Here is a 54,195-nt window from a genome sequence, read left to right on the forward strand (position 1 = left end):
CAAGGAACTGGAGGAGGCGGCGGCCATCGACGGCGCGAGCCGGGCCCAGACGTTCCGGCGGGTGCTGTTCCCGCTCGTCGCGCCCGGCCTGGTCGCGACCAGCATCTTCTCGTTCATCACGGCGTGGAATGAGCTGATCTTCGCGTTGACGTTCATCAACGACCAGGGGCGCTACACCCTGCCGGTGGCGATGACCTTCTTCTTCGGCCGTGACGACACCAACTGGGGGCCGGTGATGGCCGCCTCCACGCTGTTCACCCTGCCGGTCATCATCTTCTTCCTGCTGGTGCAGCGGAAGATGGTCTCCGGCCTGGTGGCCGGAGCGGTCAAGGGCTGAGCGCAGGGCCGGTCGAGGGCCGCGCCGCCGCCGGTCGTCGTCCGGACCCCGCCTCGGCTCGACCGCCCGGTGAATCGGCTCGACCGCCCGGTGAATCGGCTCGACCCCCCTGCGAGGCAGACCCTAGGCTGGCCGTCATGGCAGGCAGGGTGGCAGCGGTGAACCTCGGCATCGTGACCGAGGCGGAGTGGGCCGGCGACGCGAGCGGTCGCAGCGGCATCGACAAGCGGCCTGTCGACGGGCCGGTGTCGCTGCTGACCGGCGGCCTGGCCGGTGACTTCATCGGCGAGCGGGCCCACCACGGCGGGCCGGACAAGGCCGTCTACGCGTACGCCGAGGAGGACGCCGCGTGGTGGTCGGCCGAGATGGGCCGGTCGATCCGTCCGGGCGGCTTCGGGGAGAACCTGACCACCTACGCCGTCGACGTGACCGGCGCGGTCATCGGTGAACAGTGGGCGGTGGGCACGGCGGTGCTCCAGGTGACCATGCCGCGCACCCCGTGCACCACGTTCGCCGGCTTCTGGGGCGTACCGGATCTGATCAAGCGGTTCACGGTCCGGGCCACCCCGGGGGCGTACCTGCGGGTGCTGCGCGAGGGCGAGGTGGGCGCCGGCGATCCGGTCGAGGTGGTGGAACGGCCCGCGCACGGGGTGACCATCGGCGAGGTGTTCCGGGCGACCAGCCTGGAGCCGGAGCTGCTGCCCCGCCTGCTCGACGCGGACGACCTGCCGGAGCCGATCCGGGACAACGTCCGCCGCCGCCTCGCCGCCCGTTAGCCGACGTCGAGGGCGCGAGCGCCCATCCGTCGTTCTGAACGCGGTCTTCCATTCTCATTATCGATAGTGATACCGTTCGGTCGTGGAGATGTCGAGAGAGCGCTGGGCGGACCTGGCGCTGCATCCGGTGCGGATCCGGATCCTGCGTGCGGTCGCGGGCACGCGCCTGACCACCCAAGGGCTGCTTGAGCTGCTGCCCGATGTCCCGCAGGCCACGATGTACCGGCACCTGGCGATCCTGGTCAGGGCAGGGCTGGTCGAGGTGGTTGACGAACGCAGGGTTCGCGGCACCGTCGAGCGGGTGTACGCGTTGCCCGCGCACGGCGCGACGCTCGACCCGGCGGCCCTCGCCACGGCTACGCGGGAGGACCACGCGCGTTACTTCACGGCGTTCATGTCGAGCCTGCTGTCGGAGTTCTCCCGCTATCTCGCCCGGGAGCGGATCGACTTCGCCGCCGACGGTGTGGGCTACCAGCAACTCGTGCTGCACCTGACCGACGCCGAACTGGGCGAGTTCGCCGCCGGTCTCAACGCACTGGTTGGCCCGTTGCTCGGCAACCAGCCCGGCGGTGAACGGATCCCGCGACTGTTGGCGACCGTTCTGCTGCCCACCGATCTGCCGACGACCGACAGGCGTACGCCTGCGCCGACGGACGACTCCGACACGACGAAAGGGGATGACTGATGGCATCGGTCATGGTGACCAACGATGTGATCGACATTCGGTTCACCGGATGGGAGCGGGTCTGGGTCGGGCGGGAGCAGTTCGCACTGCCCCTCACCGCGGTGCGGCACGTCGCCCTGGTGGACAACCCGCTCCGTCTGGCCCGTGGTGCCCGCCGCGGATACGTGGTGTCCGGCTTCGCCAAGATCGGAGTATGGGGCCTGTACGGCGGTCCTCGGCAGCTCGTGGCAGCCCGCCGGGCGGAACCGGGACTGCACCTCGTTCTGGACCGGGCGTCGGCAGGCGGCGAGTTCGACCAGGTGGTGCTCTCCAGCCCGGCCGCGCCAGGCCTCGTGGAGACGATCACGCGTGCCATGGCGGCCCGCGCGTGACCGGCGACCACCTCGCGATCGAGGTGTCGTGCCTGACAAAGCGCTACGGTGACGTGACCGCCGTGCAGGATCTGAGCTTCACCGTGCAGCCCGGTGTGGTCACCGGATTCCTCGGCCCGAACGGCGCCGGCAAGACCACCACGATGCGCATGATGACCGGGCTGGTGTCGCCGACCAGTGGCACCGCCACGATCGGCGGGCTGCCGTACGGCCAACTGGCCCGGCCCTCGCGCACTGTCGGCGCCGTGTTCGACGCCAACGCGTTCCACCCTGGACACACCGCCCGCGACCACCTGCGCGTCTACGCCGCGATGGGCGGATATCCGGACAGCCGGGTCACCACCCTGCTCGACCTTCTCGGCCTCGCCGAGGCCGCGCACCGTCGCACCCGAGGATTCTCCACGGGCAGCCCGGTCTGGACACCGAGGCCGGCCTCCGCGCGATCCTCGGCATTCTCGGCTACACCGCGTTCGTGCCGGCCGCCGCCGGGGCCCTGGCGGTCACCTCCGAGTACCGACACCGCACCGCCGCGGTCACCTTTCTCTTCGCTCCGCGCCGTGGGCGGGTGCTCGCCGCCAAACTCGCCACGTACGCGGTCGTCGGCCTCGCGTACGGGCTCGTTCTCGCGGGCACCGCCGCGGTGGCGCTGTTCGCTGTCGCCGCCGCCCGCGACGTCCCACTCGGTCTGCCAGCCTCCACGGTGCTGGCGCTGCTCGGCCGTATCGCCGTCGCGATGGTGGTCTACCTGCTCCTCGGGGCCGGGATGGGCGCCCTCATCCACCACCAGATCGCGGCGCTGTGCGTCGTGATCGGCTATCTGTACGTGGGGGAGCCGGTGCTGATGATGATCCCGGGCGTCAACACGCTCTACCCGATCCTGCCCGGCGGAGCCACCGCCGCGCTGACCGATTTCACCTACGTCGCCGACGCCATCTCCACGGAAGTCGGCAGCGGCACCGTCAACCTGCTCCCACCGGCGGCCGGCGCTCTCCTGCTCACCGCGTACGCGGTGGCCGCCTCGGCGATCGCCCTGTTGCTGCCCCTGCGTCGAGACGTCACGTGACCGGCTGAAGGCGACGGGGCTGACCGTGTTGCCGGGGCGACGGGCCAGCGTTGGGGTGGCCCGCGGTCGCCAAGAACCGGATGACGGGGCTGAGGGCCTGCCGTTGCCCGTATCGTCCCCCTTGAGGGCATGCGGTGGAGGCCGGGTGAAGCGCGATGTCGATGGCTACGGACGGCGGCGCCATGGCAGCGGCGCCCGATCCGGCGCTGGAGCGTCCGGCGTTCCTGGAGCTCTTCTTCGACCTCGTCTACGTCTTCGCGCTGGTCACCTTGGCGACGATCCTGGCCAACGACCTGACCTGGACCGGCGTCGCCAAGGTGTTGGTGCTGCTGCTCGCGTTCGCGATGGTCTGGGCGCTGAGCGTGTGGACCGCGGACACCATCGACCTGACCAGTCCATCCGGGCAGGGGCATCTCACCTCGGTGGCGGCGGCCAGCCTGCTGTTGGCGGCGGCCGCAGCCGAGGCGTACGGCGATCGCGCGCTGCTCTTCGCGATCACCTTCGTGTTCATCCCCCTCAGCACGACCGCCTACTACGCAGTTGTCGTCTCGAGGGGCCGGCCCCTGCGGCGGTCGAGCATCCGGATCCAGACCTGGAAGTGCGTCACCGGCGTCGGCTGGATCGCCGGAGCGCTCGTCGGCGGCTCGGGCCAGCTGTCGATCTGGGCGCTCGCGATCGTCGTCGAATACGTCGGGGCGGTGTGCGGCTGGCCGCTGCCCCGGATCGGTCGCTCACGACCGGGGGACTGGCGGCTGGTCCACGCGCGGGTGGCCGAGCGCTACCGGCAGTTCGTCATCATCGCGCTCGGGGTGTCGATCTTCGTGACCGGGACGACCTTCAGCCGGAGCGATTACACGCTGGCGAGGGCCTGGGCGCTGCTCGTGGTGTTCAGCACTGTGGTGCTGATGTGGCGGATCTACATCTACCGCGCCGGTGAGCTGCTGACCGAGGCGATCGTCAGGTCGACCGACCCGGCGTTGCTCACCCAGTCCGCCGCGATCACCCATCTGATCATGGTGGCCGGCATCGCCGGGGCGGCGGTAACCAGCGACCTCGTGGTGAATCGACCGTTGGGCGAGACCCCGCCGTCGTGGGCCGCGGTCATCCTCGGCAGCCCCGCGTTGTACCTGATCGGCCGGGGCCTGCTCGACTTCACCGTGTTCGGACGCATCTCGCGGTCCCGGCTGGCCGGCGTGCTGCTGCTGGGGTGCCTGGCGCCGGCCACGCCCGTGCTTCCGCCGATCCTGGTCGCGCTGCTCGCCATGATCGTGCTGGCCCTGATCGCCGTGGCGAACCTGGCCAGCACCCGACGACACACGCGTGCGCCGGCGCCGCCGATGCTGGGGTGAGACTCCGCGCGGTGGGTGGGGCGATCCCTCACCGGGCCGGCGCGGTGACCTCGGCCCGTCTGCGACGGGCGGCCAGCCCCTCCCCGGCCAGGGTGAGCAGCAGGACCAGGTTCGCCACCACCAGGACGGCCAACGGCGGCAGCCGGAACGTGCCGGGCGCGACAAGCGCGCACAGCAGCACGACCGCCAGCAGCACGATCGCCAGCACCCGGGACCAGAGGATCCGCGCCGTCACCACGGCGTCGAACAGCACGCTGCCGAGCAGGAACAACGCCGGTCCGCCGAGAATGGCGGCCATCACGTCCGCCGGGGCGTGACCGGACGGCCGGGCGATGACCATCGAGGTGCCGGTCGAGACCAGCACCACGCCGGCCACCATCACCAGGTGGGTGTACGAGGTGGAGGTGCCGGAGCGGACCCGCTCCACCGTCGTGACGCTCGGTGGGGCCAGGATTCGCCGGACGCGCTGGAAGTAGAGCTGGAACACCAGCACCGCGCTGACGAACGCGACCGCGCTGGCGGTCACCTGACCGGCGGTGAACCCGCTGCCGGCCAGCCCCGTGCCGATGCTCAGGATCAACTCGCCGAGCGCGACGATGAAGATCGCCCGGTGCCGCTCGGAGAGGTGCACCCCGGTGAAGATCTGGCTGGCGAGTTCGGTACGCCCCAGCCCCGGCGTCGGCCAGCCGAACCGGGCCGAGCCGAGGTCGACCGCCACCGCGAGCGACCACAGCGCCAGCCGGGCCGTCCCGTCCACGAACACCCCGGCCACCCACGGGGTCACGGTGACGCCGAACCAGAAGAAGACCCGGATGCTCCGGGCCTGGATCGGGCGGTTGATCCGGGTGCCGGGGATCAGGACGGCGTCACGGACCAGGTGGATGCCGAAGTACGCGGCGACGAAGAGCCACCCGTACCGGCCGAAGGCGTGTGGTGTCGCGATGGCCATCAGCAGGGCGCCGAGCATGACCAGCAGGACGGTCGCCTGGATGATCGGCAGCCGGGGGTTGAACAGGTCGGTGAGCCAGGCCGTGAGCACCCAGACCCACCAGGCGGCCAGCAGCAGGACGGCGGTCTGCGCCGCGTTCCGGATGCTGAGGTCATCACCCAGGCTGGCGGAGAGTCGGGAGAGCAGGAAGATGTAGACCAGGTCGAAGAAGAGTTCCAGGAAGGTCGGATATTCCGGCTCGCCCCGACGGCGAAGGATCCGGGGGAGGGGAGCGGACGTCATCGCGGCTGCCTCCTGTGCCACCCCGCGCCCGCCCGAGCGCCGCGCCCCGGCTCTGCCTACCCCTCACGCTACCGACAGCGCGGCACCTGGTGGCCCGGAAGCGGATACGGCGACGGCCCCCCGCCGACAGTGGCGGGGGGCCGTTCTCAGCAGCGGGTGATCAGCGCAGCCAGGGGATGTTGCGGTCGAGCAGACCGCGCTCCTTGAGCTCCTTGCGCAGCGGGATCTCGTCGTCGACGTACCCGTCCCAGTTGATGCCCCAGTAGTTGGCGGTGTGGGTGCCCTCACCGATCAGCTGGCGCTGCACGGGCGTGCGGTTGCGGTACCACTCGCCGTTCACGTCGGGGTGCAGCTCGTCCAGCGGACGGATCCACCGGTAGGTGTAGCCGACGAAGAGCATCTTGCGGGTGATGGTCGACAGGTTCGTCGAGCGCGAGTGCCACTGCCGGCGGTCGAAGATGAACGCGTCGCCCGGGTTGGCGGTGATCTCCACCGTGCCCTCCGGGTCGGGGTTCTGCACCGTGAGGTCCGCCGGCCGGGACAGCGAGTTCTTCAGGTGGCTGCCCGGGATGACCTTGGTGGCGCCGCGGCCGGTCTCCGACAGGTCGGACAGCACGTACGCGACCTTCAGCGAGAACATCGGGCGGGGCAGGTTCGGGTCCATCGTCTCCGGGTCGGAGTTCTGCCGGTACCCGTCCTGGTGCCAACCCCAGTACGGCTTCTCCGGCTCGGCGGCCGGCGGGGTGACGTCCAGGTGGTTGTGGTGGGTGTAGATGTTCCAGCCGGCCAGCCCCCACATGTACGGGAAGGCGATCGGGTGGGTCAGCAGCTCACCGAAGAGCTCGTCGCGCTCCAGGAAGCCCAGCAGGTGCAGGGTGCCGTCCTTCTTGGTGGTGCCCTTGGCCTGCTCCTCCGCGTAGACGCGGTCGACAGCCGCCTCCAGCGCCGCCCGGTGGTCCTCCGTCAGGACGTTGCGCAGCAGGAGGAAGCCCTGCTCGTGGAACTCCTTGCGGTCAGTGTCGCTGATCGGTTCGTAGCCGGTCCGGTCGCCGTAATCGAACACCGCGTCGTACCCCTCCCCATGAGGTGAAACCATTTCTGGCACAGGCCGCCGATCGTAACGCGAGTGCCGGGGCGGTGGGAGGGCGAGCGGCGACGGTACGGCCCGGGGTCGGACCGCGTGCAGCGGGACCGGTGCGGCGAGTCACATTTACGTGATCATCGGGTGATTCTGCGGCTGTTTGTCCGATTGTGCGGTCACTGCCGGTTAAGAGATCCGGGCTCGGTCAGCCCTCGGCGAAGACCTCGGCCACCACCTGGCCGGCGGGGCCCTGTTCGCCGGTCACCTGGCCCCAGGTGCCGTTGCGGGCGGTCCACTCCAGGTCGCCGAAACGGACCCGCTTCACCCCGTGGTCCTGGGCGTGCGAGACCAGCCAGTGCGCGTACCGCCAGCCGTCGCGCTGGCCCTGCGCGGTCACCGCCAGCCCTGTCTGGCTGGCCTTTTCGGCGCTCGACACACCCCAGTCCAGCGCCAGGTTGCGGGTCAGCTGCGCGGCCGCCGCCGCGCCGTGCATCACCGGGGTACGCCCCACCGTGCAGGCCACCGCCTCGGTCGCGTCGCCGAGCAGGGCCTTGGTGAGCACCTCGGAATCGTCGGCCCACTTCTGGTACGCCTCGGGGAACGCCGAGCGCTGCACCCGCTGGGCGGCATCGGTGACCCGCATCTTCTCCCAGCCGCGCACCTTCTTGAGCGCCTTGTAGAACCTGTTCGCCGCGTACCGGGGGTCACGGATCTGCTCCGGCGTGCCCCACCCCTTGCTCGGGCGCTGCTGGAACAGCCCGAGCGAGTCGCGGTCACCGTGGTCGAGGTTGCGCAGCCCCGACTCCTGGTACGCGGTGGCCAGCGCGACCACCACGGCGCGCTCGGGCATGCCGCGCTGGACGCCGATCGCCGCGATGGTGGCCGCGTTCGCCATCTGCTCCACGTCCAGGACCACCCTGCCGTCGGCCTGGACCGTGCAGGTGCGTCCCGCCAGTGGCAGCCGCAGTTCGTCCCCAACCCGCTTCAGGACGAGCCAGATCGCGATCACGGCGACGAGGATGAGCACCACTCCGCCCGCCACGGCAGCCCGAGTTCGCACCCACACCTCCTGATCGACAGTTCGACAAGCGTACGTCCCCGCCGGCGTCATCCGGGCCGTTCGACCGGTTCGGGCTTCGCTCAGCCGTCGCGCGCCGATCGGGACGTTCCCCCTGGCGCGCGGAACTCACCTGCGGAGGGAGATCGTGTCTGCCGCGTCACCCGTCGTCAACAGCCGGAAGAGAATGCCTGGCCAGGACCTTTCCCGGTTGACACGTCAATCGGACGTGCCAGCGCCGAGGAGGAATTCGATGGGAACGCTGGACGGCAAGGTGGTACTCGTGACCGGCACGGGCGGTGGTCTGGGGCGCGTCGCGGCGCTGACCTTCGCCCGCGAGGGCGCGAAGGTCGTCGGGGCCGACATCCAGGTGGACGGCAACAACGAGACGGTCGACCTCGTCCGGGCCGCCGGTGGGGAGATGACGAGCGTCGCGCCCGTCGACCTGACCGACCCGGAACAGGTCCGTCAGCTCGTCGAGGACGCCGTGGCCGCGTACGGGGGGCTCGACGTCGTCTACAACAACGCGGCCGCGCTGCGCTTCGGCCCCCTGCCGGACTTCTCGGTCGACGACTGGCGGTACACGATCGCCGGTGAACTCGACATTCCGTACCTGGTGTCGAAGTTCGCCTGGCCGTACCTCGTCCGGCGCGGTGGCGGCGTCATCATCAACGCGGCCTCGATGGCCGGGATGATCGCAGGTCACGTCCCGCCGATGGTCGGCCACACGGCGGCGAACGCCGGCATCATCGGCATGACCCGCCAGCTCGCGCTCGAAGGGGCGCCGCACGGCATCCGGGCGGTGGCGGTCAGCCCCGGACCCATCCTCACCCCGGCCAGTGAACGCGACCTGGGGGACGACCAGGAGGCCCGGGACGCGATCACGGCGAAGACGCTGCTCAAGCGCTTCGCCCGCCCCGAGGAGGTCGCCGAGCTGGTGGTCTTCCTCGCCTCGGACCGGGCGTCGTACATCACCGGCGCCAACTACGCGGTCGACGGTGGCGCGACGGCGTGGTGACCCTTCGGGGCGCCGCCGCAGCCGGCCGACGTCCGCGGTCCTACCCGGCCTGGTCACCGCGTTCGGCGTCCAGAGCGGCCACCCATCGCGGCGACCTCTTCTCCCGGAACGCCGTGACCCCCTCGCGGCCCTCGTCGGAGAGGAAGTAGCCGGTCGAGAGCGCGGCGAGACGGGCCAGGTCACCGCGCAGCTCGGCGGTGCCCGGCCGGCGCAGCAGATCCTTCGCGCCGGCCAGCGCGCCGGGCGCGCCGCGGACCAGGGAGTCGCAGTAGCCCCGCACCACGTCGTCCAGCTCCTGGGCCGGCACCGAGGCCGTCACCAGGCCGACCTCGACGGCACGCCGCCCGTCGAAGGTGTTCCCGGTCAGGTACAGCTCGGCGGCGGCGCGCGGGTGCAGCCGGGGCAGCACGGTCGCCGAGATCACCGCCGGGATCACCCCGATGCGGACCTCGGTGAACGCGAACGTCGCCTCGTCGGCGCAGACCGCGAGATCGGCGGCGGCGATGAGGCCGAGTCCGCCGGCCCGCGCGGGCCCGGCGACCCGGGCCAGGATCGGCTTCGGGCACTCCCAGAGCGCCGCCAGCACGTCGCCCAGCATGCCGGCGGGCACGGTTCCGCTGGCGTACGCCGCGGCGGTCTCCTTCAGGTCCGCGCCGGAGCAGAAGACCGGCCCGGTGTGGTCGAGCACGATCACCCGGACTGCGTCGTCGGCCACCGCGTCCGTCAGCCCCGCCAGCAACTGGGTCATCAGGGCGGTGGAGAGCGCGTTGCGGTTGTGCGGGCTGTCCAGGGTGAGGGTGGTCACCCCACGGGCCGTGGCGACCCGCACGAGCACGTCGGGAGAGGTCATGCCGGGCACACTAGTGGCCATGCCCGGCGTCCTTCCAGATGGTGAGACCGTCCCCGGCGACGGATCGTTGCCCGCCACCGCCACCACGGCGGTCGGCGCGCGCGGCTTCGGCGTGTACGTCCACGTCCCGTTCTGCGCCAGTCGCTGCGGCTACTGCGACTTCAACACGTACACGGCCGCCGAGCTGGGTGGGGGCGCGAGCCGCGAGGCGTACGCCGACACCGTGCTGGCCGAGCTGGCGCTCGCCGCCCGGGTGCTCGGCGACAACCCGCCACCCCGCGTCGACACCGTCTTCGTCGGTGGCGGCACGCCCACCCTGCTCCCCGCCGACGACCTGGCCCGCATCCTCGAGGGCATCGACCGCACCTGGGGGCTCGCCGCCGACGCCGAGGTGACCACCGAGGCGAATCCGGAGTCGGTCACACCGGAGTCGTTGAAGCTGCTGCGCACGGCCGGCTACACCCGCATCTCGCTGGGCATGCAGTCCGCCTCCCCGGGGGTGCTGGCGATCCTGGACCGTAAACACAGCGCCGGCCGGGCCACCGCCGCCGCCCGCGAGGCGCGCGAGGCCGGGTTCGACCACGTCAACCTGGACCTGATCTACGGCACGCCGGGGGAACGGGCCGAGGACTTCGCCGGCACGCTGGAGCAGGTCGTCGACGCCGGGGTCGACCACGTCAGCGCGTACGCCCTCATCGTGGAGGACGGCACCCGGCTCGCCGCGCGGATGAAGCGCGGCGAGTTGCCGTACCCCAGTGACGACGTGGCGGCGGACCGCTACCTGGCCGCGGAGGCCGCCCTCGACGCGGCCGGCCTCTCCTGGTACGAGGTGTCCAACTGGGCGCGCACCGACGAGGCCCGGTGCCGGCACAACCTGCTCTACTGGACCGGCGCCGACTGGTGGGGCCTGGGCCCGGGCGCGCACAGCCACGTCGGCGGGGTGCGCTGGTGGAACGTGAAGCACCCCACCACGTACGCCCAGCGGCTGGCGGCCGGCGCGTCACCCGGCCTGGCCCGCGAGGTGCTGACCACGGACGAGGCGCACATGGAGGACGTGATGCTCCGGCTGCGGCTCGCCAGCGGACTGCCGCTGAGGGTGCTCGACGACGCCGGCCGGGCCGGTGCCGCGCGGGCCCTCGCCGACGGTCTGCTGGACGCCGAGAGGTACGCCGCCGGACGGGCGGTCCTCACCCTGCGCGGCCGGCTGCTCGCCGACGCGGTCGTGCGGGACCTGCTGCCCTGAGCCGGACGCCCGCCCGGCCGGCGGCGGTGTGCCGGACCGGCCGGGGGAGCGGCCGGCCCGGATCACTTGATGAGGTTGGCGGAGAGCGGGTAGCGGTAGAGCTGCCCCTCGTTGGCCTTGATGCCGGCGAGGATGCCGCACACGGCTCCGAGCACGACGGCCGCCACGACGCCGATGAAGCCGATGAAGATGCAGGACAGCACCCAGCCGACCAGGCCGACGATCGACCAGACGAGCTGGAAGTTGAGCGCCGACACGGCGTGCGCCCGGACGGTCGGGGACTGGCTGCCCCGGGCCAGCAACGCCACCAGCGGGGCGATCCAGCCGAGCACGCCCGCGCTGATGATCATCCCGGCCGCGCCGCCGAAGTGGGCGACGAGCGCCCAGGTCTTGTCCTCGTTGTTGGCGTAACCGCCGCCGGGGCCGCCGTACGCGCCGCCGGTCGGATACCCGCCAGTCGTGCCACCCGGCGGGGGGTAACCCCCTGGTGGGGGGTAGCCGCCCGGCGGAGGGTAGCCGCCCGACGGCGGTTGGTCACCGGTGGGCGGCGGATAGCCACCGGCTGGGGGATAGCCGCCCGGGCCGGGCGCCCCGGACAGTGGTGCGGTGGGCGGCTCGGCCGACGAGGACGAGCCGGGGAGATTCGGCTCCGGCGGGTAGTTGCCGGGGTCTCCCGCGCCGGGAGGGCGAGGTGGTTCAGTCATGGTTGTCACGGTAGGTGCCGTGAGCAACGCCGCACCAGAGCGACATCGCCCTGTCGTCCGGGCCGATCGGCCCGCGCGGGATGTCACGGGCCGTCGTTGATCATCGCGTCGGCGGGCACGCCGACGTAGACTGGCACTCGTTACAGTCGAGTGCCAGGACGGTCCGTCGGCCCGGGTGGGCCGGCGGCCGACGTGCGACAGGAGGTGCGGAGGATGGGTCTGGACGACCGGAAGCTCGCCGTGCTCCGCGCCATCGTCGAGGACTACGTCTCGACCCAGGAGCCGGTCGGCAGCAAGGCGCTGGTCGAGCGGCACCAGCTCGGGGTCTCCCCGGCGACGGTCCGCAACGACATGGCCGTGCTGGAGGAGGAGGGCTACATCCGGCAGCCGCACACCAGCGCCGGCCGGGTGCCCACCGACCGTGGCTACCGGCTCTTCGTCGACCGGCTGTCCCGGGTCAAGCCGCTCAGTCCGGCCGAACGCCGGGCCATCGAGCGCTTCCTCGTCGGGGCCGTCGACCTCGACGACGTGGTCCACCGCACCGTACGGCTGCTCGCCCAGTTGACCCGGCAGGTGGCCGTGGTGCAGTACCCGAGCCTCGCCCGCTCCTCGGTCCGCCACCTGGAGCTGGTGCCGATCTCCACCACCCGGCTGATGCTCGTGATGATCGCGGACACCGGCCGGGTGGAGCAGCGGCTGGTGGAGCTGCCCGGACCGGTGCCCGCCGACGACGTCACCGACCTGCGTCGCCTGGTCAACGAGAAACTCGCCGGTGAGCGCATGTCGGACACCCCACCGCTGGTGCAGGCGCTGGTGGAAGAGGCGCCGGTGCAGCTGCGCCCGGCCATGACCACGCTCTCCACCGTGCTGCTGGAGACGCTCGTCGAGCGGCACGAGGAACGCATCGCCCTGGCCGGCACCGCCAACCTGACCCGGGGTGGTCTGCTCGACTTCCAGGGTTCGCTGCGGCCCATCCTGGAGGCGTTGGAGGAGGAGGTCGTGCTCCTCAAGCTCATCGGCGAGACCGAGCCCAGCACGACCCGGGTGCTGATCGGCGACGAGAACGAGTTCGACAACCTGCGTGCCGCCTCGGTGGTCAGCACCGGGTACGGCCCGGGGGCCACCATCGTGGGCGGCCTGGGAGTGCTGGGGCCGACCCGGATGGACTACCCCGGCAATATCGCCATGGTGCGCGCCGTGGCACGCTACGTGGGCGAGCTGCTGGCCCAGAACTGACCAGTCAGGGCCGACGGCCGGCTGCGGCCGCCGGTCGGCGCAACGCGAGACGAACATGAGGACACGGAACGCAGTGGCCAGGGACTACTACGGCATCCTCGGTGTCAGCCGGGAAGCCTCCGATGACGAGATCAAGCGCGCCTACCGCAAGCTGGCACGCCAGTTCCACCCGGACGTCAATCCGGATCCGGAGGCCCAGGAGAAGTTCAAGGACATCAACGCCGCGTACGAGGTCCTCTCGGACGACCGGAAGCGGCAGATCGTCGACCTGGGTGGCGACCCGCTCGCCCCCGGCGGCGGGGGCGCGGGCGGCCCGGGTGGTCCGGGGGGAGCCGGCCCGTTCGTCGGTTTCCAGGACATCATGGACGCGTTCTTCGGTGGCGCCGCGGGCGGCGCCGGCCGCGGGCCGCGTCCACGGACCCGTCCGGGCGCGGACGCGATCCTGCGCCTCGAACTGGACCTGCACGAGACGGCGTTCGGCGTCGAGGCCCCGATCACCGTGGACACCGCCGTGCTCTGCACCACCTGCTCGGGCGCCGGCACCGCGGCCGGTACCCACCTGGCCACCTGCGAGGCGTGCGCCGGCCGCGGCGAGGTGCAGTCCGTGCAGCGCACCTTCCTCGGCCAGGTGGTCTCGGCCCGGCCGTGCACCGTCTGCCAGGGCTACGGCACCACCATCCCGCACCCCTGCCCAACCTGCGCCGGTGACGGCCGGGTACGCACCCGCCGATCGCTCACCGTCAAGATCCCGGCCGGCGTCGAGGACGGCATGCGGATCCGGCTGGCCCAGCAGGGTGAGGTGGGCCCGGGCGGTGGCACCGCCGGCGACCTCTACGTGGAGATCCACGAGCGTCCGCACGACGTCTACTCCCGCAAGGGTGACGACCTGCACTGCCGCGTCACCGTGCCGATGACCGCCGCCGCGCTGGGCACCCGGCTCACCATCAAGACGCTGGACAGCGAGGAGACCGTCGACGTCAAGGCCGGCACCCAGCCGGCCAGCACGCTGCGACTGCGCGCCCGGGGCGTACCGCACCTGCGCGGCACCGGCCGGGGCGACCTCTACGTGCACCTGGACGTCCGGACGCCCACCAAGCTCGACCCCGACCAGGAGAAGATGCTGCGCGACTTCGCCAAGACCCGGGGCGAGGAGGTCGCCGAGCTGACCAAGCAGGGCGGCTTCTTCTCCCGGATGCGCGACGCGTTCAACGGGCACGCCTGAGGTGTCGGCGCCGCTGTTCCTGGTGGAGGCGCTGCCCACCGGTGACGCGCTGACCCTGGACGGCCCGGAGGGGTACCACGCCGCAACCGTGCAGCGGCTGCGCGTCGGCGAGGAGCTGCTGCTCGCCGACGGTCGGGGCGGCACGGCCGCCGCCGTGGTCACCACCGTCGGCCGGGGCAGCCTGGAGGTCGCGGTCACCTCCCGGGGGTACGCGGACGCGCCCGTACCCCGGATCGTCACCGTGCAGGGCATCGCCAAGGGTGACCGGGGCGAGCTGGCCGTGCAGGCGATGACCGAGGTCGGGGTGGACGAGATCGTGCCCTGGGCGGCGTCGCGCTCGGTGGCCCAGTGGCGCGGCGACCGGGGCGTACGCGCACGCGAGAAATGGGTGGCCACCGCCCGCGAGGCGGCGAAACAGGCCCGCCGGCCCTGGCTGCCCGTCGTGGCCGGCGCGCCGGACGAGTCCACCGCCACGGTCGCCCGCCGGATCGCCGGCGCCGCCGCCGGGTTCGTCCTGCACGAGGAGGCCGACGAGCCGCTGACCGGCGTCGACCTGCCGTCGGCCGGGGAGATCGTCCTGGTGGTCGGCCCCGAGGGCGGCATCGACCGGGCCGAACTGACGGCCTTCCGTGAGGCCGGTGGCCGGCCGGTACGCCTCGGGCCGGAGGTGCTGCGTACCTCCACGGCCGGCGTGGCCGCGCTCAGCGTGCTCGCCACCCGCCTCGGCCGCTGGTAGTCGCCCACCCCCGACTCGCCGCCACCCTGCCGCCGCTGGCTTCGGCCGCCACCCTGCCGCCGCTGGCTTCGGCCGCCAGCCTGGGCCCGCGTTCGCTTCGGCCGCTGGTGCCTGCGGCTCGCGGGCCGGTGATGCGGGCGGATCGGAGCCGCGCACTCCATTGAGCGTGATGCCTGTCAGTCATCAAGATGACTGACAGGCATCACGCTCACAGTGTTGTCCGCCGTCCGCCCGCAGGAGGCGCAGCGCACCGCCGGTCGGTCGGCGAACGCCGCGCCGAGCGTGAATCGCGAGGTCAGCTGCGTAGGTACGAAGCGCCGTTGAGGTCGACGATCGTGCCGGAGGCCCACTCGGCCTCGGGCGAGGCCAGCCAGTGCACCGCTGCCGCGATCTCCTCCGGCCGGGCCACCCGGTCGAACGGGCTCTGCGCCCGGATCGCCGCGCCCCGCTCGCCGCGCAGGTGCTCGGTCGTCATGTCGGTCGCCACGAAACCCGGCGCCACCGTGGCGACCGTGATGCCGTACGGCGCGAGCGCCACGGCGAGGGACTGACCGAGCGCGTTCAGCCCCGCCTTGCTGGCGCCGTACGCCGGCTGCTCCGGCTCGCCCCGGAACGCGCCCCGGGAGGACACGTTGACGATCCGGCCACCCCGCTGGCGCAGGTGCTGGGCGGCGCACCAGATCACGTTCCCCGCACCGGTCAGGTTGGTCTCCAGCACCTGCCGCCAGCGCGCCTGCCACTCCTCGTACGAGGTGCCGAAGACCGGGTGCGGGACGTCCCGGTCGCCGTACGTGCCGGCGTTGTTGACCAGCACGTCCAGGCCACCGAGCTGATCGGCGGCCCGGTCGACCATGGTGCGGACCGCGGCCGGGTCGGTGAGGTCGGCGCGGACCACCACGTGCCCCGACCCGGGCAGCCCGGCGCGAAGTTCCTCGGCCGCCTCGGCGGAGTCGCGGTGGTGGATAGCCACCCGGTCCCCACTGGCGGCGAACGCCTCCACCACCGCCCGGCCGATGCCGCGCGAGGACCCCGTCACCAGAACCGCCCGATCCGTCATGCCGGCCATCCTGCCTGAGCACCCCCAGTTGTAAGGAAGGGCCCCTTCCTATACCTCAGGCGTTAGCAAGGTGCCCTTCCTTACACTGCCCAGATGGGATCCGACTGCCTGTTCTGCCGCATCGTCGCCGGGGAGATCCCGGCCACCGTCGTCCGCGAGACCGACACCACGCTCGCCTTCCGCGACATCGGCCCGAAGGCCCCCGTGCACGTCCTGGTCATTCCGAAGGAGCACTACGCCGACGTCGCCACCCTCGCCGAGGGTGACCCGGCGCTGGCCGGGGCGGTGCTGGCCACGGCTGCCGCGGTCGCCGAGGACGAGGGGCTGCTCGGCGACGGGTTCCGGCTGATGTTCAACACCGGGGCGTACGGCGGGCAGGAGGTGTTCCACGTGCATGCCCACCTGCTCGGCGGCGCGCCACTGGGCCCGATGCTCGCCCGAGACCTGACCTGACGGCCGGCCCGACGCTCTGCCAGGATCGGCGCATGGCCAACGTCTGGTCCGGTGTGACGATTGATTGCCTCGACCCCGAGCGGGTAGCCCGATTCTGGAGCGGTCTGCTCGGTCGCGAGCCCGGTCCGTCGCAGCAGGGTTGGGTCTACCTCGGTGAACGTGGTGAACCTCAGCCACGGTTGGTGTTCCAGCCGGTGTCGGAAGCCAGGACCGGCAAGGTACGGATTCACCTCGACATCTCCGTTGACCGGATCGACGAGGCCATGGCCCTGGTCATCGATCTCGGTGGTCGGTACACCGGCGAGCGGCACGACTACGACGAGGGCGTGGTTGTCGTCATGGCCGACCCGGAGGACCACGAATTCTGCCTGGTCCAGTACTACCGCTGACGGCCCGTCACACCCTGTTGACGCTTCGGTATCCGAAGCAGTAACGTCCGAGCCGACCGATTCGATTTTCGAAGCACTCGGGGGGGGCTCGTGAGGGGATTGCGCACCGCCCTGTGCGAACGGCTGGGCATCGGGCTGCCGATCATCCAGGCGCCGGTGGGTTCGGCTGCGGGACCGGACCTGGCCGCAGCCGTATCCGAGGCCGGTGGCCTCGGCATGTTGGCCTTGACCTGGCAGAGTCCCGAAGAGGCACGGCGCACCATCCGGCGAACTCGCCAACTCACCACGAGGCCGTTCGGCGCGAACCTGGTTCTCGATTTTCCGGTGGACGACCTACTGACGGTGTGCCTGGAAGAGGGAGTGCCGACCATCTCCACCTTCTGGGGAGACCCGTCGCCGGCGAATGCCCGCATCCGCAAGGCGGCCGCGCTGCATCTGCACACGGTCGGCGAGGTCGCCGAAGCGGTCCACGCGGTCGCCGACGGCGTGGACGTCGTCGTGGCACAGGGCTGGGAGGCCGGCGGTCATGTCCGCGGCAGCACGTCCACGATGGCCCTGGTGCCCGCCGTCGTCGACGCGGTCGGCCCCGTACCCGTGGTTGCCGCGGGTGGGATCGCGGACGGCCGGGGGGTCGCGGCGGCGCTGGCGCTCGGCGCCCAGGGCGTCATGCTGGGCACCCGTTTCCTGGCTGCCGCCGAGGCTGCCACGCATGAGGTGTATCGGCGGCATCTGATCACCGCCGCCGGCGTGGACGCCGTGTACACCCGGTGCTTCGACGGCGGCTGGCCGCACGCGCCGCACCGGGCGTTGCGCAACGGGACCCTCCGACGGTGGGAGGCCGCCGGCTCGCCGCAGGCACCGCATCGGCCCGGCGAGGGCGATGTCGTGGCGGTGGACGCGGCCGACGAGAACCACTATCGGTACGGGGATCTGATACCGCTGCCCGACATGACCGGGGACCTGGAAGACATGGCGCTGTACGCGGGTCAGTCGGTGCACCTTGTGCACGAGGTCCTCCCCGCCGCCCGGCTGATCCACGACATGGCCGTACAGGCGGCCACCACGGTCGGCGCCCTGCACGACCTGGCCGCGTGATGGATCAAGGGTCACATCGCCTGCACGACATCGGCGCGGGCGCTGCTGACAAGGCAGTGTTGTTCGACGTCGACGGTGTGCTCATCGATTCGTACCCTGCCTACCGCCGGATCTGGAGCCAATGGGCGACGCAACGCAACCTCGACCCTGACCTGGTCTGGTCACACACCCATGGTCGCCGGCCCGTCGACACCATCGCGGTCGTAGCGCCACAGCTCGATGCGGAAGCCGAATACCTGCTGGTCCGCGAGCTCATGGCCGATGAGGGTGACGCTTTTCCCGTGTATCCCGATGCCGCCGAGGTGTTGCGTCTGCTGACCGGCCGGCGGTGGGGCGTCGTCACCTCCGGCCGAGCTCCGACGGTGCTGCACCGTCTGCTCGCAGGCGGTTTACCCGATCCTCCCGTGCTGGTCGACAGCGGCCACGTCCGGCTGGGCAAACCCGATCCCGAGGGCTACCTGCAAGCCGCGCAGTTACTCGACCTCCCGGCGTCCGACTGCTTGGTGATCGAGGACGCCCCCGCAGGCATCGAAGCAGCCCGAGCCGCAGGCATGACAGTGATCGCCGTACGCACCACCCATCCCGACGACGAACTCGTCGGCGCACACCACCGCGTCGACACCCTCGGCGACACCATCCCCCTCATCACCGACTGGCTGGACAGGGCGCACCGGTGAACGACGTAGTCTGGCCGGAGATTACGGTTGTCGATGCGTGCGTGCGGCGCGACGGTCGGGGTGGCAGCCCCACTGCCGTAACCGACGACGATCCGGCGGCGACGGACCCCGACCGGTGTGCGGTGGCTGCCGCTGCCGGCACCTCGCACGCGGCGTTCGTCGGCCCGGGTCGGACGCGGGACGGCGGCTGGCCGGTCCGCTTCTTCACCGCCACCGGCGAGCTGTCCGGCTGCGGTCACGGCACCGTTGCCGCGCAGGCCGTCCGGTTGATGCGTACCGGCCGCGCTGAGCTCAAGGATCGCCAACACACCGGCGGGCGCACCTTCGACACCGTCGCGATCCGCCGCCCTGGCGGCATCGAGGTGTGGTTCGACCAGGGACTCGTCGCACTGCGTCACCCGGCGCCGAACGAGTGGGCCGCGATCGTCGACGCGCTCGGGCTCAGGGCGGACGATCCGCATCCTCAGGACGGGCCACGGATCGCTGCGCCCGGCGCACCGCGCATGCTGGTACCGGTCCGCGACCGGTCGGCGCTGGTCCGAGTCTGCCCACACCCCGGCAGGCTGGCTGCGGCGTGTCGGCGGTACGGGCTCCTCGGCTGTTTCGTGTACGTGCCGCCGCTGGGCGACCGACCGGGTGCGGCGCGGATGTTCGCGCCGGCCATCGGCGTCGACGAGGACGTCGCCAACGCCAACAGCACCGGCTGCCTCGCCGCCCACCTGCTCGACTCGACCGGGGCGCAGACCGTCGCGATCGAGGTGGAGCAGGGTGACACCCTCGGTCGACCCGCCAGCGTGCTCGCTTCGGCCCGACGTGGGCCGGCGGGCATCACGACCCGGGTCGGCGGGTTGGCGGTCGTCCGCGACGGAGACTGAGGCGACGAATCAACGCACTGGACACTGCTGTATCGGACATCGAGCATCAAGAGGGGCGCAACGGCGATGACGGTACCCAGGCCAGGCCAGCCGGTACGCGGATCGAGTACCGGACGACCCCTCATGGCCGCCCTCGACCTGTTTGGCCGCCGCTGGAACCTGCGCATCGTCTGGGAGTTGCAGCACGGGCCGCTCGGTTTCCGCGCGCTGCAGCAGCGCTGCGACAACATGTCCTCCAGCGTCCTGCGGCAACGGCTCACCGAACTACTTGACGCCCACCTCGTCGCCCAGCAGCCGGACACCGCCTACACGCTCACGGAGCTGGGGCGCGGCGCCTACCAGGCATTGCGCCCGCTCGTGCGCTGGTCCCACGCGTGGGCCTCGGCCCGGGGCGAGGACGCGGAAGATGAACCCCTGAATCACCGCCCCTGACGCTTCTCCACCGCAGGTCGCGAGTTGATCGCGGCCAGCGGAAATGGGCGCGATGCGGCCCGCGTTGAACCGATACGATGGGTGTAACGTCCGCACGCCGTGCCAGCTGGGCCGGCGCCGAGATTGAGAGCAGGTGCGCAGGGCCCCTCGGCCCGACCTATGACTGGCACCCCACCTCCCGGCCCGCCCCGGGTGCAGACCAGGATCACCGTGCCCGACCCCAAGATCATGGTCAATCTGCTGGGCGCGGGTGACGAGATCCTGCGCCTCGTCGAACGCTCGGTCGCGAGTGACGTGCACGTCCGCGGCAACGAGATCACCATCACCGGCGCTCCCGCCGACAACGCCCTCGCCGAGCGGGTCTTCAGTGAGCTGCTCGAACTCATCGAGAAAGGCGAGACCCTGACCACTGACGCCGTCCGGCGTACCGTCGGCATGCTCGAGCAGGGCAGCGCCGAGCGGCCCGCCGAGGTCCTGACCCTCGACATTCTCTCCCGCCGCGGGCGCACCATCCGCCCGAAGACGCTCGGGCAGAAGCGGTACGTCGACGCGATCGACTCGCACACCATCGTCTTCGGCATCGGCCCGGCCGGTACCGGCAAGACGTACCTGGCCATGGCGAAGGCCGTCCAGGCGTTGCAGGCGAAGCAGGTCAACCGGATCATCCTGACCCGGCCGGCGGTCGAGGCCGGCGAGCGGCTGGGCTTCCTGCCTGGCACGCTCAACGAGAAGATCGACCCGTACCTGCGCCCGCTCTACGACGCGCTGCACGACATGATCGACCCGGAGTCGATCCCGAAGCTGATGGCCGCCGGCACGATCGAGGTCGCCCCGCTGGCGTACATGCGCGGTAGGACCCTCAATGACGCGTTCATCATCCTGGACGAGGCGCAGAACACCACGCCCGAGCAGATGAAGATGTTCCTCACCCGGCTCGGCTTCAACTCCAAGATTGTCGTGACGGGTGACATCACCCAGGTGGACCTTCCCGGCGGGACGAGCAGCGGGCTGCGCGTCGTCCGGGAGATCCTGGGAAACGTCGACGACGTGCACTTCGCCCAGTTGTCCAGCTCCGACGTGGTGCGTCACCGGCTGGTCGGGGAGATCGTCGACGCGTACGCCCGCTGGGACGCCGAGCGGGAGAACCAGCAGGCGCAGGGCGTCCATGCCGTACCCGGGCGACCCGCCCAGGGCGGCCGGGCCGGCCGCCGCCGCTAAAGCAGAGGAAAGCAGTTGTCCATCGAGATCGCCAACGAGTCCGGTGTCGACGTCGACACCGACGCCGTGCTCGCCGTCGCCCGGCACGCCCTCGACGAGATGGGGGTAAACCCCCTCGCCGAGCTGTCCGTGCTGCTGGTCGACATCGACTACATGACCGAGCTGAACCACCGCTGGATGGGCGGGGACGGCCCCACCGACGTGCTCGCCTTCCCGATGGACGAGGGAAGCGTCGACCACGGTCCGGGCGAGACCGCACCGGCCGGCGGCGAACCGGCCCTGCTCGGCGACATTGTGCTCTGCCCCGAGGTGGCGGCCAAGCAGGCCGCGGCCGCCGGGCACGCCCCGGCCGACGAGCTGCACCTGCTCACCGTGCACGGCGTGCTGCACCTGCTCGGGTACGACCACGCGGAGCCGGAGGAGGAACGGGAGATGTTCGGCCTCCAGGCCCGACTGCTGGCGAGCTGGCGGTCGACCCGCACCCCGTGATGTCCACTCCTGTGTTACTCGCGGTCGGCCCCACGGCCGGCCTTCCCGACCTGCAACTGATCGTCTTCGCGGCCGGCCTGGTGGTGCTGGCCGGCGTGATCGCGATGACCGAGGCGGCGCTCGCCGCGGTCTCGCCGGCCCGGGCCGCCGAACTGGCCCGGGACGGCGTGCGCGGTGCCCGTACCCTCCAGGTCGTGGCCGGGGACGTCGTCCGGCACCTCAACCTGCTGCTGCTGTTGCGGCTGCTCGCCGAGCTGACCGCCACCACGCTGGTGGCGCTGGTCGCGGTGGACAGCTTCGGCGCGGGTTGGCGGGCAGCGCTGGTCACCGCGGGCGCGATGACAGTGGTCAGCTTCGTGGTGGTCGGTGTCGCCCCGCGCACCATCGGCCGGCAGCACGCGTACGCCGTGGGCCGGGCGGTCGCGCCGCTGGTCCGCTGGCTGGGTCGCGCGCTCAACCCGCTCGCGTCGCTGCTCATCCTGATCGGCAACGCGGTCACCCCGGGCCGCGGCTTCCGGGAGGGGCCGTTCGCCAGCCAGGTGGAGCTGCGTGAGCTGGTCGACCTGGCCGAGCAGCGTGGCGTCGTGGAGCACGGCGAGCGCCAGATGATCCACTCGGTCTTCGCGCTCGGCGACACCATCGCCCGCGAGGTGATGGTGCCGCGCACCGAGATGGTGTGGATCGAGGAGGGCAAGACCCTGGCCCAGGCGCTGGTGCTCTTTCTGCGCTCGGGTTTCTCCCGCATCCCGGTCATCGGCGAGAGCGTCGACGACGTACTCGGGGTGCTCTACCTCAAGGACCTGATCCGCCGGTCGCGCGGCGGCGACCCGGGCGCCGAGCAGGTGCCGGTGGCCGAGCTGATGCGCCCGGCGACCTTCGTGCCGGAGTCCAAGCCGGTCGACGACCTGCTGTCGGAGATGCAGGCGGCACGCAACCACCTGGTCATCGTGGTCGACGAGTACGGCGGCACCGGTGGCCTCGTCACCATCGAGGACATCCTGGAGGAAATCGTCGGTGAGATCACCGACGAGTACGATGTCGAACGCCCGCCGGTCGAGCGCCTCGCGGACTCCTCGGTGCGGGTCACGGCCCGCCTGCCGGTGGAGAACCTGGGCGAGCTGTTCGACACCGACCTGCCCACCGACGAGGTGGAGACGGTCGGTGGCCTGCTCGCCCAGTCGCTGGGGCGGGTGCCGATCCCCGGAGCGGAGGTCGAGGTGGCCGGTCTCCGGCTGGTCGCCGAGGGCACCACCGGTCGGCGCAACCGGATCGACACCGTCCTGGTGAGCAGGGTGGAGTCGGGCGACACGCAGGACGCCACCGGGCGCGGCGAGCACGCCGGCCCCGGCAGCGACCCGAACCACTACCGAGACGACGAGAGGCAAGCCGCCGATGCCTGAGACACCCGCCGCGCCCACCGCCCGGCCCACCCCTGGCGCACCGGCGCCGCTGAGCGCCGAGGACGGCAAGCTCGTCGTCCTGGCCCGGGGCGCCCGTGCGCGGGTCGGTGCCGTGGAGGGCGCCGCGGTCCGGGATCAGGACGGTCGGACGTACGCGGCGGCGAGCGTGGCGCTGCCCTCGCTGACCCTCACCGCGCTGCAGTTGGCGGTCGCCTCGGCGGTCGCCGCCGGGGCGAGTCGGCTGGAGGCGGCGGCGGTGGTGACCGAGGCGTCGACGCTGGACGGCGCGGGGCACGCGGTGGTGCGTGACCTCGCCCCGGACGCGCCGATCCACGTCGCCGCCCCGGACGGCACGGTCCTCGGCACGGTGACCGAGTGAGCCCGGTGCGCGACCCGGAGGCCCGCCCGTACCGGGCCGGGTTCGGCTGTTTCGTCGGCCGTCCCAACGCGGGGAAGTCCACCCTGACCAACGCGATCGTCGGCACCAAGATCGCGATCACGTCGAACAAGCCGCAGACCACCCGGCACGTCATCCGGGCGGTGCTGCACCGCCCGGAGTCGCAGCTGGTCCTGGTGGACACGCCCGGCCTGCACCGACCTCGTACGCTGCTCGGCGAGCGCCTCAACGACCTGGTCCGCTCCACCTGGACCGAGGTGGACGTCATCGGCCTGTGCATCCCGGCGGACGAGCCGGTCGGGCGCGGTGACCGGTTCATCACGGGCGAGCTGGCCGAGCTGAAGGCGACCGTGCTGGCGGTTGTCACCAAGACCGACCTGGTGGACAAGCGTCGGTTGGCCGAGCAGTTGCTCGCGGTCAGCGAGCTGGGGGAGTTCGCCGAGATCGTGCCGGTGAGCGCGGTCTCCGGGCACCAGGTGGGCACCCTCGTCGACGTGATGACGAAGTACCTGCCGCCGTCGCCGCAGCTCTACCCCGACGACATGCTGACCGACGACCCGGAGCAGGTGCTGGTCGCGGAGCTGATCCGGGAGGCGGCCCTGGAGGGGGTCCGCGACGAGCTGCCGCACTCCATCGCCGTGGTGGTGGAGGAGATGATCCCCGAGGGCCAGCTCATGAAGATCTACGCCGACGTGTACGTGGAGCGTCCCAGCCAGAAGGCGATCGTGCTCGGCCACCGGGCCAGCCGGCTCAAGGAGGTCGGCACCACCGCCCGTCGGCAGATCGAGGAGCTGCTCGGCTCGCGGGTCTACCTCGACCTGCACGTCCGGGTCGCGAAGGACTGGCAGCGCGACCCACGGCAGTTGCGCAAGCTGGGTTTCTGAGGCGTCGTTTGGCTCGTGGGTCGGGCCGGGTAGGGGAGAGGGCAACCCCCGCGCCCCCGATCCAGATGCAGGCTGATGCGCAACAGATATCTCGATCTGCTCCGTTTCCTGGCCATCGTTCGAGTCGTCGTCTACCACGTCACCGGGTGGGCGACCCTCACTCTGGTGTTCCCCGCCATGTCGGTGATGTTCGCGCTGGCCGGCTCGCTGATGGCCGCCTCGCTCGCCCGGTCCGGCCCGGCGGCGGTCGGCCGTCGGCTGCGCCGTCTGCTGCCGTCGCTGTGGGTGGTGGCGGTGGTCTTCGTGCCGGCCATGTTGTTCACCGGGTTGCCGCTGTCCCCACGGGTGCTGCTGTGGCTGTTCCCGATCGCCGACCCGCCGGCCAACAACTGGGGCGCTCTGGCGCTGAGCGTCATCTGGTACCTGCGCGACTACCTCTGGTTCGTGTTCGCCTCACCGGTCGCGTTCTGGCTGTTCCGGCGGGCCCCGCTTGCCACCCTGCTCGCCCCGTACCTGCTGCTGGTGACCATCGAGGTGGGCATCTACCCGGCGCCGCCGGTGGTGCGCGAGTTCGGGCTGTACTTCGGCGCGTGGGTGCTGGGCTTCGCCCACCACGCCGGGATGCTGCGCCGCCTCACCGGCCGGGTGCTGTACCCGCTCGCGCTGGCCCTCGCCGTCGTCGGCGGGGCCTGGATCGTCACGCATCCCGGCCCCCGGGGGTACGACCTCAACGACAACCACCTGGGCAACGCCCTCTGGTCGGCCGCGTTCATCCTGGTCGTCCTGGGCCGGGCGCCGGCCGGGGTGGCCTGGCTGTCGCGCAGCCGGCTCGCCGACCGGGCGGTGACCGTGGTCAACCGGCGGGCGCTCACCATCTACCTCTGGCACCTGCCGTTCGTGGTGGCGCTCACCCCGCTCGTCGACGTGGTCGGCTGGTCCCACCAGGACCCGGTGGGACTGGCGGTACGGGTGCTGCTGGTCTTCGCGCTGGTCGGTCTGGTCACGCTGGCCGTCGGCTGGGTCGAGGACGTCGCCGCCCGCCGCCGCCCGGAACTGGTCCCCGTCGGCTCGCCGGCCGTCCCCGGCAACGGCCGGACAGATCGGCCTGCGATCGGCGAGACCGTGGGGCGGGCCACCGTGCCGGCGCAGCGGCTGCCCGCCGAGGCGGCGACGGTCGAGATCAACGCTCGCTGATGGTGACGTCGCCGCTGCCCGCCGAGCCGTCGAGCACCAGGGACGCCACCGGGTCGTCCGCCACGGTGATCCGCGCGTCGCCGGAGCCGGTGCTGGAGCGGACCCGGTAGCTGCCCGCCGGTACGAGCAGGCTGACGTCTCCGCTGGAGGCGTGCGCCCGCGCCGAGGTCGGCGTCTCCAACTCGATGGTCACGTTGCCCGAGCCGGCCTCGGCGTCCGTCGCGCCGGCCACCCGGCGGGCGCTGACGTCGCCGGAGCCGGCCCGCAGCCGTACCGTCGAACCGGCCTCGCTCAGGTCGATGTTGCCCGAGCCGGTCTCCACGTCGAGCGAGCCCGTGACCTCGGTGATCCGTACGTCACCCGAGCCCAGCCGCAGCTTCACCGCGCCCACCTTGGTCAGCTCGACGTCGCCCGAGCCGTTGTCGCCCTGCACGCTCACGCCCGCCGGCACGGTCACCTCGTACGAGACGCTGCACCGGTCACCGCAGTCGGTGTTCAACACCAACTCGCTGTCCTTGATCTCGTACCGCGCCTTGGGTTCGCCGCCCTGGTAGCGCACCACCCGCTTGATCCGCGCCTCGCCCGCCGCGCCGGTGCCTCGGATGATCACGTCCCCGGAGCCCCCGTCCACCCGGATGGTGGTGATTTTCACCGGCTCGGTGTCGTCGTAGTCGAGCCGACGAAACGACAGGTTGTCGCACCCGGCCAGCAGGATGAGGGCGGTGGACAACCCCAACGCGACGGGCGCGGCGGCGCGGCGACGGCGGACGGCGGTGCTCTGGTGCGGTGCCATGGCAGCACGCTAACGGCGGTCGTCGGCCCGGCGCATCGGGGTTCATCCTCGCGTCCACCCCGAAGCGACCCTGATTTCACACCCCGAGGGAGAATGGTCCGATGGCCGGGTACCGCCGACAGCTCTACCGCGACGACGCGGTGGTGCTGCGCGTGCAGAAGCTCGGCGAGTCCGACCGGATCATCACCCTGCTGACCCGCCGGCACGGCCGACTGCGGGCGGTCGCCCGTGGAGTCCGGCGCACCATGAGCAAGTTCGGCGCCCGCCTGGAACCGTTCGGTCACGTCGACCTGCAACTCGCCGGTGACCCCAAGGGCAACCACGGCAGCTCGCTGCACACGGTCAGCCAGGTCGAGGGCATCGACCTGTACGGCAAGCGGTTCCTGGGCGACTACCCCCGCTACACGGCGGCCAGCGCGATCGCCGAGACCGCCGAGCGGCTGACACCCGTCGAGCGGGAACCATCGCTGCGGCTGTTCCAGCTCACCGTGGGGGCGTTGAAGGCGCTGTCCCGGGGCGAGCACGACACCACCCTCGTGCTCGACGCGTACCTGCTGCGGGGGATGGCCCTCGCCGGCTGGGCGCCGGCGCTGACCGCCTGTGCCGTCTGCGGCACCCCCGGGCGGCACCGCGCGTTCTCCGTGCCGGCCGGCGGCGCGGTCTGCCCGGACTGCCGGCCGCCGGGCGCGGCTCACCCCGCGCCGGCCACCATCGACCTGATGTCCGCGCTGACCACCGGCGACTGGGTGGTCGCCGATGCCACCGACACCGGGGTACGACGGGAGTGCAGCGGCCTGGTGGCGGCGCACCTCCAGTGGCACCTGGAACGCGCGTTACGCTCGCTGCCGCTGGTCGACCGGAGCACCACCCCGGTCGCCGGTACGGTCCCGCCGCCGGGTGGCGGTGGGGCTGGGATGCTCCGGCCGGGCGGTGACGTCGGGTCCGGGGCCGGGATGCTCCGGCCGGGCGGTGACGTCGGTTCCGGAGCGGACGGCACGAGCAAGGAGAGAGCCGAGTGATCCGATCGACGAGGTCCGGTCGGCGCGAGCCGACGCCACCGACGCCCCACCCGTCCGGCGCCCGGCCGCCGGCGCTGCCCGCGGGGGCGGTGCCGAAGCACGTGGCCATCGTGATGGACGGCAACGGCCGGTGGGCCAAGGACCGCGGGCTGCCCCGCACCAAGGGGCACGAGGCCGGCGAGCACAGCCTCTTCGACACGATCGAGGGGGCCATCGAGATGGGCATCCCCTACCTCTCGGCGTACGCCTTCTCCACCGAGAACTGGCGGCGCTCGCCCGACGAGGTCCGCTTCCTCATGGGGTTCAACCGGGACGTTATCCGTCGACGCCGCGACCAGTTGGTCGACCTGGGCGTCCGGGTGGTCTGGTCGGGGCGTCCGGGGCGGTTGTGGAAGAGCGTCATCTCCGAGCTGCAGACCGCCGAGGAGATGTCCCGTGACAACTCGACGCTCACCCTGCAGTTCTGCGTCAACTACGGCGGGCACGCCGAGATCGGTGACGCCGCCGCCGCGATCGCCCGGGACGTCGCGGCCGGTCGACTGGACCCGGCGAAGGTCACCGAGAAGACCGTCGCGAAGTACCTCTACCACCCGGAGATCCCAGAGGTTGACCTGTTCCTGCGGCCCTCCGGCGAGGAACGGATCTCCAACTTCCTGCTCTGGCAGACCGCGTACGCCGAGTTGGTCTTCCTCGACACGCTGTGGCCGGACTTCGACCGCCGCCACCTCTGGTACGCGTGCGAGCTGTACGCCCAGCGGGACCGGCGCTTCGGGGGCGCGCTGCCCAATCCGGTGGCTCCGACGGCCTGAGCGAGGCTTACCCATACGTCACGCTGGGTATCAGGAACGTCAGGAGCCACTGACGGAGGTGAACCCACATGATCCAGAAGCGCATTGCCCAGTGGGCGGTGATGGCCGTCGCGGCGCCACTGGCCGCGGCCGGCGCGCGTCGACTCAGCCACACCCTGGAGGCCCGTCGTGGCCCCTCCGGGGCGACCCGGCTGCTGACGAGGGGCGCGGACCTGATCCGCCCGCAGAAAGCCAAGCGTCGCCGGTTCTGGTAACGCAACACAGTCCTGACGCGCCGCCCCGCACAACGTGCGGGGCGGCGCGTGCGTCTAGCTCTGTCGCTCGCCTCACCCCGCCGCTCGCGTCACCCGTCGCTCGCCTCGCCCCGTCGCTCGCCTCGCCCCGTCGCTCGCCTCACCCCGTCGCTCGCCTCACCCCGCCGATCGCGTCACCCCGTCGCTCGCCTCGCCCCGTCGATCATGGAGTTGTGGTGTCCGGTTTGACCGTATTCACGACTTTCGTTCAGCACCACGACTCCATGATCGACGGGGTCGGGTCGGGTCGGGTCGGGTCGGGTCGGGGTGGGTCGGGTCGGGGTGGATCGGGGCGGGGCGGGGTGAGCGCGGGGCGGGGGTGGGTCGGGCGGGGGTTTGGTGGGTTGTGGGTTTTGGGGCTTGGCGGGGTGGGGGTCGGTAGGGTTCGGGAGGGGGAGCGGAACTACGGGTGGGGGTGGGTGTGCGGGATCTGCGGTACAAGATGATCATGGCATTGAACGCGGCCGACCTGGGCGATCCGATCTGCGAGCAGGTCGCCGAGATCTGCGCCGAGATCGCCGAGCAGCACTGCGCCGAGTTCGGTCACACGCCCGCGCTGCGCACCGGTGAGATCGCCGAACTGGCCACCGGAGAGCCGGCCCTGACCTGGGCGCCGTCGATCCCTGACGCCGGGCAGCGTGCCTGGTGACCGCAGCCGCCCCGGCGGTCGACGTACGCCGCGCCGAGGACCGCTTCGCCACCCGGATCTCCTGGCTGGACTCGAAGCACTCCTTCTCGTTCTCCCGGCACTACGACCCGGCCAACACCCACCATGGTCTGCTGCTGGTCAACAACGACGACGTGGTCCGGCCGGGCGCCGGCTTCGAGACCCACCCGCACCAGGACATGGAGATCGTCACCTGGGTGCTGCGGGGCTCACTCGTGCACCAGGACTCCACCGGCCACTCCGGGGTGATCTATCCGGGCCTGGCGCAGCGGATGAGCGCCGGCACCGGCATCCTGCACTCGGAGAAGAACGACGCCTGGCGGCTCAACGACCAGGAGCCGCACAGCGACCCCGTGCACTTCGTGCAGATGTGGGTGCTCCCCGACGAGCAGGGTGTCGACCCCGGCTACGAGCAGTTGGAGATCGAGGACGAGTTGCTGCGCGGCGGCCTGGTGCCGATCGCCTCCGGAATGGACCGCTACGACGGCGCGTCCATCCGGATCCGCAACCGGTACGCGACCCTGCACGCCGCCCGCCTCCGCCCCGGCGACGAGGTCACCATTCCGGACGCGCCCTTCGTGCACGTGTACGTGCCCGACGGCACGGTCACCCTGGAGGACAGCGGTCCACTCGGCACCGGCGACGCGGCGAGGCTCACCATGACCGGCGGTCGACGGGTCACCGCCGACGAGCCGGCGGAGATCCTCGTGTGGGAGATGCACGCCACCGTCGCCTGAGCGCTCGCGATGCCTCGCATGATCACGCCTGAACATGGATGTAGTGGCCTCCCGGCGGCGGGAGGCCACTACATCATGGATGGAGCGCGATCATGCCCGCGTCGTCAGGCCGGGGACTCCGTCTTGTCGCCGGCCCAGGTGGTGTGGAACGAGCCGTCGCGGTCCACACGCTGGTAGGTGTGCGCGCCGAAGTTGTCCCGCAGGCCCTGGATCAGCGCGGCGGGCAGCCGCTCGGCCCGCAGCGCGTCGAAGTACGCGAGCGACGACGAGAACGCAGGCGTCGGCACACCCGCCTGCGCCGCGTCGGCCACCACCCGCCGCCAGCTCGGCACGCCCGCGCTGACCGCCTCGGCGAAGTACGGCGCCACCAGCAGCGTCGGCAGGTCGGGCTGCTCGTCGTACGCCTCGCGGATCCGGTTCAGGAAGCGGGCCCGGATGATGCAGCCACCCCGCCAGATGGTCGCCGTACCGCCCAGGTCGATGTCCCAGTTGAACTCGCTGCTGCCGGCCCGGATGTGGTCGAAACCCTGGGCGTACGCGACGATCTTGGAAGCGAGCAGCGCCCGGCGGACGTCCTCGACGAACGCGTCCCGGTCGGCGACCTGCCACTTCTCACCGGCGTCCGGGAAGGCCCGGCGGGCCGCCTCGCGCTGGTCGACGTGCCCGGACAGCGAGCGCGCGAACGTCGCCTCGGCGATCCCGGTGATCGGAATGCCCAGGTCCAGGGCGCTCTGCACGGTCCACCGGCCGGTGCCCTTCTGCTCGGCCCGGTCCTGCACGATGTCGACGAACGCCCGGCCGGTCGCCGCGTCGGTGTGCGCCAACACGTCGGCGGTGATCTCGATGAGGAACGACTCCAGCTCGCCGTTGTTCCACTCGCGGAAGATCTCGGCGATCTCCGCCGGGGTCACGTCCAGCCCGGCCCGCAGCAGGTCGTACGCCTCGGCGATGAGCTGCATGTCGGCGTACTCGATGCCGTTGTGCACCATCTTGACGAAGTGCCCGGCGCCGTCCGGCCCGACGTGCGTGCAGCACGGCACACCGTCCACCTGGGCGGCGATCTTCTCGAACATCGGCCCGAGCTTCGCGTACGACTCGGTCGAGCCACCCGGCATGATGCTCGGGCCGAGCAGCGCGCCCTCCTCGCCGCCGGAGACGCCGGTGCCGCTGAAGTGCAGCCCCTGCGCGCGCAGCGACTCCTCGCGCCGGCGGGTGTCGGCGAAGTGGGCGTTGCCACAGTCGACGATGATGTCGCCCTCATCCAGCAGCGGCACCAACTCGTCGATGACCGCGTCGGTGGGCGCACCGGCCTTGACCATCACGATCACCGCGCGGGGTCGTTCCAGCGACGCCACGAAGTCGGCCATCGACTCACCGGGCACGAAGGTGCCCTCGTCGCCGTGCTCCGCGACGAGGCTGCGGGTGCGTTCCGGGGACCGGTTGTGCACCGCCACGGTGAAGCCGTTACGGGCCAGGTTGCGGGCCAGGTTCCGGCCCATCACCGCCAGCCCGGTCACGCCGATCTGCGCTGTCGCCTGCTGAGCCATTCGTGCCGCCACCTCTCGCCGTCGAACTGTCCCTGCGACGGTATCGCGGCATCCGGCCTCACGGGCAGGTCGTCCCACGGCGGGTCACTACCTGGTCGCGGCCCGTCCGTCCACCGCGTCCACCGGCCGACCGAGGTACCCGCTCACCCCTGGGCCAGTCGTTCCTCCACACGCGCCACCTTCGCGGTGAGCGCGTCGGTGACTCCGGGCCGGACGTCGGCCTTGAGGACGACGCTCACCCGGGGCGCCTGCGCGGCCACCACGTCGACGGCTCGCTTGACCACCGCCATCACCTCGTCCCACTCGCCCTCGACGGTGGTGAACATGGCGTCGGTCCGGTTCGGCAGCCCGGACTCGCGGACCACCCGTACCGCCTCTGCCACGAGGTCGCCCACGGAGTCGCCGCCGCCCAGCGGGGTGATCGAGAACGCGATCAGCATCTGCCGATCGTGCCAGTAAATTCGGATGCGCGTCTCCCCAGTCGGTGGTTAGGGTTCCGGCATGCGTAACTGACGCCCCACTTCCGAGCCGGACCGCCGCCCCGCGTCGCGGCCCGTGCGCTCCCGGGCGTCGCGCGTCTCCATTCCCGCCGTTCGGCGGCCTCGAGCCTGCCTGACCCCCGGTGAGCAGTCCCTTCCCACTGAACCGTCGCGCCGCGGCGGTCACCAGCCGATCCGACCGACCGCCAGCGCGGGAACGGCCGGGACGGTCGGCACCGAAGGAGGCCCGGATGCCCGCCAGGCGTAACCCGAGAAAGTCCCGTACCCCGAAGACGACCCCGCCCGGAAAGATCCCGGCGGCCGACCACGGCCCGGCGGCCGACCACGGTCCAGCGGCCGGGGATGGCCCGGCGGCTGGTCGCGGCCTGTTGGCGGACCATGGCCCGGCGGCTGGTCGCGGCCCGATCCTGTCGACCCGCCCCGATGTCGCGGTCGACCCGACGCTGCCGGCGGCCCTGGTCGAGCCCGTGCGGCTGGCGGCGCTGGTCGGCCCGGCGGCTACCGGCGAGCCGCTGCCGCTGGCGGCGCTGGCCGACGCGGCGGCTACCGGCGAGCCGCTGCCGCTGGCGGCGCTGGTCGACCCGGCGGCTACCGGCGAGCCGCTCCGGCCCGGAGCTGTCCCGGCCGACGCGGCGCTGCCCGTCGATGTGCCGGCGGCTGTCGACGCGCCAGCGGTGGAGGATCTGCGCACGCCGGCCAGCCGACCCTCGGCGCCGACCGCCGGGCCGCCCACGGGCGGGGGCAACCGCTCGGCCGGCGGCCGAAGCCAGCCGGCCGGGCAGACCCGCCGCTACGCCTTCCGGCGTAGCTGACCGAGCCGTTGCGCCCGCGCGGGCCCACGATTCGGTGACAGCAACTTCAGGGATGTAGTGGCCTCGTCAGTGTGGGAGGCCACTACATCCCTGAAGTTGCGCGGATCTTGCCGCCGGCCCGGCACGCCGGCGCGGCACGCCGGCGCGGGGGCCCGGCGCGCGGGGGCGCAGCGCGCGAGGGCTTGGCATGCGACCGGCCTGGCGTGCGACCGGCCTGGCGCGCGGCCGGCCGGCGTGGGCCGGTGTCAGCCGAGTAGGGGGCGGAAGGTTCCGGCCAGGATGCTCGTCGTCAGGGCCGCGCCGGCCAGCGCCGCCGCGCCGACGACCAGCAGCGTGTCGGCGAGCCGGAAGCGCTGCCGGCGGGCCACGGTACGGGGTGTGCCGGCGTCGAACCCGCGCGCGTCCATCGCGACGGCCAGCCGGGTACCTCGGCGGATCGCCCCGACCAGCAGCGCGAACGCCGTGGACGCGAAGAGTCGTAGCTTGGCTACCGGGTTGCGCCCCGCGTCGACGCCGCGGGCCCGGCGGGCCATGCTGATCATCTGCCACTCCTGTCCGAGCAGCGGCACGAGCCGGAACGCGGCCAGCGCCCCGATGGCGAACCGCGCCGGCGCCTTCGCGTTCTGGATCAACGCGTCCGCCAGGTCGGTCGGGTCGGTGGTGGCGAAGACGATCACCCCGGGCAGGGCCACCGCGAAGATCCGCAGCACCAGGCCGAGCGCGGTGAGCAGCACCCCGGTGCTCACCAGCACCGGCCCGGCGTCCAGCAGGACGCGACCGGACTGGTCGGCGGCGAAGAGCACCAGGGTGACCAGGATGCCGACGGCGCTGAGCAGCAGCGGCAGGGCCCGCCGGGCCAGGACCCGGTAGCGCAGGCCGAACAGCGGCAGCACGGCGAGTTCGACGGCGATGGCGACCGCGGGTGCCACCGGGTCGAGCGTGGCCAGCAGGGTGAACGAGAAGACCAACGCGGCGGCGAGCTTCGCCACCGGATTGCGGCGGGCCAACGGCGCTCCGGGCCGGGCGACCGGCTCGATGCTGATCATCGGCGTGGCTCCTGTTCGGCGCTGCGGCGTCGGTAGCGGCGCGTCGCCGCGTTCACGATCGCTCCGAGGTGACGGTTGCGCGCCGCCGCGCTCACGACCGCTCCAGGGTGACGGTGCGGTCGGCGAGCGCGGCGACGAAGTCCGGGTCGTGGGTGACGCTGACGACGCCGTGCCCGGCGTCGCGCAGGTCGGCGAAGAGGTCGACCAGCTCGCCCCAGGTCCGCCGGTCCTGGCCGAAGGTGGGTTCGTCGCAGATCAGCAGGCGTGGCGCGGTGGCCAGGGCCGTCGCCACGCTGAGGCGTCGCGCCTCCCCACCGGAGAGGGTGTACGGGTTGGCCGCCGCGAGCCGGGTCAGTCGTAACCGCTCGAGTAGCCCGGCCACCGTCGCCTTGACCGCTGCCTCGGGTTGACCCGTCCGGCGTGGGCCGAGCGCCAGCTCGTCGAAGACGGTGCCGGTGACGAACTGGTGCTCCGGGTCCTGAAAGACCGACCCGATGCGCCGCGCCAGCGTGGGGGCGCGCCAGCGGTGCGGGGGAGTGCGATGGTCGGCGTCGGCCAGCTCGGCCGAGGCGGTGACCCGGCCGGTACCCGGTTTGAGCAGCCCGCCGAGCAGCAGCGCCAGGGTGGACTTGCCGGCGCCGTTCGGTCCTCGTACGGCGAGGGCCTCTCCGGCGCGTACCGCCAGATCGGTGGGGCCCAGCCGCGACGGCAGGCCGAGCCGGTCGGCGGTGAGCAGCACGTCGCCGGCGGCGGCGGTGGCCCGGCGCGGCGCGATGGGGTGACCGGGCACCCAGACGCCCTCGGCGGCGAGGGCGTCGCCGTGCGTGGCGAAGACCGCGTCGGGTGGCCCGTCCGCGCGGATGCCGCCGCCGGGCTCCAGGACGACCACCCGGTCGACCAGGGGCAACGCCTCAGCCACCCGGTGTTCGACGAGGATCAGGGTGGTGTCGGCGTCCAGCGCGCCCGACACGGCGCCCCGGACCAGGGTGGCGCCGTCCGGATCGAGGTTGGCGGTCGGCTCGTCGAGCAGCAGCAGGCTGGGCCGCAGCGCCAACGCGCCGGCCAGGGCGAGGCGCTGCTGTTCGCCGCCGGAGAGGGCGGCCGTGTTGCGGTCGCGGGGGTACGGGAAGCCGACGCGCCGCAGCGCCTCGTCGACGCGCGGCCAGATCTCGTCCGCGGGTACGCCCCGGTTCTCCAACCCGAACGCGACGTCGTCGCCGCTGCGTGCCATGACCAACTGGGACTGCGGGTCCTGAAAGACGATGCCGACCCGCTCCCGGCCCTTGCGCGGGTCGAGCCCGTCGATCTCGACGGTGCCCTCCTGCTCACCGGAATCGTCCGGCAGCAGCCCGGCCAGTGCGCTGAGCAGGGTGCTCTTGCCGGCTCCCGAGGGCCCGAGCAGCAGCACCCGCTCGCCGTCCTCCACTCGGAGATCCACCCCGCGCAGCGCCCAGGCCCGCCGCCCGGCGTGCCGCCACCCAAAACCCCGCAGCAGTACCCCCACAACCCCTCCTCCCGGTTCCCCACACGCTGTTGATCAAGAGGTTCGCGTCAGAATTCCGCCTCGTGGTGACGCGAACCTCTTGATCAACGAGGCAGGGTCGGACGGGACAGGGTCGGACGGGACAGGGTCGGACGGGACAGGGTCAGACCAGCGCGCGGGTTCGGCCTGATGGGAGGCGGTCCAGGGCGCCGGTGTTGGCCAGGGCGCGGGTCAGGGCCCAGCCGCCGACACCTGCGATGATCGTGGCGCTGACGATGGTGAGCAGCGCGTACGGGATGCGGTAGTCGCCCAGCGCGTACTCGGCGTTCCAGACGAAGAAGTCGAACAGGGCCGCGCTGAGGCCGGTCAGCGCGCCGGCCAGCACGGCGGTCGGCAGCCGGTACGACCGGTACCGGAACGCGGCGAACGCCAGCTCGGCCCCGATGCCCTGCACGATGCCCTGCGGGATGACCGTGCCGGCCCACTGGCTGCCCAGCAGCGCGGACACGACGGCGGCCACCGTCTCGCAGTAGAGCGCGGCGCCGGGCTTGCGGATGACCAGCCCGCCGACCACGGCCGGCATCAGCCACACGCCGTAGATCAGCGTCTGGGCCGGCGGGAAGAAGGCGAACGCGCCCTCGGTGGCGCTCCAGACCAGGCCCCAGGCCCAGAAGATGACGCCGAAGGCGACCGCGATCACCGAGGCGACCACGATGTCGATCGTGCGCCAACGGCTGGTGGTGTTGTCCATGCTGTGCTCCCAGTTCAGTGAAACGAACCAGGAGAAGACGCACGCCGCGCGTCCGGTGGCACCGGACCCACGGCGCGGCTGGAGGTCGACCGAACTCCCTGCGCTGGCATTACCCAGATCAGGTTCGAGGGTCTGCGGGCGTGCCCGCACTCTCAGCGCTGTGCGCTCCCCTGTCGGATGTGAAGTTGTCTCGCTGACGCTAGCACCGACCAGGGGTAACAGCCCAGCAGGGCGTTCCCGCGGCCGGCGCATCCGGGTCGGCGCGACGACGGCTGGGTAGGCTGACGATCATGCAGGTCGACGCGCGGGGTCTGACATTCGAGGTACGCACCGGCGGCCCGTCCGACGGCGTCCCCGTCCTGCTGCTGCACGGGTTTCCGCAGCACAGCGGCGAGTGGGACGAGGTCGTGCCGCCGTTGCACGCCGCCGGACTGCGCACGTACGCCCTCGACCAGCGGGGCTACTCGCCGGGCGCGCGCCCCGCCGAGGTGGCGGGGTACCGGATTCCCGAACTGGTCGCCGACGCGGTCGCGGTGCTCGACGCGCTCGGCCTGGACGCCGTGCACCTCGTCGGCCACGACTGGGGCGCGGTCGTGGCCTGGGCGGTGGCCGCCGCGCACCCGCAGCGGGTCCGTACGTTGACGGCGGTGTCGGTGCCGCACCCGGCGGCCATGGCACACGCACTCGCCACGGACGGCCAGCAGAAGGCCCGGTCGTCGTACATCGCGCTGTTCCGCAAGCCGGGCAAGGCCGAGAAGGTGCTGCTCGCGTGGCACGCGACGGCGCTGCGCAAGCTGCTGGGCGGGGTGGGCGACGCCACCCGGGTGAACCGCTACGCCGACCCGATGCGCGAGCCGGGCGCGCTCACCGCCGCCCTGAACTGGTACCGGGCGATGTCCCGCGCCGACCTGGCCGCCGTGGCCCCGGTCGCCGTACCGACCACCTACGTGTGGAGCGACCGGGACGTCGCGATCGGCCGGACCGCCGCCGAGGCGTGCGCCGCCAACGTCACCGGCGACTATCGCTTCGTACCCCTGGCCGGGGTGACCCACTGGATCCCGGACGCCGCGCCCGCCGCGCTGGCCGAGGCGGTCCTGGCGCGGGTCGCCGGGACGGCCTGAGCCGTGCCGGGCGGGGGAGAGCTGTGACCGTGCCCGTCGGCGGGCCGGGCACCCGTCGGTCGATCGCCGCGCAGCTCCGCCTGCTGGGCGTACGCCCCGGATCGACGGTGCTGGTGCACGCCGGGATGCGCCCGCTGGGCTACGTCTGCGGCGGACCGCAGGCGCTGGCGCTGGCGCTGCGTGACGCGCTCGGCCCGGACGGCACGATCGTGGTACCCACCCACACCCCCGACAACAGCGACCCCGCGCAGTGGCGCAACCCGCCGGTGCCGGTGGACTGGTGGCCGCTGATCCGCGCCGAGATGCCCGGCTTCGACCCGGCGGTCACGCCGAGCCGCTACATGGGCGTCCTCGCCGAGACGGTCCGCTGCTGGCCGGGGGCGCTGCGCAGCACGCACCCCCAGGTGTCGTTCGCGGCGCTCGGCCCGTCGGCCGGGCAGGTGGTGGCGGGGCACGAACTGGCCGACATGCTCGGCGAGGGCTCGCCGCTGGCCCGGCTCTACGACCTGGACGCCGACGTGCTGCTGCTCGGAGTCGACCACAGCGTCAACACCTCGCTGCACCTGGCCGAGTACCGCCGTCCCGCCCTGGTCCGCGAGCGACTGGGCGCGGCGGTGCGGACCGCCGACGGCGGCCGGGAATGGGTGTGGTGGCAGGACGTCCGGCTCGACGGAAGCGACTTCGGCGCGCTGGGCCGGGACCTCGACGCCACGACGGTGGTCCGCGTCGGCCCGGTGGGCGCCGGGACGGCGAGGCTGGTACGCCAGCGGGCGACGGTCGACTTCGCGGTGCGGTGGTTCGCCCGCAACAGACGGACGGAGGACATATGACGGTGAGCGCCGGGGACTACCTGAGGGTGGTGACCGAGACGATGTCCCGGGTGGCCGCCAGCCAGGCCGAGGCCGTGGGCCGGGCCGCCGACCTGATCGCCGAGGCGGTACGCGCCGACGGGGTGGTGCACGCCTTCGGCACCGGGCACTCGGAGGCCCTCGCCATGGAGATCGCCGGCCGGGCCGGCGGGCTGGTACCCACCAACCGGATCGCCCTGCGGGACCTGGTGCTGCTCGGCGGCGAGCCGGCCGACGTGCTCGGGCCGCTGCTGGAACGGGACCCGGCGGTGGCGCACCGGCTCTGGGCGTTGGCTCCCGTACGGCCCGCCGACATCTTCGTGCTCGCCTCGAACTCCGGGGTCAACGGCGCGATGGTCGAGTTCGCCACGCTGCTCAAGGAGCGGGGTCACCGGCTGGTGGCGATCACCTCCGCACAGCATTCCGGCCGGATGACCTCCCGCCACCCGTCCGGGCGCAAGCTGGCCGACCTCGCCGACGTGGTGCTCGACAACGGCGCCCCGTACGGCGACGCGACGCTGCCGCTGCCCGACGGGGGCGCGGTCGGCGCGGTCTCCTCGATCACTGCCGCGCTGCTGGCCCAGCAGGTCACCGTGGAGGTGGTGGCCCGGCTGCTCGCGGCGGGGGAGCGGCCCCCGGTCTACCTGTCGGCGAACATCCCGGACGGGGACGCGCACAACAACGCGCTGGAGGCCCGGTACGTGGGTCGGATCCGTCGCGGCTCCTGACATTGCCGCACGATGAACGGCAGGTGTCGTGAGCCTGTTTCGCGCTCGGTCGTGTGGGGCATTGGCGTTGCTGCCGGCGGCCGGGACCGCCGGCAGTACCGTCTCACCGGAGGTAGCGCGTGTCCAAGGAGACCGAGAAGCAACGCTGGCAGCGCAACTTCGCCGACCTGCTCCAGGAGTTGCGGGTCGCCCAGACCGGCGTGCAGATCCTCTTCGCCTTCCTGCTCACCCTGCCGTTCAGCAACGGGTTCACCCGGACCAGCGAGTTCCAACGCGACGTCTACATCGTCGCCCTGCTCGCCGCGGCCGCCGCCACCGCGATGATCATTTCGCCGGTGGCGTTCCACCGGGCGCTGTTCCGCCAGGGGCGCAAGCCGGAACTGGTGCGGTTCGCGCACCTCATGGCGACCGGCGGCCTCGCCTTCATGCTGATCGCCATGGTCAGCGCGGTGCTGCTGATCACCGACTTCGTGCTGGACCGGCCGATCGCCTTCGTGTTGAGCGCGCTGGCCGGGCTCTGGTTCCTCGTCTTCTGGGTGATCCTGCCGTTCGCCCGCCGCAACTGGGGTGACGACGACATCGACGACGAGGACGACGACCCGGACACGCTCAGCGTCGGCTGATCTCCGTCGATGTTCCCGCCACGCTACCCCTGGGTAACAACCGGGGGTAGCGTGGCGTTAGTCGCACACGTCGAGCAGCCGCACCGAGCTTCGAGGGGGCAGCCGTGACCACGACACAGGACGGCCGACCGGCACCGGACGGCCCCGAATCCGGTCCTGCCCCCGAACCCGGTGCCTCGGCCGGCACCGCCGCGCCGCTGCCCGCCGAGGCGGGCCAGGTCTCGGAGAAGGAGGCCCGCCGGGTCGCCGAGGCCGCCCGCGAGTCCACCTGGGACCGTCCCAGCTTCGGCAAGGAACTGTTCCTCGGCCGGTTCCGGCTCGACCTCATCGACCCGTGGCCGCGCTCCGACCCGGACGACGTGGCCCGCGCTGAGGAGTTCCTCGGCCAGCTGCGCTCCTTCGTCACCTCCGAGGTGGACGGCGCGGCCATCGAGCGGGACGCCTCCATCCCCGACTCCGTCTTCCACGGCCTCGCCGACCTCGGCGCGTTCGGCATGAAGATCGACCGGAAGTACGGCGGCCTCGGGCTGAGCAACCTGCACTACTGCCGGGCCCTGATGCTGGCCGGCTCGGCCAGCCCGGCGATCGGCGCGCTGCTCTCGGCCCACCAGTCGATCGGCGTGCCGCAACCGCTGAAGATGTTCGGCACCGCCGAGCAGAAGCAGCGCTTCCTGCCCCGACTCGCCGCGGGGGAGGTCTCCGCGTTCCTGCTCACCGAGCCGGACGTCGGCTCCGACCCGGCGCGCCTCGCCACCACCGCCGAACCGACCGTCGACGGCACCGGTTACCGGCTCAACGGCGTGAAACTCTGGGCCACCAACGGCACCGTGGCCACCCTGCTGGTGGTGATGGCCCGGGTGCCCACCGAAGGTCGACGCGGCGGCATCACCGCGTTCGTGGTGGACGGCGACAGCGCCGGCATCACCGTGGAACGGCGCAACGAGTTCGTCGGCCTGCGCGGCCTGGAAAACAGCCTGACCCGCTTCCACGACGTGTTCGTGCCCGCCGAGAATGTCATCGGCCGCGAGGGCAAGGGCCTCAAGATCGCCCTGACCACGCTGAACACCGGCCGGCTCTCGCTGCCGGCCATGTGCGTGGGCGCCGGCAAGTGGGCGCTGCACGTGGCCCGGGGATGGGCCGCCGACCGCGTCCAGTGGGGACGGCCGGTGGGCGAGCACGAGGCCGTCGCCCAGAAGCTCTCCTTCATCGCCGCGACCACGTACGGCATGGAGACCATGCTCGACCTGTGCTGCCTGCTCGCCGACGACGACCGCAACGACATCCGGATCGAGGCGGCGCTGGTCAAGCTCTACGCCAGTGAGATGGCCTGGAAGATCGCCGACGAGCTGGTCCAGATCCGGGGCGGGCGCGGCTACGAGACCGCCGACTCGCTGGCCGCCCGCGGCGAACGCCCGGCCAACGTTGAACAGGTGCTCCGCGACCTGCGCATCAACCGGATCTTCGAGGGCTCCACCGAGATCATGCACCTGCTGATCGCCCGGGAGGCCGTCGACGCCCACCTGTCGGTGGCCGGCGACATCATCGACCCGGAGGCGGGGCTCGGCCGCAAGGCCCGCGCCGGCGCCCGAGCGGGAGCGTTCTACGCGCGGTGGCTGCCGACCCTCACGGTCGGCAAGGGCCAGAGCCCATCGGCGTACGCCGAGTTCGGCCCCCTCGCCGGCCACCTGCGTCAAGTGGAACGCTCCTCGCGCAAGCTGGCCCGTTCGACGTTCTACGCGATGTCCCGTTGGCAGGGAAAGATGGAGCGCAAGCAGGCGTTCCTCGGGCGCATCGTGGACATCGGCGCGGAGCTGTTCGCGATGTCCGCCGTCTGCGTCCGCGCGTCCGCCGAACGTGACTCCCACCCGGAGAACGTCGAGCTGGCCGACCTGTTCTGCCGGCAGGCCCGCGTTCGGGTGGACGCGCTGTTCGCCGCCCTCTGGGACAACACCGACTCGGTCGACACCGCCGCCGCCAAGCGGATCCTCGCAGGCCGCTACGCGAGCGTGGAGGAGGGCGTCGTCACCCCGTCCGCCGAACTGCCCTGGGTGGCCCGCTGGGAGCCCGGCCCGTCCACCGCCGAGGACGTCCGCCGCCGTATCCCCCCGAAACCGTAACGTTCGCGACAGGTCCCCCGCCCCATCGGCGGGGACGATCGCGGCGTTGGCAGGGAGATCGTGCTCGATCCTGGATCCAGTGGCATCCCTCCGACCCCGAGGCCACTACTTCCTGGTTCGAGCACGATCGCGGCTCGGCGCGGCTCGGCTCGGCGCGGCTCGGCTCGGCTCGGCTCGGCGCGGCGCGGCGCGGCGCGGCGCGGCTCGGCTCGGGGCGCGGGTCGGGGCGGCGCGGCGCGGGTCGGGGCGGCGCGGGTCGGGGCGGCGCGGGGCGCGGGTCGGGTCGGGGCGGGGCACGTCAGCGGGCGACCGCCCAGGCCAACACCCCGGCCAGGATCAGACCGTTGAGCACGGCCAGCGCGAGGTACGCGGCGGGCGGGATCTTCTTGCCCCGGCGGACGAAGGAGACCAGCACGGCGGCGTAGCCGAGCAGCAGGACGGCGATGACGATCAGGAAGTAGAACACCCGACGACCTTAACGGCCTGCACCCGCCCCTCCGAGCCGCCGCCACACCCCCGCCCCCGCGCCCCCCGCCCCCGCGGCCCGGGTCCGGTGTCCGCGCCGATCTTGCACTTTCGGTCGTCAACTCGGCACGGTATGCCCCTTTAGTCACCACAGAAAGTGCAAGATCGCGAGGCGGTCACCGCCCGATCTCGTCGATCATGGAGTTGTGGTGCCTGTTATGGGGGTTGACGGGTGCTTTGTCGCCCACCAGAACTCCATGATCGACGGGCGAGGGTGCGGGCGGGGTGGGGCGGACGTGGGGGTGGGGGTGAGGGCGCGCCCGTGGGCGGGGGCTTGGGCGCGGCTGGGTGAGGGTGACGGTCGGCGTGAGGGCGTGTGGCGGGGGTGAGGGTGACGGTCTCGGCGTGAGGGCACGTGGCGGGGGCGAGGGCGTGGGCGCGTGGGGAGGGCGCGGGGGGAGGGCGCGTGGGGAGGGTGAGAGCGTGGGCGCGGGTGGGCGCGTGGCGGGGGCGTGGGCGCGTGGCGGGGCGTGGGCGCGTGGCGGGGGCGAGGGCGTGGGCCCGGGTGGGCCCGGGTGGGCGCGTCGAGGGTGCGTCGAGGGCGCGTGGCGAGCGCGAAGGTGGGCGTGCGGGCGCGGGGTTAGGGCTGGGGGTTAGCGGGATTTGTGGCGGAGGCCTAGGTGGCGTAGTTCCAGGGCGGCCAGGGCGTCGACGGTGTTGTCGTCGCCGCGTCGCCACGCCTCGGCGACGTCGGGCGCGATCCGGGTGAGGCGGCCCAGCGGTTGGGTGGCCAGCGCGCGGAGCGCGAGCAGGTCCCGTCCGGCGGGTACGGCGGCGAGCTTCGCGGCCGAGCCGGCGCGGCGCATCCAGCGCAGCCGCAGCGGCAGCCAACCGAAGAGCACCAGACCGAGCGGGAAGATCAGCACCGCGACGGCGAGGGCGAGGGCGAGTTGGTCGACGAGGTGCTGCTGCTCCCGGCCGGCGTCGGCGAGCCCTCGGGCGGCGTCGGCGGCGCGCTGGAAGGGCGCGGTCAGCTCGTCACCGACCAGCGGTACCCGGCGTACCTTGCCGCCGGCGTCGGCGAGGTTGTCGGCGAGGCCACTGCCCGCGCCCTCCAGCTTCTGCCCGGGTACGGCGAGCTTCTGCACCAGGTCGTGCAGCCAGAGGGCGGCGCGGATCGCGGCGTACACCCAGATGACGACGAGCAGGTCGGTGAGCAACTGACGGACGGCGGTCGTAAACCGATCGGCGTAGATCTTCACGTCGGACAGCGTGCCACGAACGACGACGGCCCGGCACCCGTCGATTCGGTGGCCGGACCGGAGGGCGGGAACCAGGCGTCGATCAGGCGAGCCGCAGGTCCACGAACGCGATGGTGTCGCCCGGTAGGACGTACCGTTCGGTCTCGACGAAGCCGTGGTGGCGGGCGAACCGCAGGCCCTCGTCGTTGGACGCCAGCACGACGGTTTCGATGGTCTGCGCGCCCAGCTCACGGGCCCGGGCCAGCCCGCGCTGGTAGATCTGCTCCCCGTAGCCGTGCCGGCGGCTCTCGGGTAGCACCCGGGCGATCACGGTCGCGGCGTCGGGTGCCGGGGGACGTACGGTCGAGCAGCCCACGGCGACCCCGTCGGCGTACGCGACCTCAAGGATGTGGCGCTGGGCGCGAGCGGCGATCTCGTCGGCCGACAGGGGCGCCGTCGGGATGATCGAGTTGTGGATGTGCTGCCAGTCGCGCAGCGCCGTCTCAGCGCCCGCGGACTGGACCGGCGTGAACCGAAGGCCCGTCATCGGACACAGGTCGGGCAGGTGCCGAAGATCTCCAGGGTGTGGCTGACGTCGGCGTACCCGTGCTCGGCGGCGACTCGGTCCGCCCAGCTCTCCACCGCCGGGCCGGCGACCTCGACCGTCCGCCCGCAGGCCCGGCAGACCAGGTGGTGGTGGTGGCCCTCGCTGCACCGGCGGTAGAGGTGCTCGCCACCGGGCGGGCGCATCACGTCGATCTCGCCCGCGTCGGCCAGCCCCTGGAGGGTGCGGTAGACGGTGGTCAGGCCGACCCGCTCGCCGCGCTGCCGGAGCATCGCGTGCAGATCCTGGGCGCTGTGGAAGCCCTCCATCTCGCCCAGCAGCGCGCTCACCGCCGAGCGCTGCCGGGTGTTGCGTACGGCGGCGTTGCTCTCGCTCATGATCCCTCCCCCGCGTGACTGACCGCGTCCGCCACGATGTGCGCGACGTGCTCGTCGACCAGGCTGTAGGCGATCTCCCGACCGCGCCGCGAGCCCCGCACCACGCCCGCCCCGCGCAGCACCCGCAGGTGCTGGGAGACCAGCGGCTGCGCGGCGCCCAGCTTCTCCACCAGCTCGTGCACGCACCGCTCGCCGTCGGCGAGTTCGCTGACGATGGCCAGCCGGATGGGCGCGGACAAGGCTCGGAGCAGTTCGCTGGCTCCGTCGAAACCCTCGTAGCCCGTTGCGCTGGTCATCTTGCAACGGTAACCAATACCACCGACATCCGCCGATCCGGCACGGCTAGTCCAGCACGACCTCGTGCGGCTCCAGGGCTGGTACGAGCGCCGGCGCGGTGCGGCGGTGCCGCCTACGCCAGATCGTCCCGGCGACGGCCATCACCAGGAAGGAGGCGATCGCCAGCAGTACCACCGAGGCCCCGGGCGGGGTGTCGGCGCTGGCGGCCACCCAGACACCCGAGCCGGCGGCGAGGAACCCGAGCGCCATGGCGGCGGTCATCGTGCTGCGGAAGCCCCGGGTGACCTGCTGGGCGGCGGCCACCGGAACCACCATCAGCGCGCTGATCAGCAACACGCCGACGGCCCGCATCGCGATGGTGACCGTGACCGCGGTGGTGACCGCGATCAGCAGGTTGAGCGTGCGCACCGGGAGGCCGGAGACGCGGGCGTACTCCTCGTCGTGGCTGATCGCGAAGAGCGCCGGTCGCAGGGCGATCATGGTGATCAGGATCGCCGCACCGAGCACTCCGACGGTGATCAGGTCGTTGGTCGAGGTGGAGAGCAACGATCCGAACAGGTAGGCGTTGAGGTTGGCGCTCGTCGCGTCCGAGAGGCCGACCAGCAGGACGCCACCGGCGATGCCGCCGTAGAAGAGCAGGGCCAGGGCCAGATCGCCGGAGGTACGCCCGCGGGCGCGGACCAGCTCGATGGTGATCGCGCCGACGGTGGCGACGATCACCGCCACCAGCACCGGTGAGCGGTTCAGGAGCAGGCCTGCGCCGACACCCGTCAACGCCACGTGGCCGATGCCGTCGCCGATCAGCGTCAGTCGGCGCTGCACCAGGTAGATGCCGAGCGCCGGAGCGGCCAGGCCGATCACCAGCGCGCCGATCAGGGCACGCTGCATGTAGGGGTACTGGAAGAGTTCCATCGTTAGTTGCTCCACAGCCCGGCGGGCTCGTCGGGACCGTGCGGGTGCACGTGGTCGTGGTCGGGCTCGGCGTGGTGGCCGGCCGGGTCCGGGACCGGGCCGTCGTGACAGATGCCGCCCTGGTGGACGACGACCGCCCGGCTGATCACCGGTCGCAACGGGCCCAGCTCGTGGGCCACCAGCAGCACCGTCCCGCCGTCGGAGACGAAGTCGCGCAACGCGCCCGCGAACGCCTCCTGGCTGGCCGCGTCCACCCCGGCGGTGGGCTCGTCGAGGATCAGCAACTCCGGCTTACCGGCCAGCGCGCGGGCGATCAGGGTGCGCTGCTGTTGACCGCCGGAGAGGGTGGACACCGGATCGGTGGCCCGGTCGGCGAGCCCGACCGCCCGCAGCGCCGCGTCGACGGCGGCCCGGTCGGCGGCGCCGGGCGGGCGCAGGATGCCCCGGCGGGCCAGCCGGCCGGAGGCCACCACCTCACGGACGGTGGCGGGCACGCCCGACCCGGCGCCGAGGCGCTGCGGGACGTACCCGATGCGCTGCCACTGGCGGAACTGGCGCAACGGCCGGTCGAAGAGGGTGATCGAGCCGGAGCTGAGCGGCACCAGGCCGAGGATCGTGCGGATCAGCGTGGACTTGCCGGAGCCGTTGGCGCCGAGCACCGCGACCACCTCCCCGGCGGTCACGGTGAACGAGACGTCCCGGAGCACGGTGCGGCCGTCGTAGCCGACCGCGCCGTGTTCGACGGTGATGACAGGGGTGCTCATGAGCAGCTCAACGCCGTCCGCAGGGTCCGCAGGTTGGTACGCATCACCGAAAAGTAGTCGGCGTCGCTGCCCGCTGCGAGTCCTTCGATCGGATCGAGCACCGCGGTCTTCGCGCCGACCTGACCGGCGATGGTCTCGGCGACCTTCGGGCTGACCAGCGCCTCGAAGAAGATCGTGGTGGCGTGGTGCTCCTTTGCCTCCTCGATGACCTGGGCGAGCCGCTGTGGCGAGGGCTCGACGTCGGGGCTGAGCCCGGTGATGCCGACCTGGTCGAGGCGGTAGCGGTCGGCGAGGTAGCCGAACGCGGTGTGGCTGGTCACGATCTCGCGTCGCTGGCAGGTCGCCAGGCCCTTGGTGAACTCGCCGTCGAGGGTGGTCAGGTCGGCGCGCAGGGCCGCGGCGCGGGCGGTGTAGTCGGCGGCGTGCTTCTCATCGACCGTGCCGAGCTGTTGGGCGAGCTTGTCGCCGATGGTGGCGAGCCGGATCGGGTCGAGCCAGACGTGCGGGTCCTTGGCGTGCCCGTGCCCCTCCTCCCCCTCCTCGTCGCCCTCGTGGTTGTGGCCGCCGGCGCTCGCGTCCATCAGCGGCTGCACGCTGGCCACGTCGAACACGGGTGCGTCGTCGTCCTGCGCGATCGCCTCGTCCACCGCGGGCTGGAAGCCCTTGAGGTAGACGATCAGCTCGGCCTCGGTGATATCACCGACCTGGCGTGGGCTCAGCTCCAGGTCGTGCGGCTCGGCGCCGGGCTTGGCCAGGTTGGTGACGCGGACGGCGTCGCCGCCGACGCGCTCGGCGACGAACTGGAGTGGGTAGAACGCGGCCACCACGTCGACCCGTTGGGGATCGGCGCCGGCCGGGCCGGCGGTGGAGCAGCCGGCGGCGGCGCCCAGGGCGATCAGGGCGGTCGCGGCGGCGGCCAGGACACGGGACGTGGTGCGGTTGCTCATGCCGCCAACTGTCCGTGGTAACGACAATGATTGTCAAAAACGCATGCTTGCATGTCAGAGCAGCTTCGCCAGGCCCACCGTCACCAGCAGAGTCAGCATCAGCAGTCGGACCACCCTCGTCTGCGGCGCCTGAACCGACCACGTGGTCGCCAACAGGACGATCAGGGCGGCGGCGAGGGCCAGCGTCAGCAGGCCGCCGACCACCCCCGGCGTGAAGAACGCCACCAGCACCACCACCAGGGTGAGCAGGAACACCGACGTCGGGTTCGCCCCGGCCAACCGGGCCAGCAGAGGGCGCTGCGTACGCTGCATCCCACAGACTCTACGAGGAGGAACCCCCGGTGCTGGTGACCAACCGGTTCGTGGTCGACGTCGATGTCGCCGACGGCTTCACCGAACGGGCGCACGCCGCCCTCACCGCGCTGGCCGCCTGCCCCGGCTACCTGCGCGGCCAACTGGTCCGGGCCCTGGACGACCCCCGCTACTGGTCCCTGGTCACCGAGTGGGAGTCGGTCGGCACCTACCGGCGGGCGCTGGGCGCCTTCGAGGTCAAGGTGAGCGCGGTGCCGTTGCTCGCCGAGTCGGTCGACGAGCCGTCCGCGTACGAGGCGCTGGCCAGCGCCGCGCCGGGCGGAGCCGTGGTGGTCGCCGAGAGTGATCGGGCCGCAGGTCCTTACCGCTGAGACTCGGGCACTACCCTGCTCCTATGACCGCACCCGCCCCGCCGCCCGGTCCCGGTGTGGCTCCGCCCTTCGCCGCGCCTCCCACCGAGGGGCGTCGTACCCGGCTCTGGATCGGACTCGGCGTCGGCGCCCTCGCCGTGCTGCTCTGCTGCGGCGGGGGTGGCACGGCCATCGTGGGCCTGGCCGTGAGCGGCGTGCAGGCGGTACGCGAGCAGGGCCGCACGGTGACCGGCGACTACTACCAGGCGCTCGTCGAGCGCAACTACGGCCGGGCGTACGACCAGCTCTGCGACGACGCGCAGCGGCGCGAGTCCCGCCCCGAGTTCGAGCGGCGGGCGGCCGCCGAGCCGCAGGTCACCGCGTTCCGGGTGGGTGAGGTGGACACCACCAACCTCACCGTGCCGGTGGACGTGACCCTGGACGGCGGCGACCGGGAGCGTCAGCAGGTCAGCCTGGGTCAGGACGGTCAGACCGGTGGCATGGAGGTCTGCGGGGTGAGCTGACCCGCCCCCGGTATTCTGCTGGGCTCGGGGCGACGGTGGTCGTACCGTTGTTCCGAACCGACCGTTCCATCCACATCTCGCCCCCGCCGACCGCCAGCCGGCGTAGGAGGAAACATGCCAGCCGACCGTATCGACGCCGTCGTCAGCCTCGCCAAGCGCCGAGGCTTCGTCTTCCCCTCCAGCGAGATCTACGGAGGCACCCGGTCGGCGTGGGACTACGGTCCGCTCGGCGTGGAGCTGAAGGAGAACGTCCGCCGGCAGTGGTGGAAGACCATGGTCCAGCAGCGCGACGACGTCGTCGGCCTCGACTCCGCGGTGATCCTGGCCCGCAAGGTATGGGAGGCGTCCGGCCACATCGCCGAGTTCGTCGACCCGCTCACCGAGTGCCAGTTCTGCCACAAGCGGTTCCGGGCGGACCACATCGAGGAGGCGTACGAGGCCAAGCACGGCCACGCGCCCACCTCGCTCGCCGAGGTCAACTGCCCCAACTGCGGCAACAAGGGCACCTTCACCGAGCCGAAGATGTTCAACGGCCTCATGAAGACGTACCTGGGCCCGGTGGAGAGCGACGAGGGGATGCACTACCTGCGCCCGGAGACCGCGCAGGGCATCTTCGTCAACTACAAGAACGTCGAGACGGTCGCCCGCAAGAAGCCCCCGTTCGGCATCGCGCAGACCGGCAAGTCGTTCCGCAACGAGATCACCCCGGGCAACTTCATCTTCCGGACCCGCGAGTTCGAGCAGATGGAGATGGAGTTCTTCGTCGAGCCGGGCACCGACGAGCAGTGGCACGAGTACTGGCTCCAGGAGCGCTGGAACTGGTACCTCGACCTCGGCCTGTCGGCGGACAATCTGCGCCTGTACGAGCACCCCGCCGAGAAGCTGTCGCACTACTCGAAGCGCACCGTCGACATCGAGTACCGGTTCCAGTTCGGCGGGACCGAGTTCGCCGAGCTGGAGGGTGTCGCCAACCGCACCGACTTCGACCTCTCCACGCACAGCAAGCACTCCGGCGTCGACCTGTCGTACTTCGACCAGACCAAGAGCGAGCGCTGGATGCCGTACGTCATCGAGCCGGCCGCCGGTCTGACCCGGGCGGTGCTCGCCTTCCTGCTCGAGGCGTACGACGAGGACGAGGCCCCGAACACCAAGGGTGGCGTGGACAAGCGCACGGTGATGCGGTTCGACCCGCGCCTGGCCCCGGTCAAGGTGGCGGTGCTGCCGCTGTCGCGTAACGAGGCGCTGTCGCCCAAGGCGAAGGACCTCGCCGCGCTGCTGCGCAAGCGTTGGGTGGTGGAGTTCGACGACTCGCAGGCCATCGGCCGCCGCTACCGCCGGCAGGACGAGATCGGCACCCCGTTCTGCGTGACCGTCGACTTCGACACCCTGGACGACAACGCCGTGACGGTCCGGAACCGGGACACCATGGGTCAGGAGCGCGTCTCCCTGGACCAGGTCGAGCGGTACCTCATCGAGCGCCTCCCCGGCTGCTGACGTGTAAGGAAGGGCCCCTTCTTAACGCCTCAGGTATAGGAGGGGGCCCTTCCTAACTCTGCTGCCTGCGAGCTGAGCCGAGCTGAGCCGAGCGGAGTCGTGTCGGCCGTCGTACTCGATCAGGTCCTGGCATTTTCCGGGTCGGCCGGATCGACCCGGACCCGGAGCGTGGCTCCGACGCCCTGCCGGGACTCGTACGCGTCCTCGACAGTTCGTCGAATGCGGTCCGGACGACGTCGGAGCTGCGCTGGCGTCACGTGCAGAACTAGGACACCGTGCCGGCTCAGCTCGTTGTGCCGCTCCAGCGTCCGAGCCCAGTCACTCGGGCTGAAGTGGTACTCCTGTGAATCGACCTCCAGCGCCACCGCCGAATCGGGCAGGTACCCGTCCGGCGTCGGCAATACCGCCCCGTCGAGTGTGCGAAGGCGAGGATTCCAGCGAATCCGCGGCAGGATCGGGCTGTCTGCCAGGCACTCACGCAGCTCCGCCTCCGGAGCTGACCGGGTGCCGGCCACGACCTCCGCGTACGCCATCCTGACCAGCGCGGTGCGACTGCGCCGCGCCCGGCGGATCTCCTCGTCCAACCTGCGTAGGTCGGTGAACCCGCGCTGGATGGACTCGGCGACGACGGCCCGCACAGGGCGAAGCTGCCCAAGGTCACGGGCCGCGTCCACCACCGCCCGCGCTGGCGAACAAACGGGGTAGGGCGCGCTCGAACGCGGCCGGCTGTCCAGTGCCAAGGCTCGCCGAACAACGGCGTAGCCCGCCGACCGACGCCGCGCGTAGTGCGGCACGACCAGGTGTACGTCGGTGTTACGCGGAATCTGCCGGAACCCGTACCAGGTGAGCGCGGCCAAGCTGGTCAGCTGCGCCTGCGGCCAGGCGTAGAGCGCGGCGGAGATCCGCCGTTGTTCATCGGTCAGCATGCCCGTGAACAGGGCGTACGTCGCTGGCAGGACGCGTTGCCACTGGCCGCGCCGGGCCTGGCGGTAGAGGTACATGTCGTTGTAGCCGGCGGCGAGCAACTGAGCCCGGGTGGCGATCTGCTGCTGCCGCTCGACCACTGCCGCCAGCTCGGGTGGATGTTCACGCATGAGGGCAGCCTGACTGCGGGAACCAGGCCGTGTCCTGCCCCGCCCTACGGCCTGTGGAAACTCCGGCGGGGTGTGGATAACTCCGTTGATCATGCGGCGGTGTGATATGCGTCGTGTGAGGAAGGGGCCCTTCCTATGCGCTAGGCGGTAAGGAGGGGCCGTTCCTTACACTTGTGCGGTGACCGTGCCCGCGCTGCGCCCGCTGACCCTCGGGCCGTACCAGGTGTCACCGCCGGTGGTGCTCGCGCCGATGGCCGGGATCACCAACATCGGCTTCCGCCGGCTCTGCCGTGAGCAGGGCGGCGGCATCTACGTCTGCGAGATGATCACGACCCGGGCGCTGGTCGAGCGGAACCCGAAGACGCTGCGCATGATCGCCTTCGGCGACGACGAGCAGCCACGCAGCCTCCAGCTCTACGGCACCGACCCGGAGATCACCGCCGCCGCCGTGCGGATCGTCGTCGAGCGGAACCTGGCCGACCACATCGACCTCAACTTCGGCTGCCCCGTACCCAAGGTCACCCGGCGGGGCGGTGGCGCGGCGCTGCCGTGGCGGCGCCGGCTCTTCGCCCGCCTGGTGAAGGCCGCGGTGGACGCCGCCGCACCCTCCGGCGTGCCGGTCACGGTCAAGATGCGCAAGGGCATCGACGACGACCACCTGACGTACGTCGAGGCCGGGCTCGCCGCGCAGGAGGCCGGCGTCGCCGCGGTGGCCCTGCACGGGCGTACGGCCTCGCAGCGCTACTCGGGCACCGCCGACTGGGACGCGATTGCCACCCTGAAGCAGGCCCTGGACGTGCCGGTGCTCGGCAACGGCGACATCTGGGAGGCCGACGACGCGCTGCGGATGGTCGCCCACACCGGCGTCGACGGCGTGGTCGTGGGTCGCGGCTGCCTGGGACGGCCGTGGCTCTTCGCCGACCTGGAGGCCGCCTTCACCGGTCGGCCGGAGCGGCGGCTGCCCACCCTCGGCGAGGTGGCGGTGACCATGCGCCGGCACGCCGAGCTGCTGGTCGACCAGTTCGTGGCGGGCGCTCGCAACCCGGCCCGGGGTGAGCGGGACGGCTGCACCGACTTCCGCAAGCACGTCGCCTGGTACCTGAAGGGTTTCCCGGTCGGCGGCGACCTGCGCCGCTCGCTGGCGATGATCGAGAGCCTGGCCCAGCTCGACGACCTGCTCGGCAAGCTCGACCCGGCAGAGCCCTTCCCGCTGACCGCGCTGGGTCAGCCGCGCGGGCGTACCAACTCGCCGGGCAAGGTCGCCCTGCCGGACGGCTGGCTGGCCAGCCGGGACGACGACACCGTCCCCGAGGGCGCCGAGATGGACGACTCCGGCGGCTGACGGCCGGCGGCGGAGGCGCGCTCCGCGACAGACCTGACGACATGCGAACAAGGGCCGGACCCCGGGTGCGGGGTCCGGCCCTTGTCGGTGGTGCGGGTCGCGGGTCAGCTGGTGGCGTAGCCGCGGGTGGCGATCCAGTCGGCGAGGTGCTCGATGGTGATCTGGTACGAGGCGGTGTCCGGGTTGGCGGAGTCGGCGATCGTGACGACGTTGCCGTTGTCGCGGTAGCCGGTCACGCTGATGTAGTGCCCGCCCTCGTAGGAGTGGGTGTTGCCGTCGGTGTCGGTGCTGGTGCCGGCGATGTTGGCGACCACGGCCCGACCGTCGTCCACGGTCTTGACCACGTCGGCGCGCAGCGTGTCGGTCTGCTTGGCGTCAGCGTCGGGGCTGCTGATCTCCACCGACCGGTAGGCGTCGGCCTTGCCGGTCTCCTTGTTCAGCACCGGGGTGATGTCGTTGATGCTGTTGGTGCCGGCCTCGGTGGTGCCCATCTCCTTGGCCATGGCGTCCACGTCGATGTTCTTACCCTGCACGCTCAGCGCGTTACGGGTAGCGGCGGGGCCGCAGTAGTAGAAGTTCGGCTGCGCCTCGTACCGCACGCCGAGCTCCCGCTCACCGTGACCCTTGCGGTCGGAAACCGTCTGGGTGCTGGGCTTGGCGTCGGACATGGCGTACGCGGCGGTCACCGGACCAGCGATCGCTCCACCGGTGAAGGCGAGGCCAGCGGCGGTCAGGGCGGTCTTACGAATCAGATCGGTACGCATGATGGCGTGCTCCTCTGCTTCATCGGGGGATACGCACTCGGCACACGGGGGTGTGCCGGACGGAAGTTCTTGGGGATCGGCCCGGCGACCCGGCGGGGCCTGCTCGGGGGTGTCCCGGAGGGTGGTGCAACGGTCCGGGCCAGCGGATCATTCCCGCCGGGGAACCGGGTACGGCCGGTGGTGCTCGGCCGTGCGGGGATGTAACGACGCCGACCTGGCGGGTGTTCCCGGCGAGGGCTGCCCGCGAGCCGGCGTGGCGGTGCTCGGTGGTGCGGGGGGTGTAACGACGCCGACCTGGCGGGTGTTCCCGGCGGGGGCTGCCCGCGAGCCGGCGTGGCGGTGCTCGGTGGTGCGGGGGGTGTAACGACGCCGACCTGGCGGGTGTTCCCGGGGGCCGCGACCCGGGGTCGCGGTGGCATGGGAGGTATAACGATCCCGCCCCGCCCGCGATTCCGCCGCCGGGGTGTCGTCCGCCACGGGACGATCGCACCACGGCCGCCCAAACCGCCCGCCCGGACCGGATGTTCCGCCGCCAACCGTGGTGATCGACTCGACGTCGGGGATGTTGGGGTATCCGGGTGGGCGGGACACCCCGATATCGGCGAACCCGAGTCGATCATCCCCCGGACTAGGTGCCGTGTCGTCAGCGTTCGGCGGTGTCTGCCTTGGCGGCGGGGCGCTGGCCCGGGATGGTCGGAATGGCCGGCCAGGGGATCTCGGGGCTGCGGTGGAAGGTGATCCCGGCGGTGGACCAGCGCGGGCCGTGTCCGGCCAGCCGGTCCCGGAAGCCGGCCCAATCGTGCGTCGCCCGGGGCGACCAGCCCAGCTCGGCGATGGCGGGGAGCCGGGGGAGCAGCAGGAACTCGATGTCGGCCAGCGAGGTGACCGATTCGGTCCACAGCGGGGCCTCCACGCCGAGGACGGCCGTGCTGGGCACGCCGTCGACGTGTGTGCCCGGATCCCAGTCGTACGCGCGGCGTACGTCGATGAGGCCGGCCCAGTCGTGCCCGATCGGGGTGTCGTCGGCGTACTTCATGTCCAGGTACGCGTGGTTGCCGGGGGAGACGATCAGTCGGGCGCCCCGGCGGACGGCGTCGGCGGTGGTGGGGTCGTCGGTGTCCGTACCCCACCACTGCAGGACCCGCCCGTCGACGTGGGCGGCCGGGGCGAGCTGATGCCAGCCCACCACGGTCTTGCCGGTGTCGGCGACGAGTCGCTGCGCCCTCTGCACGAAACCGGTGTAGACCTCGCCCTTGACCTTGAACGCCTCGTCGCCGCCGATGTGCAGCCACGGCCCCGGGGTGAGGGCGGCGACCTCACCGAGTACGTCGGCG

Annotated in this window: 62 protein-coding genes, 1 pseudogene and 1 riboswitch (2 of these 64 only partly in view); of the genes and pseudogenes, 39 read left to right on the forward strand and 24 right to left on the reverse strand. The window is 72.0% G+C overall.

Going from position 1 to position 54,195, the window contains the following annotated elements; all coding sequences use genetic code 11:
• From ACIBTX_RS29395 to ACIBTX_RS29425, 7 genes and pseudogenes are all read left to right on the forward strand, one after another.
• Positions 1–337 carry the end of a carbohydrate ABC transporter permease gene (locus ACIBTX_RS29395; protein WP_357133209.1) on the forward strand. The gene continues 494 nt to the left of window position 1, outside the view, so only the last 337 of its 831 coding nucleotides appear in the window; its start codon lies off the left edge, out of view; the stop codon is at positions 335–337.
• 137 nt (positions 338–474) lie between these two features.
• A complete protein-coding gene (locus ACIBTX_RS29400) occupies positions 475–1,113 on the forward strand; it encodes an MOSC domain-containing protein (protein ID WP_357133211.1) in 639 nt (212 codons plus the stop codon).
• Positions 1,114–1,201: 88 nt separating this feature from the next.
• A complete protein-coding gene (locus ACIBTX_RS29405) occupies positions 1,202–1,798 on the forward strand; it encodes a helix-turn-helix domain-containing protein (protein ID WP_357133366.1) in 597 nt (198 codons plus the stop codon).
• Positions 1,798–2,169 (forward strand): hypothetical protein, encoded by a 372-nt coding sequence (locus tag ACIBTX_RS29410; RefSeq protein ID WP_179780533.1) that lies wholly within the window; start codon positions 1,798–1,800, stop codon positions 2,167–2,169. Before ACIBTX_RS29405 ends, ACIBTX_RS29410 begins: the two co-directional genes overlap by 1 nt.
• A 95-nt stretch (positions 2,170–2,264) precedes the next feature.
• Positions 2,265–2,516, forward strand: a pseudogene (locus tag ACIBTX_RS29415) (ATP-binding cassette domain-containing protein); the annotation flags it as partial.
• A gap of 125 nt (positions 2,517–2,641) precedes the next feature.
• Positions 2,642–3,232 (forward strand): ABC transporter permease, encoded by a 591-nt coding sequence (locus tag ACIBTX_RS29420; RefSeq protein ID WP_357133383.1) that lies wholly within the window; start codon positions 2,642–2,644, stop codon positions 3,230–3,232.
• 155 nt (positions 3,233–3,387) lie between these two features.
• Positions 3,388–4,581, forward strand: a complete 1,194-nt coding sequence (locus ACIBTX_RS29425) for a low temperature requirement protein A (protein ID WP_357133215.1) — start codon at positions 3,388–3,390, stop codon at positions 4,579–4,581.
• Between the two features lie 28 nt (positions 4,582–4,609).
• Here ACIBTX_RS29425 and ACIBTX_RS29430 read toward each other — a convergent pair whose 3' ends face one another.
• The 3 genes from ACIBTX_RS29430 to ACIBTX_RS29440 form a co-directional block, all read right to left on the reverse strand.
• Positions 4,610–5,812 (reverse strand): low temperature requirement protein A, encoded by a 1,203-nt coding sequence (locus tag ACIBTX_RS29430; RefSeq protein WP_357133217.1) that lies wholly within the window; start codon positions 5,810–5,812, stop codon positions 4,610–4,612.
• Between the two features lie 160 nt (positions 5,813–5,972).
• Positions 5,973–6,875, reverse strand: a complete 903-nt coding sequence (locus ACIBTX_RS29435; RefSeq protein ID WP_238649186.1) for a phytanoyl-CoA dioxygenase family protein — start codon at positions 6,873–6,875, stop codon at positions 5,973–5,975.
• Positions 6,876–7,098: 223 nt separating this feature from the next.
• On the reverse strand, positions 7,099–8,004 hold the full coding sequence (locus tag ACIBTX_RS29440) for a hypothetical protein (protein WP_396833281.1): 906 nt from the start codon (positions 8,002–8,004) through the stop codon (positions 7,099–7,101).
• A 199-nt stretch (positions 8,005–8,203) separates the two neighbouring features.
• Here ACIBTX_RS29440 and ACIBTX_RS29445 point away from each other — a divergent pair, with 199 nt between their 5' ends.
• Entirely contained in the window at positions 8,204–8,968 is a 765-nt protein-coding gene (locus ACIBTX_RS29445; protein WP_357133222.1) for an SDR family NAD(P)-dependent oxidoreductase, read from the forward strand.
• Positions 8,969–9,008: 40 nt separating this feature from the next.
• Here the strand turns inward: ACIBTX_RS29445 and ACIBTX_RS29450 are convergent, their stop codons facing one another.
• On the reverse strand, positions 9,009–9,818 hold the full coding sequence (locus ACIBTX_RS29450; RefSeq protein ID WP_357133224.1) for an enoyl-CoA hydratase-related protein: 810 nt from the start codon (positions 9,816–9,818) through the stop codon (positions 9,009–9,011).
• Positions 9,819–9,837: 19 nt separating this feature from the next.
• Between ACIBTX_RS29450 and hemW the strand changes: the two genes are divergently transcribed.
• Entirely contained in the window at positions 9,838–11,061 is a 1,224-nt protein-coding gene (hemW, locus tag ACIBTX_RS29455) for a radical SAM family heme chaperone HemW (protein ID WP_396833301.1), read from the forward strand.
• Positions 11,062–11,123: 62 nt separating this feature from the next.
• Here hemW and ACIBTX_RS29460 read toward each other — a convergent pair whose 3' ends face one another.
• A complete protein-coding gene (locus ACIBTX_RS29460) occupies positions 11,124–11,765 on the reverse strand; it encodes a DUF4870 domain-containing protein (protein WP_357133226.1) in 642 nt (213 codons plus the stop codon).
• Positions 11,766–11,978: 213 nt separating this feature from the next.
• On the opposite strand from ACIBTX_RS29460, the gene hrcA reads away from it, so the two are divergent.
• The 3 genes from hrcA to ACIBTX_RS29475 all read left to right on the forward strand — a co-directional run bounded on the left by hrcA (position 11,979) and on the right by ACIBTX_RS29475 (position 14,959).
• Complete coding sequence (gene hrcA / locus ACIBTX_RS29465; protein ID WP_355053206.1) at positions 11,979–13,001, forward strand: heat-inducible transcriptional repressor HrcA; 1,023 nt, start codon at positions 11,979–11,981, stop codon at positions 12,999–13,001.
• A 73-nt stretch (positions 13,002–13,074) separates the two neighbouring features.
• Entirely contained in the window at positions 13,075–14,223 is a 1,149-nt protein-coding gene (dnaJ, locus tag ACIBTX_RS29470) for a molecular chaperone DnaJ (RefSeq protein WP_355053230.1), read from the forward strand.
• A gap of 1 nt (position 14,224) precedes the next feature.
• Complete coding sequence (locus ACIBTX_RS29475) at positions 14,225–14,959, forward strand: 16S rRNA (uracil(1498)-N(3))-methyltransferase (protein WP_357175651.1); 735 nt, start codon at positions 14,225–14,227, stop codon at positions 14,957–14,959.
• 295 nt (positions 14,960–15,254) lie between these two features.
• Here ACIBTX_RS29475 and ACIBTX_RS29480 read toward each other — a convergent pair whose 3' ends face one another.
• Positions 15,255–16,016 carry an SDR family oxidoreductase gene (locus tag ACIBTX_RS29480; RefSeq protein WP_357175648.1) on the reverse strand — a complete coding sequence of 254 codons (762 nt, stop codon included), beginning with the start codon at positions 16,014–16,016 and terminating at the stop codon, positions 15,255–15,257.
• A 93-nt stretch (positions 16,017–16,109) separates the two neighbouring features.
• Between ACIBTX_RS29480 and ACIBTX_RS29485 the strand changes: the two genes are divergently transcribed.
• The 12 genes from ACIBTX_RS29485 (at position 16,110) to ACIBTX_RS29540 (ending at position 25,519) form a co-directional block, all read left to right on the forward strand.
• Positions 16,110–16,469, forward strand: coding sequence for a histidine triad nucleotide-binding protein (locus ACIBTX_RS29485; RefSeq protein WP_357133233.1), 360 nt, complete (start codon positions 16,110–16,112; stop codon positions 16,467–16,469).
• Between the two features lie 32 nt (positions 16,470–16,501).
• Positions 16,502–16,858 carry a VOC family protein gene (locus ACIBTX_RS29490; RefSeq protein WP_357133235.1) on the forward strand — a complete coding sequence of 119 codons (357 nt, stop codon included), beginning with the start codon at positions 16,502–16,504 and terminating at the stop codon, positions 16,856–16,858.
• A 90-nt stretch (positions 16,859–16,948) separates the two neighbouring features.
• Positions 16,949–17,953: an NAD(P)H-dependent flavin oxidoreductase gene (locus ACIBTX_RS29495; RefSeq protein ID WP_396833282.1), complete on the forward strand. Its 1,005-nt coding sequence runs from the start codon at positions 16,949–16,951 to the stop codon at positions 17,951–17,953.
• Positions 17,953–18,630, forward strand: coding sequence for an HAD-IA family hydrolase (locus ACIBTX_RS29500; RefSeq protein ID WP_357398845.1), 678 nt, complete (start codon positions 17,953–17,955; stop codon positions 18,628–18,630). The genes ACIBTX_RS29495 and ACIBTX_RS29500 overlap by 1 nt, the downstream gene beginning before the upstream one ends.
• A gap of 41 nt (positions 18,631–18,671) precedes the next feature.
• Positions 18,672–19,505 carry a PhzF family phenazine biosynthesis protein gene (locus ACIBTX_RS29505; protein WP_396833283.1) on the forward strand — a complete coding sequence of 278 codons (834 nt, stop codon included), beginning with the start codon at positions 18,672–18,674 and terminating at the stop codon, positions 19,503–19,505.
• 123 nt (positions 19,506–19,628) lie between these two features.
• Positions 19,629–19,937 (forward strand): helix-turn-helix domain-containing protein, encoded by a 309-nt coding sequence (locus ACIBTX_RS29510; RefSeq protein WP_357133241.1) that lies wholly within the window; start codon positions 19,629–19,631, stop codon positions 19,935–19,937.
• 159 nt (positions 19,938–20,096) lie between these two features.
• Positions 20,097–21,155 (forward strand): PhoH family protein, encoded by a 1,059-nt coding sequence (locus tag ACIBTX_RS29515; protein WP_355053214.1) that lies wholly within the window; start codon positions 20,097–20,099, stop codon positions 21,153–21,155.
• A 15-nt stretch (positions 21,156–21,170) separates the two neighbouring features.
• Positions 21,171–21,644, forward strand: coding sequence for an rRNA maturation RNase YbeY (ybeY, locus tag ACIBTX_RS29520; protein ID WP_357133243.1), 474 nt, complete (start codon positions 21,171–21,173; stop codon positions 21,642–21,644).
• Positions 21,620–23,044: a hemolysin family protein gene (locus ACIBTX_RS29525; protein ID WP_357133373.1), complete on the forward strand. Its 1,425-nt coding sequence runs from the start codon at positions 21,620–21,622 to the stop codon at positions 23,042–23,044. The genes ybeY and ACIBTX_RS29525 overlap by 25 nt, the downstream gene beginning before the upstream one ends.
• Positions 23,037–23,423, forward strand: a complete 387-nt coding sequence (locus tag ACIBTX_RS29530; RefSeq protein WP_357175640.1) for a cytidine deaminase — start codon at positions 23,037–23,039, stop codon at positions 23,421–23,423. The genes ACIBTX_RS29525 and ACIBTX_RS29530 overlap by 8 nt, the downstream gene beginning before the upstream one ends.
• Before the next feature lie 5 nt (positions 23,424–23,428).
• On the forward strand, positions 23,429–24,325 hold the full coding sequence (gene era, locus ACIBTX_RS29535) for a GTPase Era (protein WP_396833302.1): 897 nt from the start codon (positions 23,429–23,431) through the stop codon (positions 24,323–24,325).
• 75 nt (positions 24,326–24,400) lie between these two features.
• Complete coding sequence (locus ACIBTX_RS29540; RefSeq protein ID WP_357175635.1) at positions 24,401–25,519, forward strand: acyltransferase; 1,119 nt, start codon at positions 24,401–24,403, stop codon at positions 25,517–25,519.
• On the opposite strand, the gene ACIBTX_RS29545 is transcribed toward ACIBTX_RS29540, so the two are convergent.
• Complete coding sequence (locus ACIBTX_RS29545) at positions 25,506–26,312, reverse strand: DUF4097 family beta strand repeat-containing protein (protein WP_357133251.1); 807 nt, start codon at positions 26,310–26,312, stop codon at positions 25,506–25,508. The two genes, ACIBTX_RS29540 and ACIBTX_RS29545, sit on opposite strands and share 14 nt — an antisense overlap.
• Positions 26,313–26,413: 101 nt before the next feature.
• Between ACIBTX_RS29545 and recO the strand changes: the two genes are divergently transcribed.
• The 5 genes from recO (at position 26,414) to ACIBTX_RS29570 (ending at position 29,837) form a co-directional block, all read left to right on the forward strand.
• A complete protein-coding gene (gene recO, locus ACIBTX_RS29550; RefSeq protein ID WP_357133253.1) occupies positions 26,414–27,331 on the forward strand; it encodes a DNA repair protein RecO in 918 nt (305 codons plus the stop codon).
• Complete coding sequence (locus ACIBTX_RS29555; protein ID WP_357133255.1) at positions 27,328–28,140, forward strand: isoprenyl transferase; 813 nt, start codon at positions 27,328–27,330, stop codon at positions 28,138–28,140. The genes recO and ACIBTX_RS29555 overlap by 4 nt, the downstream gene beginning before the upstream one ends.
• Before the next feature lie 68 nt (positions 28,141–28,208).
• Positions 28,209–28,394, forward strand: a complete 186-nt coding sequence (locus ACIBTX_RS29560; protein ID WP_357133257.1) for a hypothetical protein — start codon at positions 28,209–28,211, stop codon at positions 28,392–28,394.
• A 487-nt stretch (positions 28,395–28,881) separates the two neighbouring features.
• A complete protein-coding gene (locus ACIBTX_RS29565) occupies positions 28,882–29,082 on the forward strand; it encodes a thioredoxin reductase (protein ID WP_357133259.1) in 201 nt (66 codons plus the stop codon).
• Positions 29,079–29,837, forward strand: a complete 759-nt coding sequence (locus tag ACIBTX_RS29570) for a pirin family protein (RefSeq protein ID WP_396833284.1) — start codon at positions 29,079–29,081, stop codon at positions 29,835–29,837. Before ACIBTX_RS29565 ends, ACIBTX_RS29570 begins: the two co-directional genes overlap by 4 nt.
• A gap of 104 nt (positions 29,838–29,941) precedes the next feature.
• Here the strand turns inward: ACIBTX_RS29570 and gndA are convergent, their stop codons facing one another.
• The gene (gene gndA / locus ACIBTX_RS29575) at positions 29,942–31,384 is read right to left on the reverse strand and encodes an NADP-dependent phosphogluconate dehydrogenase (protein ID WP_357133263.1); all 1,443 of its coding nucleotides are present in this window, start codon (positions 31,382–31,384) and stop codon (positions 29,942–29,944) included.
• A 143-nt stretch (positions 31,385–31,527) separates the two neighbouring features.
• Positions 31,528–31,824 (reverse strand): MTH1187 family thiamine-binding protein, encoded by a 297-nt coding sequence (locus ACIBTX_RS29580; protein ID WP_357133265.1) that lies wholly within the window; start codon positions 31,822–31,824, stop codon positions 31,528–31,530.
• Positions 31,825–32,114: 290 nt separating this feature from the next.
• Between ACIBTX_RS29580 and ACIBTX_RS29585 the strand changes: the two genes are divergently transcribed.
• Positions 32,115–32,696: a hypothetical protein gene (locus ACIBTX_RS29585; protein ID WP_396833285.1), complete on the forward strand. Its 582-nt coding sequence runs from the start codon at positions 32,115–32,117 to the stop codon at positions 32,694–32,696.
• A 245-nt stretch (positions 32,697–32,941) separates the two neighbouring features.
• Here ACIBTX_RS29585 and ACIBTX_RS29590 read toward each other — a convergent pair whose 3' ends face one another.
• From ACIBTX_RS29590 to ACIBTX_RS29600, 3 genes are all read right to left on the reverse strand, one after another.
• Positions 32,942–33,742, reverse strand: coding sequence for an energy-coupling factor transporter transmembrane component T (locus ACIBTX_RS29590; RefSeq protein ID WP_357175827.1), 801 nt, complete (start codon positions 33,740–33,742; stop codon positions 32,942–32,944).
• Between the two features lie 91 nt (positions 33,743–33,833).
• Positions 33,834–35,246 (reverse strand): ABC transporter ATP-binding protein, encoded by a 1,413-nt coding sequence (locus tag ACIBTX_RS29595; protein WP_396833286.1) that lies wholly within the window; start codon positions 35,244–35,246, stop codon positions 33,834–33,836.
• 142 nt (positions 35,247–35,388) lie between these two features.
• Positions 35,389–35,976, reverse strand: coding sequence for an ECF transporter S component (locus ACIBTX_RS29600; protein WP_357175824.1), 588 nt, complete (start codon positions 35,974–35,976; stop codon positions 35,389–35,391).
• A 77-nt stretch (positions 35,977–36,053) separates the two neighbouring features.
• Positions 36,054–36,158: riboswitch (TPP riboswitch) on the reverse strand.
• Between the two features lie 108 nt (positions 36,159–36,266).
• Here ACIBTX_RS29600 and ACIBTX_RS29605 point away from each other — a divergent pair.
• The 5 genes from ACIBTX_RS29605 to ACIBTX_RS29625 all read left to right on the forward strand — a co-directional run bounded on the left by ACIBTX_RS29605 (position 36,267) and on the right by ACIBTX_RS29625 (position 41,413).
• On the forward strand, positions 36,267–37,097 hold the full coding sequence (locus ACIBTX_RS29605) for an alpha/beta fold hydrolase (protein WP_396833287.1): 831 nt from the start codon (positions 36,267–36,269) through the stop codon (positions 37,095–37,097).
• 23 nt (positions 37,098–37,120) lie between these two features.
• Positions 37,121–37,927 carry an aminoglycoside N(3)-acetyltransferase gene (locus tag ACIBTX_RS29610; protein WP_396833288.1) on the forward strand — a complete coding sequence of 269 codons (807 nt, stop codon included), beginning with the start codon at positions 37,121–37,123 and terminating at the stop codon, positions 37,925–37,927.
• Complete coding sequence (locus ACIBTX_RS29615; RefSeq protein ID WP_396833289.1) at positions 37,924–38,673, forward strand: sugar isomerase domain-containing protein; 750 nt, start codon at positions 37,924–37,926, stop codon at positions 38,671–38,673. Before ACIBTX_RS29610 ends, ACIBTX_RS29615 begins: the two co-directional genes overlap by 4 nt.
• Positions 38,674–38,792: 119 nt before the next feature.
• Positions 38,793–39,296 (forward strand): DUF6328 family protein, encoded by a 504-nt coding sequence (locus tag ACIBTX_RS29620; RefSeq protein WP_357133278.1) that lies wholly within the window; start codon positions 38,793–38,795, stop codon positions 39,294–39,296.
• Positions 39,297–39,400: 104 nt separating this feature from the next.
• On the forward strand, positions 39,401–41,413 hold the full coding sequence (locus ACIBTX_RS29625; RefSeq protein ID WP_396833291.1) for an acyl-CoA dehydrogenase family protein: 2,013 nt from the start codon (positions 39,401–39,403) through the stop codon (positions 41,411–41,413).
• Between the two features lie 298 nt (positions 41,414–41,711).
• On the opposite strand, the gene ACIBTX_RS29630 is transcribed toward ACIBTX_RS29625, so the two are convergent.
• The 9 genes from ACIBTX_RS29630 to ACIBTX_RS29670 all read right to left on the reverse strand — a co-directional run bounded on the left by ACIBTX_RS29630 (position 41,712) and on the right by ACIBTX_RS29670 (position 47,293).
• Positions 41,712–41,879, reverse strand: coding sequence for a hypothetical protein (locus ACIBTX_RS29630; protein WP_357133280.1), 168 nt, complete (start codon positions 41,877–41,879; stop codon positions 41,712–41,714).
• Between the two features lie 652 nt (positions 41,880–42,531).
• Positions 42,532–43,140 carry a hypothetical protein gene (locus tag ACIBTX_RS29635; RefSeq protein WP_396833292.1) on the reverse strand — a complete coding sequence of 203 codons (609 nt, stop codon included), beginning with the start codon at positions 43,138–43,140 and terminating at the stop codon, positions 42,532–42,534.
• A gap of 82 nt (positions 43,141–43,222) precedes the next feature.
• Positions 43,223–43,666, reverse strand: coding sequence for a GNAT family N-acetyltransferase (locus tag ACIBTX_RS29640; RefSeq protein ID WP_357133284.1), 444 nt, complete (start codon positions 43,664–43,666; stop codon positions 43,223–43,225).
• A complete protein-coding gene (locus ACIBTX_RS29645; RefSeq protein ID WP_357133286.1) occupies positions 43,663–44,061 on the reverse strand; it encodes a Fur family transcriptional regulator in 399 nt (132 codons plus the stop codon). The genes ACIBTX_RS29640 and ACIBTX_RS29645 overlap by 4 nt, the downstream gene beginning before the upstream one ends.
• Positions 44,058–44,357 carry a metalloregulator ArsR/SmtB family transcription factor gene (locus ACIBTX_RS29650; RefSeq protein WP_282257156.1) on the reverse strand — a complete coding sequence of 100 codons (300 nt, stop codon included), beginning with the start codon at positions 44,355–44,357 and terminating at the stop codon, positions 44,058–44,060. The genes ACIBTX_RS29645 and ACIBTX_RS29650 overlap by 4 nt, the downstream gene beginning before the upstream one ends.
• Before the next feature lie 46 nt (positions 44,358–44,403).
• Positions 44,404–45,270 carry a metal ABC transporter permease gene (locus ACIBTX_RS29655; RefSeq protein WP_357133289.1) on the reverse strand — a complete coding sequence of 289 codons (867 nt, stop codon included), beginning with the start codon at positions 45,268–45,270 and terminating at the stop codon, positions 44,404–44,406.
• Positions 45,271–45,272: 2 nt separating this feature from the next.
• Positions 45,273–46,034 (reverse strand): metal ABC transporter ATP-binding protein, encoded by a 762-nt coding sequence (locus ACIBTX_RS29660; protein ID WP_357133291.1) that lies wholly within the window; start codon positions 46,032–46,034, stop codon positions 45,273–45,275.
• Positions 46,031–46,981, reverse strand: coding sequence for a metal ABC transporter substrate-binding protein (locus ACIBTX_RS29665; RefSeq protein WP_357133293.1), 951 nt, complete (start codon positions 46,979–46,981; stop codon positions 46,031–46,033). The genes ACIBTX_RS29660 and ACIBTX_RS29665 overlap by 4 nt, the downstream gene beginning before the upstream one ends.
• Positions 46,982–47,035: 54 nt before the next feature.
• Positions 47,036–47,293: a hypothetical protein gene (locus ACIBTX_RS29670; RefSeq protein WP_357133295.1), complete on the reverse strand. Its 258-nt coding sequence runs from the start codon at positions 47,291–47,293 to the stop codon at positions 47,036–47,038.
• Positions 47,294–47,322: 29 nt separating this feature from the next.
• On the opposite strand from ACIBTX_RS29670, the gene ACIBTX_RS29675 reads away from it, so the two are divergent.
• The 3 genes from ACIBTX_RS29675 to ACIBTX_RS29685 all read left to right on the forward strand — a co-directional run bounded on the left by ACIBTX_RS29675 (position 47,323) and on the right by ACIBTX_RS29685 (position 49,661).
• Complete coding sequence (locus ACIBTX_RS29675) at positions 47,323–47,664, forward strand: antibiotic biosynthesis monooxygenase (RefSeq protein ID WP_007463893.1); 342 nt, start codon at positions 47,323–47,325, stop codon at positions 47,662–47,664.
• Between the two features lie 23 nt (positions 47,665–47,687).
• A complete protein-coding gene (locus ACIBTX_RS29680; RefSeq protein ID WP_357133299.1) occupies positions 47,688–48,167 on the forward strand; it encodes a hypothetical protein in 480 nt (159 codons plus the stop codon).
• Positions 48,168–48,281: 114 nt separating this feature from the next.
• Complete coding sequence (locus tag ACIBTX_RS29685; protein WP_357133301.1) at positions 48,282–49,661, forward strand: glycine--tRNA ligase; 1,380 nt, start codon at positions 48,282–48,284, stop codon at positions 49,659–49,661.
• A 119-nt stretch (positions 49,662–49,780) separates the two neighbouring features.
• Here the strand turns inward: ACIBTX_RS29685 and ACIBTX_RS29690 are convergent, their stop codons facing one another.
• A complete protein-coding gene (locus ACIBTX_RS29690; RefSeq protein ID WP_396833293.1) occupies positions 49,781–50,755 on the reverse strand; it encodes a type IV toxin-antitoxin system AbiEi family antitoxin domain-containing protein in 975 nt (324 codons plus the stop codon).
• Positions 50,756–50,933: 178 nt separating this feature from the next.
• Here ACIBTX_RS29690 and dusB point away from each other — a divergent pair, with 178 nt between their 5' ends.
• A complete protein-coding gene (dusB, locus tag ACIBTX_RS29695; protein ID WP_357133305.1) occupies positions 50,934–52,097 on the forward strand; it encodes a tRNA dihydrouridine synthase DusB in 1,164 nt (387 codons plus the stop codon).
• Positions 52,098–52,201: 104 nt separating this feature from the next.
• On the opposite strand, the gene ACIBTX_RS29700 is transcribed toward dusB, so the two are convergent.
• Both ACIBTX_RS29700 and ACIBTX_RS29705 read right to left on the reverse strand, forming a co-directional pair.
• Positions 52,202–52,861: a C39 family peptidase gene (locus tag ACIBTX_RS29700; RefSeq protein WP_357133307.1), complete on the reverse strand. Its 660-nt coding sequence runs from the start codon at positions 52,859–52,861 to the stop codon at positions 52,202–52,204.
• 643 nt (positions 52,862–53,504) lie between these two features.
• Positions 53,505–54,195 carry the end of a beta-N-acetylhexosaminidase gene (locus ACIBTX_RS29705; protein ID WP_396833294.1) on the reverse strand. 1,040 nt of this gene lie beyond the right edge of the window, so 691 of the gene's 1,731 nt are visible here — the last part of the coding sequence; its start codon lies off the right edge, out of view — the gene reads right to left on this strand; its stop codon occupies positions 53,505–53,507.

It is taken from the genome of Micromonospora sp. NPDC049359 (assembly GCF_044466585.1).
GTDB lineage: Bacteria > Actinomycetota > Actinomycetes > Mycobacteriales > Micromonosporaceae > Micromonospora.

Bases quoted from the DNA above. Each gene is read 5' to 3' on its own strand.
- ACIBTX_RS29490 (WP_357133235.1), top strand. From the start codon at position 16,502: ATGGCCAACGTCTGGTCCGGTGTGACGATTGATTGCCTCGACCCCGAG.
- ACIBTX_RS29530 (WP_357175640.1), top strand. From the start codon at position 23,037: ATGCCTGAGACACCCGCCGCGCCCACCGCCCGGCCCACCCCTGGCGCA.
- ACIBTX_RS29690 (WP_396833293.1), bottom strand. From the start codon at position 50,755: ATGCGTGAACATCCACCCGAGCTGGCGGCAGTGGTCGAGCGGCAGCAG.
- ACIBTX_RS29545 (WP_357133251.1), bottom strand. From the start codon at position 26,312: ATGGCACCGCACCAGAGCACCGCCGTCCGCCGTCGCCGCGCCGCCGCG.
- ACIBTX_RS29540 (WP_357175635.1), top strand. From the start codon at position 24,401: ATGCGCAACAGATATCTCGATCTGCTCCGTTTCCTGGCCATCGTTCGA.
- ACIBTX_RS29680 (WP_357133299.1), top strand. From the start codon at position 47,688: ATGACCGCACCCGCCCCGCCGCCCGGTCCCGGTGTGGCTCCGCCCTTC.
- hrcA (WP_355053206.1), top strand. From the start codon at position 11,979: ATGGGTCTGGACGACCGGAAGCTCGCCGTGCTCCGCGCCATCGTCGAG.
- ACIBTX_RS29450 (WP_357133224.1), bottom strand. From the start codon at position 9,818: ATGACCTCTCCCGACGTGCTCGTGCGGGTCGCCACGGCCCGTGGGGTG.
- ACIBTX_RS29600 (WP_357175824.1), bottom strand. From the start codon at position 35,976: ATGGACAACACCACCAGCCGTTGGCGCACGATCGACATCGTGGTCGCC.
- hemW (WP_396833301.1), top strand. From the start codon at position 9,838: ATGCCCGGCGTCCTTCCAGATGGTGAGACCGTCCCCGGCGACGGATCG.
- ACIBTX_RS29565 (WP_357133259.1), top strand. From the start codon at position 28,882: ATGGCATTGAACGCGGCCGACCTGGGCGATCCGATCTGCGAGCAGGTC.
- ACIBTX_RS29605 (WP_396833287.1), top strand. From the start codon at position 36,267: ATGCAGGTCGACGCGCGGGGTCTGACATTCGAGGTACGCACCGGCGGC.
- ACIBTX_RS29700 (WP_357133307.1), bottom strand. From the start codon at position 52,861: ATGCGTACCGATCTGATTCGTAAGACCGCCCTGACCGCCGCTGGCCTC.
- ACIBTX_RS29685 (WP_357133301.1), top strand. From the start codon at position 48,282: ATGCCAGCCGACCGTATCGACGCCGTCGTCAGCCTCGCCAAGCGCCGA.
- ACIBTX_RS29515 (WP_355053214.1), top strand. From the start codon at position 20,097: ATGACTGGCACCCCACCTCCCGGCCCGCCCCGGGTGCAGACCAGGATC.
- ACIBTX_RS29510 (WP_357133241.1), top strand. From the start codon at position 19,629: ATGGCCGCCCTCGACCTGTTTGGCCGCCGCTGGAACCTGCGCATCGTC.
- ACIBTX_RS29615 (WP_396833289.1), top strand. From the start codon at position 37,924: ATGACGGTGAGCGCCGGGGACTACCTGAGGGTGGTGACCGAGACGATG.
- ACIBTX_RS29645 (WP_357133286.1), bottom strand. From the start codon at position 44,061: ATGAGCGAGAGCAACGCCGCCGTACGCAACACCCGGCAGCGCTCGGCG.
- gndA (WP_357133263.1), bottom strand. From the start codon at position 31,384: ATGGCTCAGCAGGCGACAGCGCAGATCGGCGTGACCGGGCTGGCGGTG.
- ACIBTX_RS29425 (WP_357133215.1), top strand. From the start codon at position 3,388: ATGTCGATGGCTACGGACGGCGGCGCCATGGCAGCGGCGCCCGATCCG.
- ACIBTX_RS29500 (WP_357398845.1), top strand. From the start codon at position 17,953: ATGGATCAAGGGTCACATCGCCTGCACGACATCGGCGCGGGCGCTGCT.
- recO (WP_357133253.1), top strand. From the start codon at position 26,414: ATGGCCGGGTACCGCCGACAGCTCTACCGCGACGACGCGGTGGTGCTG.
- ACIBTX_RS29640 (WP_357133284.1), bottom strand. From the start codon at position 43,666: ATGACGGGCCTTCGGTTCACGCCGGTCCAGTCCGCGGGCGCTGAGACG.
- ACIBTX_RS29670 (WP_357133295.1), bottom strand. From the start codon at position 47,293: ATGCAGCGTACGCAGCGCCCTCTGCTGGCCCGGTTGGCCGGGGCGAAC.
- ACIBTX_RS29590 (WP_357175827.1), bottom strand. From the start codon at position 33,742: ATGATCAGCATCGAGCCGGTCGCCCGGCCCGGAGCGCCGTTGGCCCGC.
- ACIBTX_RS29405 (WP_357133366.1), top strand. From the start codon at position 1,202: ATGTCGAGAGAGCGCTGGGCGGACCTGGCGCTGCATCCGGTGCGGATC.
- ACIBTX_RS29480 (WP_357175648.1), bottom strand. From the start codon at position 16,016: ATGACGGATCGGGCGGTTCTGGTGACGGGGTCCTCGCGCGGCATCGGC.
- ACIBTX_RS29400 (WP_357133211.1), top strand. From the start codon at position 475: ATGGCAGGCAGGGTGGCAGCGGTGAACCTCGGCATCGTGACCGAGGCG.
- ACIBTX_RS29560 (WP_357133257.1), top strand. From the start codon at position 28,209: ATGATCCAGAAGCGCATTGCCCAGTGGGCGGTGATGGCCGTCGCGGCG.
- ACIBTX_RS29440 (WP_396833281.1), bottom strand. From the start codon at position 8,004: ATGACGCCGGCGGGGACGTACGCTTGTCGAACTGTCGATCAGGAGGTG.
- ACIBTX_RS29585 (WP_396833285.1), top strand. From the start codon at position 32,115: ATGCCCGCCAGGCGTAACCCGAGAAAGTCCCGTACCCCGAAGACGACC.
- ACIBTX_RS29655 (WP_357133289.1), bottom strand. From the start codon at position 45,270: ATGGAACTCTTCCAGTACCCCTACATGCAGCGTGCCCTGATCGGCGCG.
- ACIBTX_RS29485 (WP_357133233.1), top strand. From the start codon at position 16,110: ATGGGATCCGACTGCCTGTTCTGCCGCATCGTCGCCGGGGAGATCCCG.
- ACIBTX_RS29445 (WP_357133222.1), top strand. From the start codon at position 8,204: ATGGGAACGCTGGACGGCAAGGTGGTACTCGTGACCGGCACGGGCGGT.
- ACIBTX_RS29410 (WP_179780533.1), top strand. From the start codon at position 1,798: ATGGCATCGGTCATGGTGACCAACGATGTGATCGACATTCGGTTCACC.
- ACIBTX_RS29460 (WP_357133226.1), bottom strand. From the start codon at position 11,765: ATGACTGAACCACCTCGCCCTCCCGGCGCGGGAGACCCCGGCAACTAC.
- ACIBTX_RS29660 (WP_357133291.1), bottom strand. From the start codon at position 46,034: ATGAGCACCCCTGTCATCACCGTCGAACACGGCGCGGTCGGCTACGAC.
- ACIBTX_RS29430 (WP_357133217.1), bottom strand. From the start codon at position 5,812: ATGACGTCCGCTCCCCTCCCCCGGATCCTTCGCCGTCGGGGCGAGCCG.
- ACIBTX_RS29580 (WP_357133265.1), bottom strand. From the start codon at position 31,824: ATGCTGATCGCGTTCTCGATCACCCCGCTGGGCGGCGGCGACTCCGTG.
- ACIBTX_RS29650 (WP_282257156.1), bottom strand. From the start codon at position 44,357: ATGACCAGCGCAACGGGCTACGAGGGTTTCGACGGAGCCAGCGAACTG.
- ACIBTX_RS29665 (WP_357133293.1), bottom strand. From the start codon at position 46,981: ATGAGCAACCGCACCACGTCCCGTGTCCTGGCCGCCGCCGCGACCGCC.